This window comes from Rhizobium quercicola, from assembly GCF_021168455.1.
GTDB classification, from domain to species: domain Bacteria; phylum Pseudomonadota; class Alphaproteobacteria; order Rhizobiales; family Rhizobiaceae; genus Ferranicluibacter; species Ferranicluibacter quercicola.
This window is the reverse complement of sequence record NZ_JAJOZR010000019.1, coordinates 1-54,160: the sequence shown is the minus strand read 5'-3', so window position 1 is coordinate 54,160 and position 54,160 is coordinate 1. Positions and strand designations below refer to the sequence as shown.

The following is a 54,160-nucleotide window of genomic DNA, read 5'->3' as shown; positions in this document are numbered from 1 at the left end:
AACACACCGACGGCGGATCTTCTGCGGGCGTTCTTCCCGAACGTGCCGGTCCAGCGCGACCTCGGGACCTATGAGAGCCTGCTGTCCAACGCCAAGATCCGCGATGTTCTTGGCTTTCGCCAGGACCATGACTGGCGGACATACGTGCCGGTTTCCGGTTGAGGCGTTTCTCTGACCATGGCATGGCGCGGGCCGTTCGCGCGCCATGCCATCTTGAGAATACCCCCTTAAGTTTTGGGGGTTTCACGCGGCGGCTGCCCAGTCTATCCTGGGAAAGCTTCGACGCACGATAGCGGTGCGAAGCCTTCGCTCCCGGACAGTCCGGGGCAACGGCACCTGTGCGGTCCGCGTTCCAGGTGACGGGTTTTCGGCAGGGCATGTCCGTCGATCGGTCTCGACCGGCAGCTCCGAACGGTGGAACACGCACATGATCCCGATATCCCCAACGGCTTTCGCCGTCGCTTGCTGTGCGTTTATGGCTTTCAGTCTGCCGCTGGCCGCGCAGGCCGAGGATCGCCTGATCTGGCAGCCGACGAGGTCGGGCGAGAACGGCATGCATCTGCGGATGGGTGTCAAGCTTCCGGTGGACGGCGAGGCGAGCGCCGGCGCGGATGTGTCGGTCGCCGCAACCCGGTCCGGCCGCGTCGAGGACACGCCGGTCGATGTCTGGGCGCGTGTCGCCGTTCGTCGTGGGGCCCGGACGGCGGTGGTGACCAGCCGGACCGTCGATGGCATGTTCGATCCCCGGACGGGAACTGGCAGTCTGGATCTCGGCATGGAACGAAAGCGGATCCTTGACGAACGCCTCGATCTGCAACGCATCCGCGGCATCAACGTCTCCTGCAACGCGCATCTCAAGCGCTGCGACGACGTCGTCATCCGCCAGTCGGCCCGTCTTTCGGCCGTGGCGACGGGGACCGCGCTCGTCGCGGAGGGCAGCTATTCCGCGGCAACGCTCGACTTCTCCAACCTTGTGCGGGTGGAGCAGAAGGTGACGCGGAAGATGAACGTGACGGCAACGCTGGCAGCACCGTTCCGGGACGACAGGCAGGCCAGCATCAGCCTGTCCTACGCCTTCAACTGGTAGCCCATGGACGCATTTGCCGGGAGAGGGCGCGGTCCCGGCCGAAAAGATGAAAAGCCCTCTTGCCAATCCGGCGCGCCCGTCTTAAAGGAGCGCACGGCCGACACGACGACGATACGCTCCCCGGAGCTGTTCCGTCTGCGCCGTGAAGGGGTATAGCTCAGTTGGTAGAGCGGCGGTCTCCAAAACCGCAGGTCGTCGGTTCAAGCCCGGCTGCCCCTGCCATTTCCACACCGCCGCCGCCTCATCACCCCGCGACATTAGTGTCGTAAACCCCGATGAAGCGGCGTTTCGCGGGTCGGGACGATGGCTCGGCGCCCCCGGTGCCGGACGGCATAATTCGCTTAAAAGATCGGAAAGTCCTTGTGATTTTCAGAATCGGTCTTTATGTAGGGTCCAACAGACACGCGGCGCGTGGGGCTGAGCATTCAGCTTTACGGGCCGTCAAGGCGTGAGCAATCAATGGCAGCGAAGACTAATCCCGTAACGTTTCTGAAGCAGGTCCGCTCCGAGACGGCAAAAGTGACATGGCCCTCCCGCCGGGAAACCGTGATCTCCACGCTGATGGTGTTCATCATGGTCATCCTTGCTGCGGCTTTCTTTTTTGCTGCGGATCAATTGATGGGCTGGCTCATCGGCCTCGTCCTCAATGTTGGCATCTAATCGAGTGGGAATGAACATGGCTCCGCGTTGGTATATCGTTCACGCCTATTCGAACTTCGAGAAGAAGGTCGCCGAGTCGATCGAGGAGAAGGCCAAACAGAAGGGCTTGAGCCATCTGTTTGAAAAGATCCTCGTTCCGACCGAGAAGGTTGTCGAAGTCCGTCGCGGCCGCAAGGTCGATGCCGAACGCAAGTTTTTCCCGGGTTACGTGATGGTTCGCGCCAACCTGACGGATGAGGCCTATCACCTCATCAAGAACACGCCGAAGGTCACCGGGTTCCTCGGGTCCGACAACAAGCCTGTTCCGATTCCCGATTCCGAAGCCGATCGCATTCTCGGTCAGGTGCAGGACGGTGTGGATCGGCCGAAGCCGTCGATTTCCTTCGAGGTCGGCGAGCAGGTCCGCGTTTCGGACGGCCCCTTCGCCTCGTTCAACGGCATCGTTCAGGATGTCGACGAGGAGCGCGCCCGCCTGAAGGTCGAAGTCTCGATTTTCGGTCGCGCGACGCCGGTCGATCTCGAATTCGCTCAGGTCGAGAAGGTCTGAGTCAACGAATGACGATCCGCCCAGGGGTGGATCTTCAGGCGGCGATATCGCCGCCACCGCGTGGAAGGGGAAGGGCTCTTAGCCGGACCCGGAAACCGCACCACGCAACCGCAGCCGCCGCATTTCATCGAGATACGGCATCCGTGACCGGGAAACCGGTCGAACGCCCGATCCGCGACGCGCCGTCATGGTGCATCCGGGGGTCGGACAGAGAAAAGGCAGAGAGTAATGGCTAAGAAAGTTATGGGCCAGCTCAAGCTGCAGGTGAAGGCAGGGTCGGCCAATCCGTCCCCGCCGATCGGTCCTGCACTTGGTCAGCGCGGCATCAACATCATGGAATTCTGCAAGGCGTTCAACGCCGCCACGCAGGAAATGGAAAAGGGCATGCCGATCCCGGTCGTCATCACCTACTTCCAGGACAAGTCCTTTACCTTCGCGATGAAGAAGCCGCCGGTCAGCTACTTCCTCAAGAAGGAAGCGAAGATCACCTCGGGTTCCAAGACTCCGGGCAAGGGCGGTGCTGCCGCAACCCTCACCAAGGCCCAGATCCGTTCGATCGCCGAAGCCAAGATGAAGGACCTGAATGCAGCCGATATCGAAGGCGCGATGACCATGATCGAGGGCTCCGCCCGCGCCATGGGTCTGGAAGTGGTGGCGTAAGATGACAAAGCTTGCAAAGCGCGTACAGAAGACACGCGAAGGCGTCGATCCCACGAAGATCTACAGCCTGTCGGACGCTATCGGCATGGTCAAGGAACGGGCGATCGCCAAGTTCGACGAAACCATCGAAGTGGCCATGAACCTCGGCGTTGACCCGCGTCACGCAGACCAGATGGTCCGCGGCGTCGTCAACCTGCCGAACGGCACCGGCCGCGACGTTCGCGTCGCCGTTTTCGCCCGTGGCGCCAAGGCTGACGAAGCCCGCGCAGCCGGTGCGGACGTCGTCGGCGCCGAAGATCTCGTCGAGATCGTCCAGGGCGGCAAGATCGACTTCGATCGTTGCATCGCGACCCCGGACATGATGCCGCTCGTCGGCCGTCTCGGCAAGGTTCTCGGCCCGCGCGGCATGATGCCGAACCCGAAGGTCGGCACCGTGACCATGGACGTCACCGGCGCCGTCAAGGCCTCCAAGGGTGGCGCCGTCGAGTTCCGCGTCGAGAAGGCTGGTATCATCCACGCCGGCATCGGCAAGGCCTCGTTCGCTCCGGGCGCCCTGGAAGAAAACATCCGTGCTTTCGCGGATGCGGTCGTCAAGGCAAAGCCGGCAGGTGCCAAGGGCAACTACGTCAAGCGCATCGCGATTTCCTCGACCATGGGTCCGGGCGTCAAGATCGATCTGTCGACGCTCAGCGTCGCCTGATCCGGCCGGCGGGGCGCAGGCCCTGCCGAACACGAATTCCGGTCCTTCGGGACCGGATATCCAGGCTTCGGCCTGGAACTCCTGTCCGAGATTGCAGGTGGTTATCCCTTAATCACTGATGCCTGCATGAGACGGGTGAGACCCGAATTTGTCCTGAGGCTCCGGCCGAGGGAAACATCGGTTCGAACCTCGGCTTGCCTTGTGAGCGCCTCGCGGCGCTTCGCAGGGGACAGGATCCTCGAGCGTCGCCCGGGATCGTTTCGATCCCGCGCGGCAAAGGCAAACCCGGCAGGCCTGCAGGATTGCGGTCTGCCAACTGGAGATAGGCAGTGGAAAGAGCGGAAAAACGCGAATTCGTCACGGAGCTGAACGAAGTCTTCAAGGCTTCCGGTTCGGTTGTCGTGGCCCACTATGCCGGCGTCACCGTTGCGCAAATGAACGATTTTCGTTCGAAGATGCGCGCAGCTGGCGGCACCGTCAAAGTCGCGAAGAACCGCCTGGCCAAGATTGCCCTTCAGGGTACGGAGTCCGAAGGGATCGTTGATCTCTTCAAGGGTCAGACGCTCATTGCATACAGCAATGACCCGATCGTGGCTCCCAAGGTCGTCGTGGATTTCGCCAAGACCAACGACAAGGTCGTTGTTCTCGGTGGTTCCATGGGTACCACAACGCTGAATGCGGAAGGCGTCAAGTCGCTTGCGACCCTGCCTTCGCTGGATGAACTGCGTGGAAAGCTGCTGGGCATGATCCAGACCCCGGCTACCCGTATCGCAGGCGTTGTTGCAGCACCGGCAAGCCAGCTTGCCCGCGTGTTCGCGGCCTATGCCAAGAAGGACGAAGAAGCCGCATAAGGCGGTTTTTCGCTGTTTATATCAACATCGGTTCGAATTGAACAAAAGGAACTATGACAATGGCTGATCTCTCTAAGATCGTTGAAGACCTCTCCTCGCTGACCGTTCTGGAAGCCGCAGAACTGTCGAAGCTTCTCGAAGAAAAGTGGGGCGTTTCCGCTGCTGCACCGGTGGCCGTTGCTGCTGCCGGCGGCGCTGGCGCTGCTGCTCCCGTCGAGGAAGAAAAGACCGAGTTCGACGTTATCCTGGCTGAAGCCGGCGCTAACAAGATCAACGTCATCAAGGAAGTCCGCGCGATCACCGGCCTCGGCCTCAAGGAAGCCAAGGACCTGGTCGAAGCTGCTCCGAAGGCCGTCAAGGAAGGCGTTTCCAAGGCTGAAGCTGCCGACCTCAAGAAGAAGCTCGAAGATGCTGGCGCCAAGGTTGACGTCAAGTAATCTGGCTTTATGACAGAGAGAGGCGGCCCGAAAGGGCTGCCTCTCTTTGACCGTTTTTCGAACGTATTACCCAAAAGCCCCCACATCATCGGCTTTTTGGTAATGGGTTCTTCAAGAGGATGGTCCCGGTACCTGGACGACACGGCATTCCGCGCTTTGTGTCCTGGGCCGCGAGACGAGATTGAGCAATCCATCTTAGACGGGGTCGACTGGCCATCGGTCCCCGTCCGTTTTAGGCCCGGATGCACATATTGAAGGAGCGACGATGGCTCAGACCCTTACGTTTAACGGTCGCAGGCGCGTACGCAAGTTTTTCGGCAAAATCCCCGAAGTCGCAGAAATGCCGAACCTCATCGAGGTTCAGAAGGCGTCTTACGACCAGTTCCTGATGGTCAAGGAGCCGGCTGGCGGCCGTCCCGACGAGGGACTGCAGTCGGTTTTCAAGTCCGTCTTCCCGATCAGCGACTTCTCCGGCGCCTCCATGCTGGAGTTCGTATCCTATGAGTTCGAGCCCCCGAAGTTCGACGTCGATGAGTGCCGTCAGCGCGACCTGACCTACGCCGCGCCGCTCAAAGTGACGCTGCGTCTCATCGTGTTCGATATCGATGAAGATACGGGCGCGAAGTCCGTCAAGGACATCAAGGAACAGAACGTCTACATGGGCGATATGCCGCTCATGACGAACAACGGCACGTTCATCGTCAACGGCACCGAGCGCGTCATCGTCTCGCAGATGCACCGTTCTCCGGGTGTGTTCTTCGACCACGACAAGGGCAAGAGCCACTCGTCGGGCAAGCTGCTGTTCGCCGCACGCGTCATTCCCTATCGCGGTTCCTGGCTCGACATCGAGTTCGACGCCAAGGACATCGTGCATGCGCGTATCGACCGTCGCCGCAAGATCCCCGTCTCCTCCCTGCTGATGGCACTTGGCATGGACGGCGAAGAGATCCTCGAGACGTTCTACACGAAGTCCTTCTACAAGCGCGACGGCAAGGGCTGGCGGATTCCGTTCCAGCCGGAGGTCCTGAAGGGTCAGAAGGCCATCACCGAGATGATCGACGCCGACACCGGCGAAGTCGTCGTGGAAAGCGGTAAGAAGCTGACCCCGCGTCTGCTCCGTTCGCTGACCGAGAAGGGTCTTAAGGCCATCAAGGCGTCGGATGACGATCTCTACGGCAACTACCTCGCCGAAGACCTCGTCAACATGGAAACCGGTGAAATCTTCCTGGAAGCCGGCGACGAGATCGACGAGAAGACGCTTGGCGTGATCCTGGCCGCGGGCTTCGAAGAGATCCCCGTGCTCGACATCGACCACATCAATGTCGGCGCCTATATCCGCAACACGATCGCTGTCGACAAGAACGAGAACCGTCAGGACGCTCTGTTCGATATCTATCGCGTCATGCGCCCGGGCGAGCCGCCGACCATGGATTCGGCCGAAGCCATGTTCAACACGCTGTTCTTCGATGCCGAGCGTTACGATCTCTCGGCCGTCGGCCGCGTGAAGATGAACATGCGCCTCGATCTCGATTGCCCGGACACGGTTCGTGTCCTGCGCAAGGAAGACATCCTGGCCGTCGTGAAGATGCTTGTCGAACTGCGTGACGGCAAGGGCGAGATCGACGACATCGACAACCTCGGCAACCGCCGCGTTCGTTCCGTCGGCGAACTGATGGAAAATCAGTATCGTCTCGGCCTGCTCCGCATGGAGCGCGCCATCAAGGAACGCATGTCGTCGATCGAGATCGATACCGTCATGCCGCAGGACCTGATCAACGCCAAGCCGGCGGCGGCCGCCGTGCGCGAGTTCTTCGGTTCCTCGCAGCTGTCGCAGTTCATGGACCAGGTCAACCCGCTCTCGGAAATCACCCACAAGCGCCGTCTTTCGGCTCTTGGACCGGGCGGTCTGACCCGCGAGCGTGCAGGCTTCGAAGTCCGCGACGTTCACCCGACCCATTACGGCCGTATCTGCCCGATCGAGACGCCGGAAGGCCCGAACATCGGTCTGATCAACTCGCTCGCAACCTTTGCCCGCGTCAACAAGTACGGCTTCATCGAAAGCCCGTACCGCAAGATCGTGGACGGCAAGGTGACGCGCGAAGTGGTCTACCTCTCCGCCATGGAAGAGGCCAAGTACCACGTCGCCCAGGCGAACTCCGTGCTGAATGCCGACAATGAATTCGAGGAAGAATTCGTGGTCTGCCGTCACTCGGGCGAAGTCATGCTGACGCCGCGCGACCAGATCAACCTGATGGACGTCTCGCCGAAGCAGCTCGTGTCCGTTGCCGCCGCTCTCATCCCGTTCCTCGAGAACGACGATGCGAACCGCGCGCTCATGGGCTCGAACATGCAGCGTCAGGCCGTGCCTCTGCTGCGCGCCGAAGCGCCGTTCGTCGGCACCGGCATGGAGCCGGTCGTTGCCCGTGACTCGGGCGCTGCCATCGCGGCTCGCCGCGGCGGTGTCGTCGATCAGGTCGATGCGACGCGTATCGTCATCCGCGCCACGGAAGAGCTCGAAGCCGGCAAGTCCGGCGTCGATATCTATCGTCTGCAGAAGTTCCAGCGCTCCAACCAGAACACCTGCGTCAACCAGCGCCCGCTGGTCACCGTCGGTGACATCCTGAACAAGGGCGACATCATCGCGGACGGTCCCTCGACCGACCTCGGCGATCTCGCGCTCGGCCGCAACGCGCTCGTCGCGTTCATGCCCTGGAACGGCTACAACTACGAGGACTCGATCCTGCTGTCCGAGCGCATCGTGCGCGACGACGTGTTCACCTCCATCCACATCGAAGAATTCGAAGTGATGGCGCGCGACACGAAGCTGGGTCCGGAAGAAATCACGCGCGACATTCCGAACGTCTCGGAAGAGGCGCTGAAGAACCTCGATGAAGCCGGCATCGTCTATATCGGTGCGGAAGTGCAGCCGGGCGACATCCTCGTCGGCAAGATCACGCCGAAGGGCGAAAGCCCGATGACGCCGGAAGAAAAGCTTCTGCGCGCCATCTTCGGCGAAAAGGCTTCCGACGTCCGCGACACCTCCATGCGCATGCCTCCGGGCACGTTCGGGACCATCGTCGAAGTTCGCGTTTTCAACCGCCACGGCGTTGAAAAGGACGAGCGTGCGATGGCGATCGAGCGCGAGGAAATCGAACGTCTCGCAAAGGACCGCGACGACGAACAGGCGATCCTCGACCGCAACGTCTACGCCCGCCTGATCGACATGCTGCGCGGCCACGCCGCCGTTGCAGGTCCGAAGGGCTTCAAGAAGGGCACGGAGCTGACCAACGCGATCGTCTCCGAATATCCCCGCTCGCAGTGGTGGATGTTCGCCGTCGAGGACGAGAAGGCACAGGGCGAAATCGAAGCTCTGCGGGGCCAGTACGACGAGTCGAAGTCGCTGCTCGAACACCGCTTCATGGACAAGGTCGAGAAGGTCCAGCGCGGCGACGAAATGCCTCCGGGCGTGATGAAGATGGTCAAGGTCTTCGTCGCTGTGAAGCGCAAGATCCAGCCAGGCGACAAGATGGCTGGCCGTCACGGCAACAAGGGTGTCGTGTCGCGCATCGTTCCGATCGAGGACATGCCGTTCCTGGAAGACGGGACGCATGTGGACGTGGTTCTGAACCCGCTGGGCGTGCCGTCGCGCATGAACGTCGGCCAGATCCTCGAGACGCACCTCGGCTGGGCTTGCGCCGGCATGGGTCGCAAGATCGGTGATATGCTCGACGCCTACAAGGCAGGCGCCGACATCCAGCCGCTGCGCGACACCATCGACAGCGTCATCGGATCCGGTCCGAAGGGTGAGCCGATCAAGGACTACGACGACGACAGCATCGTTCGTCTGGCCGAGCAGACGCGCCGCGGCGTGTCGATCGCGACGCCGGTCTTCGACGGCGCGGTGGAAGCCGACGTCAACGAGATGCTGGAGCAGGCGGGCCTGAAGATCTCGGGTCAGTCCACGCTGTATGATGGCCGTACGGGCGACCAGTTCGACCGTCAGGTCACGGTCGGCTACATCTACATGCTCAAGCTGAACCACCTCGTGGACGACAAGATCCATGCGCGTTCGATCGGTCCTTACTCGCTGGTCACCCAGCAGCCGCTCGGCGGCAAGGCCCAGTTCGGCGGTCAGCGCTTCGGGGAAATGGAAGTCTGGGCTCTGGAAGCCTACGGCGCCGCCTACACCCTGCAGGAAATGCTGACGGTGAAGTCGGACGACGTGGCCGGACGCACCAAGGTCTACGAAGCGATCGTGCGCGGCGACGACACGTTCGAGGCGGGCATTCCGGAGAGCTTCAACGTTCTCGTCAAGGAAATGCGCTCCCTCGGCCTGTCCGTCGAGCTCGAGAATTCGAAGCTTGAGGATCTCCAGCCGACGCAGCTGCCGGACGCCGCTGAATAAAACGCGATTGACGCGCGCGCCCTGAAACGGCGCGCGCATGTCCTGCCGGTCGTCTCCGCGATGGAGAGGACGGGGCAGGGCACTGAGCCGCACCCGATGCGGTTTTATCCGTTTGACGAGCACAAGGGCCGGCGCCCGGGAAATGCCGGCGACCAGCGCTCAAGATAAGGGGCTTCGCCCCAAAGGAGATAGGCATGAACCAAGAGGTCATGAACCTTTTCAATCCGCAGATGCCTGCACAGACCTTCGATTCGATCCGCATCTCGATCGCGTCGCCGGAGAAGATTCTCTCGTGGTCGTTCGGCGAGATCAAGAAGCCGGAAACCATCAACTACCGGACGTTCAAGCCGGAACGCGACGGCCTCTTCTGCGCACGCATCTTCGGGCCCATCAAGGACTACGAGTGCCTGTGCGGCAAGTACAAGCGCATGAAGTACAAGGGCATCATCTGCGAAAAGTGCGGCGTCGAAGTCACGCTGTCGCGCGTTCGGCGCGAGCGCATGGGCCACATCGAGCTCGCGGCCCCGGTCGCCCACATCTGGTTCCTGAAATCCCTGCCGAGCCGCATCGCGACGCTGCTCGACATGACGCTGAAGGATATTGAACGCGTCCTCTATTTCGAAAACTACATCGTCACCGAGCCGGGCCTGACCTCTCTGAAGGAGAACCAGCTTCTCTCGGAAGAAGAGTACATGATCGCCGTCGACGAGTTCGGCGAAGACCAGTTCACGGCGATGATCGGCGCAGAAGCCATCTACGAGATGCTCGCCTCGATGAATCTCGAGAAGATCGCTGGCGATCTGCGCCAGGACATGGCTGACACCACGTCCGAGCTGAAGCAGAAGAAGCTGATGAAGCGCCTGAAGATCGTCGAGAACTTCATGGAATCCGGCAACCGTCCGGAATGGATGATCATGAAGGTCGTTCCGGTCATCCCGCCGGATCTGCGCCCGCTGGTTCCGCTCGACGGCGGCCGTTTCGCGACGTCGGACCTCAACGATCTCTACCGCCGCGTCATCAACCGCAACAACCGCCTGAAGCGCCTGATCGAGCTTCGTGCGCCCGGCATCATCATCCGCAACGAAAAGCGCATGCTGCAGGAATCCGTCGATGCGCTGTTCGACAACGGCCGTCGCGGTCGCGTCATCACGGGTGCCAACAAGCGTCCGCTGAAGTCGCTGTCCGACATGCTGAAGGGCAAGCAGGGCCGTTTCCGCCAGAACCTGCTCGGCAAGCGCGTCGACTATTCCGGCCGTTCGGTCATCGTCACCGGTCCGGAACTGAAGCTGCACCAGTGCGGCCTGCCGAAGAAGATGGCGCTCGAGCTCTTCAAGCCGTTCATCTACGCCCGTCTCGACGCCAAGGGCTTCTCGTCCACGGTCAAGCAGGCTAAGAAGCTGGTGGAAAAGGAAAAGCCGGAAGTCTGGGACATCCTCGACGAGGTGATCCGCGAGCATCCGGTTCTCCTGAACCGCGCGCCGACGCTGCACCGCCTGGGCATCCAGGCCTTTGAACCCACGCTGGTCGAAGGCAAGGCCATCCAGCTGCATCCGCTCGTCTGCACGGCCTTCAACGCCGACTTCGACGGCGACCAGATGGCCGTTCACGTGCCGCTGTCGCTGGAAGCCCAGCTGGAAGCCCGCGTGCTGATGATGTCGACCAACAACATCCTGCACCCGGCCAACGGCGCACCGATCATCGTTCCGTCGCAGGACATGGTTCTCGGGCTCTACTACTTGTCGATCCTCAACCAGAACGAGCCGGGCGAAGGCATGGCCTTCTCCGACATCGGGGAACTGCATCACGCGCTCGACAACAAGTCGGTCACGCTGCATGCGAAGATCCGTGGTCGCTTCAAGTCGGTCGACGAGAACGGCAAGCCGGTCTCCAAGATCTTCGAAACGACCCCCGGCCGCATGCTCATCGGCGAACTTCTGCCGAAGAACGTCAACGTGCCGTTCGACGTCTGCAACCAGGAACTGACCAAGAAGAACATCTCCAAGATGATCGACACGGTCTACCGTCACTGCGGTCAAAAGGACACGGTCATCTTCTGCGACCGGATCATGCAGCTCGGCTTCGCCCATGCCTGCCGCGCCGGCATTTCGTTCGGCAAGGACGACATGGTCATTCCGGAAACCAAGGCCAAGATCGTCGGTGACACCGAGTCGCTGGTGAAGGAATACGAACAGCAGTACAATGACGGCCTGATCACCCAGGGCGAAAAGTACAACAAGGTCGTCGACGCCTGGGGCAAGGCCACCGAAAAGGTCGCCGAAGACATGATGGCCCGCATTAAGGCCGTCGAGTTCGACGACAACGGCCGTCAGAAGCCGATGAACGCGATCTACATGATGTCGCACTCGGGCGCCCGTGGTTCTCCGAACCAGATGCGTCAGCTGGGCGGGATGCGTGGTCTCATGGCCAAGCCCTCGGGCGAAATCATCGAGACTCCGATCATCTCGAACTTCAAGGAAGGCCTGACCGTTAACGAGTACTTCAACTCGACCCACGGTGCCCGTAAGGGCCTCGCAGATACCGCCCTGAAGACGGCGAACTCCGGTTACCTGACGCGTCGTCTCGTCGACGTGGCGCAGGATTGCATCGTCAACTCGGTCGATTGCGGTACCGAAAACGGCCTCACCATGACCGCCATCGTCGATGCCGGTCAGGTCGTTGCCTCCATCGGCGCCCGCGTTCTCGGTCGTACGGCTCTCGACAACATCGATCATCCGGTCACCGGCGATCGCATTGTCGACGCTGGCCGCATGATCCTGGAAGCCGACGTGGTCGAGATCGAAAAGGCCGGCATCCAGTCGATCCGGATCCGTTCGGCCCTGACCTGCGAAATCCAGACCGGCGTCTGCGGCGTTTGCTACGGTCGCGACCTTGCCCGCGGTACCCCTGTCAACATGGGCGAAGCGGTCGGCGTCATCGCGGCCCAGTCGATCGGCGAACCGGGCACGCAGCTCACCATGCGCACGTTCCACCTTGGTGGCACGGCCAACGTGGTCGACCAGTCGTTCCTGGAAGCCTCGTACGAAGGCACGATCCAGATCAAGAACCGCAACATGCTGCGCAACTCCGATGGCATCCTCATTGCCATGGGTCGTAACATGGCGATCCAGATCCTGGACGAGCGCGGCGTGGAACGGTCCTCGCAGCGTGTCGCCTACGGTTCGAAGATCTTCGTGGATGACGGCGACAAGGTTCGTCGCGGTCAGCGTTTCGCAGAGTGGGACCCCTACACGCGCCCGATGATGACGGAAGTCGAAGGTACGGTTCATTTCGAAGATATCGTCGACGGTATCTCCGTTCTCGAAGCGACCGACGAAGCGACCGGCATCACCAAGCGTCAGGTCATCGACTGGCGTTCGACGCCGAGGGGTATCGACCTGAAGCCGGCGATCGTCATCAAGGACAAGAACGGCGTCGTTGCCAAGCTGTCCCGCGGTGGCGAAGCCCGATTCCTGCTGTCGGTCGATGCGATCCTGTCGGTCGAGCCCGGTACGAAGGTCTCCCAGGGTGACGTGCTCGCACGTTCGCCGCTGGAAAGCGCCAAGACCAAGGACATCACCGGTGGTCTGCCGCGTGTTGCCGAACTCTTCGAAGCGCGTCGTCCGAAGGACCACGCGATCATCGCGGAGATCGACGGCACGATCCGCTTCGGTCGCGACTACAAGAACAAGCGTCGCGTGCTGATCGAGCCGGCGGAAGACGGTGTCGAGCCGGTCGAGTACCTGATCCCGAAGGGCAAGCCCTTCCACCTTCAGGACGGCGACTATATCGAAAAGGGTGATTACATCCTCGACGGTAACCCGGCGCCGCACGACATCCTGGCGATCAAGGGCGTGGAGGCACTCGCGTCCTACCTCGTGAACGAAATCCAGGAAGTCTACCGCCTGCAGGGCGTTGTCATCAACGACAAGCACATCGAGGTGATCGTTCGCCAGATGCTGCAGAAGGTGGAAGTGACCGACGCCGGTGACTCGACCTATATTGTCGGCGACAGCGTGGACCGGATCGAACTGGAAGACGTCAACGACCAGCTGATCGAACAGGGCAAGAAGCCGGCCTACGGCGACCCTGTCCTGCTCGGCATCACCAAGGCGTCGCTGCAGACCCCGTCCTTCATCTCGGCCGCGTCCTTCCAGGAAACGACCAAGGTACTGACGGAAGCCGCGATCGCCGGCAAGACCGACGGCCTGCAGGGCCTCAAGGAAAACGTCATCGTCGGCCGCCTCATCCCGGCCGGTACCGGTGGCACCATGACGCAGATCCGCCGCATCGCTACGGCGCGCGACGAGATGATCCTCGAGGAACGCCGCAAGTCGACCGGCGCGGACACGGCAACGCCGATGCTCGCCGACATGGCCAGCGAGAACGCAGCCGCCGAGTAATCGGCAGGCACGACGACATCAAAAAGCCGCCCGGAGCGATCCGGGCGGCTTTTATCGTTCTTAGCGCTTGAAGCGGAATTATCGAAGGTGAGAAATGGCGTCAGCCATTCCCATTCCAAGCCGCTGGGCTGCCTCCGGGAATGACATCCAGGAGAAACGAAAGAGAATGCGGTCGCCCCCACCGGATGGCGACATTTCGAAATGCGTCCAGTTAGTCGGCGCGTCCATCAGAGCAACATGAAAATAGTGACGCCTGTGAACAATGGTGACGCCGTCCCGCACAAAGCTGTAGTCATGGACGGTCAGTGGTCGGGGAGGTGCGGGCACGCGTAATCCCGTCTCCTCCTCGAACTCGCGCGTCGCGGCGTCAGATGGTTCTTCACCGGGTTCGATGGTCCCCCCGGGAATCTGAAGCGCGATCTCGGGAAAGTCCGGTTCATCGAACACGAGCAAAGCGTCATGGAGCGTTGCGTAGATCAGAACCTTCTGCGTCGCCGCCATCCCTCAGTTGAACCGGATGATCGCCACTTCGCCCTCGAGCGCACCCTTGTAGGCCGAGGCATGCGGTTCGTCCTCCGGAACGCCTTCCAGCATGCCGATCTGGTCGAGGTCGGCTTCGAGGAAGCCCTCTTCTGCAAGCGCGTTCAACGCCTCGCGGACGGCGGAGTCGTCGTCGGCTGCGCGGAGCACGACATGGATATCGACGCCTTCGCCGCCACCGTCTTCTTCAAAGGCCTTGCCGATGATGATGAAGACCATGGGATCGTCGGAATTGTTGTCGTTGTCGGGCAGGACCGTCATGGAGACTCCTCTTGTCGGGTCTTTGAAAATGCGGCAATGAGCGCCGATGGAGTGATCTATATCAAAAGCGGCGGTCGCGACAATTCGTTCCCGCAGCTCCTTCGAGCGCAAGCGATTCTTTCTGCAAGCTGTTGCCGATTCTCATGGCGGGCGTCGGATCGCGGCTGCGGACTCTGCCGGTCGGCGGGCCACAGAGCCTCGCAAACCCCGCATTTGCAGGCTTTCGGGCGCAGGGCGGGGGAGAATTCTTAGGATTTGCCCTTGACTGAGGGGGGGTAAAACAGTACACCCCGCCTCATCGGAGCCCATGTGAGGCTGGCTGGTTCGGAACGACACGTTCTGGAGTTCGCCTCAAACAAGGTTCAAACGCACGCTGAAGACCAAGAATGCTGCACGCAAGACGCCGGAAAACGGCGTCCTCTGCTTTTCATGGGGCATCTGCTGAAACGCGGATCGGCCCTTGTTCGCGCATTTCCACGCGTACGCAAAAGCCGGAGACGGCAGTAATCCGCCCGAGAGGGTAACGAAGATTTTGCAAGGGATGGTTATATGCCTACCGTAAACCAGCTGATCCGCAAGCCGCGTCAGGCACAGGTCAAGCGCAACAAGGTACCGGCGCTTCAGGAAAATCCGCAGAAGCGCGGCGTGTGCACACGCGTCTACACGACGACCCCGAAGAAGCCGAACTCGGCACTTCGTAAGGTTGCCAAGATCCGTCTGACCAATGGCTTCGAAGTCATCGGCTACATCCCGGGCGAAGGCCACAACCTCCAGGAACACTCCGTCGTGATGATCCGCGGCGGCCGCGTCAAGGACTTGCCCGGCGTTCGCTACCACATCATCCGTGGTGTTCTCGATACCCAGGGTGTCAAGAACCGCAAGCAGCGCCGCTCGAAGTACGGCGCGAAGCGTCCGAAGTAATCGACCACCAGCGCCATTTCGCTGGGTAAACAAAGATAAAGTTGAGAGACGAAACATATGTCCCGTCGCCATAGTGCAGAAAAGCGTGAGATCAATCCGGACCCCAAGTTCGGCGATCTCGTTGTCACCAAGTTCATGAACGCCATCATGCTTCATGGGAAGAAGTCGGTTGCCGAAAACATCGTTTACGGTGCTTTCGATGCCGTTCAGGGCAAGCTGAAGCAGGAGCCGGTCGCCGTGTTCCATTCGGCTCTCGACAATATCGCTCCGCACGTAGAAGTCCGTTCGCGCCGCGTTGGTGGTGCGACGTACCAGGTTCCGGTCGATGTCCGTCCGGAGCGTCGTCAGGCTCTCGCCATCCGCTGGCTCATCGCCGCAGCTCGCAAGCGCAATGAAACGACCATGATCGATCGCCTCTGCGGCGAACTCATGGACGCCGCGAACAATCGCGGTAGCGCAGTGAAGAAGCGCGAAGACACGCACAAGATGGCCGACGCCAACCGCGCTTTCTCGCATTATCGCTGGTAATCGACGTCCATTTTCGAAAGGCAGTCCATCATGGCTCGCGAATATAAAATCGAAGACTACCGCAATTTCGGGATCATGGCGCATATCGACGCCGGCAAGACCACGACCACCGAGCGGATTCTTTACTACACCGGCAAGTCGCACAAGATCGGCGAAGTGCACGACGGCGCTGCCACCATGGACTGGATGGAGCAGGAGCAGGAACGCGGCATCACCATCACGTCGGCTGCGACCACGACCTACTGGAAGGGTCGCGACGGCAAGATGCGTCGCTTCAACATCATCGACACGCCCGGCCACGTCGACTTCACGATCGAAGTCGAGCGTTCGCTGCGCGTTCTCGACGGTGCGATCGCTCTCCTCGACGCCAACGCCGGCGTCGAGCCGCAGACGGAAACCGTCTGGCGTCAGGCCGAGAAGTACAACGTTCCGCGCATGATCTTCTGCAACAAGATGGACAAGACGGGCGCTGATTTCTATCGCTCGGTGTCCATGATCAAGTCGCGCCTCGGTGCGATCCCGGTCGTCATGCAGCTGCCGATCGGTGCGGAAACCGAGTTCAAGGGCGTTGTCGATCTGATCGAGATGAACGCTCTCGTCTGGCGCGACGAGTCGCTCGGCGCGCAGTGGGACATCGTCGAGATCCCGGACGACATGAAGGACCAGGCTCAGGAATATCGTGAGCTCCTGATCGAGACCGTCGTCGACATCGACGAAGAAGCCATGGAAAACTACCTGAACGGTGTCATGCCCGACAACGATCAGATCCGTGCGCTCGTTCGTCGCGGCACCATCGACGTGAAGTTCCACCCGATGTTCTGCGGCACGGCCTTCAAGAACAAGGGCGTGCAGCCCCTGCTCGACGCCGTCTGCGACTATCTGCCGTCGCCGGCCGACATCCCTGCCATCAAGGGGATCGACGTCAAGACGGAAGCCGAGATCGAGCGTCATGCTTCGGACGAAGAGCCGCTGTCTATGCTCGCGTTCAAGATCATGAACGACCCCTTCGTCGGTTCGCTCACCTTCGCCCGCATCTACTCTGGCAAGCTCGAAAAGGGCACGTCGGTCATGAACACGGTCAAGGAAAAGCGCGAGCGCGTCGGCCGCATGCTGCAGATGCACTCGAACTCGCGTGAAGACATCGAGGAAGCCTTCGCCGGCGATATCGTTGCTCTCGCGGGCCTCAAGGAAACCACGACGGGTGACACGCTCTGCGATCCCCTGAAGCAGGTCATCCTCGAGCGCATGGAATTCCCCGAGCCGGTCATCCAGATCGCCATTGAGCCGAAGTCCAAGGGCGACCAGGAAAAGATGGGCCTCGCGCTCAACCGCCTGGCTGCCGAAGACCCGTCGTTCCGCGTCAAGACGGACGAAGAGTCCGGCCAGACGATCATCGCTGGCATGGGCGAGCTTCACCTCGACATTCTCGTCGACCGTATGCGTCGCGAGTTCAAGGTCGAAGCCAACGTCGGTGCGCCGCAGGTTGCCTATCGTGAAACCATCACGAAGAAGCACGAAGAAGACTACACGCACAAGAAGCAGTCCGGTGGTACCGGCCAGTTTGCGCGCGTCAAGATCATCTTCGAACCGAACCCGGATGGCGACGAGTTCAAGTTCGAGTCCAAGATCGTTGGTGGTTCCATTCCGAAGGAATACATCCCCGGCGTTCAGAAGGGCATCGAAAGCGTGCTGTCGTCCGGCCCGCTGGCAGGCTTTCCGATGCTCGGCGTCAAGGCGACGCTTATCGACGGTGCCTTCCACGACGTCGACTCTTCGGTCCTCGCCTTCGAAATCGCATCGCGTGCCTGCTTCCGTGAAGCATCGCGCAAGGCCGGCGCCCAGCTGCTCGAGCCGATGATGAAGGTCGAAGTCGTCACCCCGGAAGATTACGTCGGCGACGTCATCGGCGACCTGAACTCCCGCCGTGGCCAGATCCAGGGCCAGGAAAGCCGCGGCATCGCCGTGGTGATCAGCGCAAACGTACCGCTGGCGAACATGTTCAAGTACGTCGACAACCTGCGCTCCATGAGCCAGGGCCGCGCGCAGTACTCGATGGTCTTCGATCACTACGCACCGGTTCCGTCGAACGTCGCAACCGAAATCCAGGCGAAGTACTCCGGTCAGAAGTGACCGGAGCTTGACTGACGCCCGTTAAAACAGAATTGAACCCCGCAAGGGGCCACAGATGGAGAGCCGAAAATGGCAAAGAGCAAGTTTGAACGCAACAAGCCGCACGTGAACATCGGAACGATCGGTCACGTCGACCATGGCAAGACGTCGCTGACGGCAGCGATCACGAAGTACTTCGGCGAGTTCAAGGCGTACGACCAGATCGACGCCGCTCCGGAAGAAAAGGCCCGCGGCATCACCATCTCGACGGCGCACGTCGAGTACGAGACGCCGGCCCGCCACTACGCCCACGTCGACTGCCCCGGCCACGCCGACTACGTCAAGAACATGATCACCGGTGCTGCCCAGATGGACGGCGCGATCCTCGTCTGCTCGGCCGCCGACGGCCCGATGCCCCAGACCCGCGAGCACATCCTGCTGGCCCGTCAGGTCGGCGTTCCCGCTATCGTCGTGTTCCTCAACAAGGTCGACCAGGTCGATGACGCCGAACTTCTCGAGCTCGTCGAGCTGGAAGTTCGCGAACTCCTGTCGTCCTACGACTTCCCCGGCGACGACATTCCGATCGTCAAGGGCTCGGCTCTGGCCGCTCTGGAAGACAGCGACAAGAAGATCGGCGAAGACGCGATCCGCGAACTGATGGCCGCCGTCGACGCCTACATCCCGACGCCGGAGCGTCCGATCAACCTGCCGTTCCTGATGCCGATCGAAGACGTGTTCTCGATCTCGGGTCGTGGTACGGTCGTGACCGGTCGCGTCGAGCGCGGCATCGTCAAGGTTGGTGAGGAAGTCGAGATCGTCGGCATCCGCGCAACGTCGAAGACGACGGTGACGGGCGTCGAAATGTTCCGCAAGCTGCTCGATCAGGGCCAGGCCGGCGACAACATCGGTGCACTCGTTCGCGGCGTCACGCGTGACGGCGTCGAGCGTGGCCAGATCCTGTGCAAGCCGGGTTCGGTCAAGCCGCACAAGAAGTTCATGGCCGAAGCCTACATCCTGACGAAGGAAGAAGGCGGCCGTCATACGCCGTTCTTCACGAACTACCGTCCGCAGTTCTACTTCCGCACGACGGACGTGACGGGCATCGTGACGCTGCCGGAAGGCACGGAAATGGTCATGCCGGGCGACAACGTGACCGTTGCCGTCGAGCTGATCGTTCCGATCGCGATGGAAGAAAAGCTGCGCTTCGCAATCCGCGAAGGCGGCCGCACCGTCGGCGCCGGCATCGTGGCTTCGATCGTCGAGTAATCAGCGGCTAGGCCGTTGACCTAGCAGGGACCGGGCGCTAACAACCCGGTTCCTGCGCTTTTTGACAAGACGCGGCCGACCGTAACAATTGAAGATTTGGCGTATGGCCAGTTGCCCATACGGAAAAAAGGACTAGTCGAATGAACGGCCAGAATATCCGCATCCGCCTCAAGGCGTTTGATCACCGGATCCTCGATGCCTCCACGCGTGAAATCGTGTCGACGGCCAAGCGTACGGGCGCCAGCGTCCGTGGCCCCGTGCCGCTGCCCACGCGTATCGAAAAGTTCACGGTCAACCGGTCGCCCCACGTCGACAAGAAGAGCCGCGAACAGTTCGAGATGCGCACGCACAAGCGTCTTCTCGATATCGTCGATCCGACCCCCCAGACGGTCGACGCCCTGATGAAGCTCGATCTGGCCGCCGGCGTCGACGTCGAGATCAAGCTCTAAAGGCCCCTCCCGGAACGCTTCGGACCGGGTGGATATAACAAGGAAGGTACGTGGACATTCCGTCCAACGACTTCCAGAAACGGGTGACCAATGGCGCGAATGCCGGATGGAAGCCTTGAACAAAGAGGCTGAAGGGGTTTTCCCCGACAGGGACTCTGAAGAGGAATGAACCGATGCGTTCAGGTGTGATTGCACAGAAAGTGGGAATGACCCGGGTCTACAACGACGCCGGCGAGCACATTCCAGTGACCGTGTTGCGGATGGAAAACTGCCAGGTGGTGGGCCAGCGCACGGAAGAAAAGAACGGCTACGTCGCCGTGCAGCTCGGCGCAGGCCAGGCCAAGGTCAAGAACACGCCGAAGGCGATGCGCGGCCATTTCGCCGCTGCAAACGTCGAGCCGAAGGCGAAGCTCGTCGAGTTCCGGGTAACCTCGGAAAACCTGATCGACGTCGGCTCCGAGCTGACGGCAAGCCATTTCGTCACCGGCCAGCTGGTCGACGTGACGGGCACCTCGATCGGTAAGGGCTTTGCCGGCGCCATGAAGCGCCACAACTTCGGCGGTCTGCGTGCGACGCACGGCGTTTCGGTCTCGCACCGTTCGCATGGTTCGACCGGCTCCAACCAGGATCCGGGCCGCGTCTGGAAGGGCAAGCGCATGGCTGGTCACATGGGCCAGACGCGTATCACCACCCAGAACCTCGAAGTTGTATCCACCGATGAAGACCGCGGTCTGATCCTCGTCAAGGGCGCCGTCCCCGGCTCCAAGGGCTCCTGGATCGTCGTCCGCGACGCCATCAAGGCCGGCATCCCGGAAAACGCTCCGCGTCCGGCCGGCGTCCGCGCAGCAGCACATGAGGGAGCCGAATAATGGATCTCACCGTCACCACACTGGATGGTCAGGACGCAGGCACGGTTTCCCTGTCCGACGCCATCTTCGGCCTGGACGTACGCCAGGACCTGATCGCCCGCGTCGTTCGCTGGCAGCTCGCCAAGAAGCAGCAGGGCACGCACAAGACGCTCACGCGCGGCGAAGTCTCCCGCACCGGCGCCAAGATGTACAAGCAGAAGGGTACGGGCCGCGCGCGTCACCATTCCGCACGCGCTCCGCAGTTCCGCGGCGGTGGCAAGGCTCACGGCCCGGTCACGCGCAGCCATGAGCATGACCTTCCCAAGAAGGTTCGTGCACTCGGCCTGCGTCACGCCCTCTCTGCCAAGCTGAAGGCCGATGAGCTGATCATCGTGGACAGCCTGGTCGCGACGGAAGCCAAGACGAAGGCCCTGACCGGTGCATTCGCATCGCTGGGTCTCACCAACGCCCTGTTCATCGGCGGCGCCGAGCTCGACAACAACTTCAAGCTCGCTGCCAAGAACATCCCGAACGTGGACGTTCTCCCGATCCAGGGCATCAACGTTTACGACATTCTGCGCCGCGGCAAGCTCGTGCTTTCCAAGGATGCGATCGAGGCTCTGGAGGAGCGGTTCAAGTGACGGATCTTCGCCATTATGATGTGATCCTCTCTCCGTCGATCACCGAAAAATCCACGCTGGTTTCTGAACAGAACCAGATCATCTTCAACGTCGCCAAGGACGCATCGAAGCCTGAGATCAAGGCTGCGATCGAAGCTCTGTTCGGCGTCAAGGTCACGGCAGTGAACACGCTTCTCCGCAAGGGCAAGCTCAAGCGCTTCCGCGGCTTCGCTGGCCGGCAGCGGGATGTCAAGAAGGCGATCGTCACACTTGCTGACGGTCAGTCCATCGACGTCTCCACCGGACTCTAAAGGTTAAACCCAGAGCGGTTTCATAACCCCCGGGTAAAGACCCAAAAGGGAACAAGAAAATGGCATTGAAAAGTTTCAATCCGACGACCCCGAGCCAGCGTCAGCTGGTCATCGTCGATCGGTCCTCGCTCTACAAGGGCAAGCCGGTCAAGGCGCTGACACAGGGTCTCACCAAGAGCGGTGGTCGTAACAACCTGGGCCGCATCACCGCCCGCTTCATCGGCGGCGGTCACAAGCGGACCTATCGCCTGATCGACTTCAAGCGTCGCAAGTTCGACGTGGACGGCACGGTCGAGCGGCTGGAATACGACCCGAACCGTACGGCGTTCATCGCGCTGATCAAGTACGAAGACGGCACGCAGGCCTACATCATCGCGCCGCAGCGCCTCGCCGTCGGTGACAAGGTCATCGCCTCCGAGAAGGCGGTCGATGTGAAGCCCGGCAACACCATGCCGCTGCAGTTCATCCCGGTCGGCTCCATCATCCACAATGTGGAAATGAAGCCCGGCAAGGGTGGCCAGATGGCGCGCTCGGCAGGCACCTATGTGCAGCTCGTCGGTCGTGACCAGGGCATGGCGATCCTGCGCCTCAACTCCGGCGAACAGCGCCTCGTTCATGCGAGCTGCCTCGCATCGATCGGCGCCGTCTCCAACCCGGATCACGGCAACATCAATGACGGCAAGGCCGGTCGTACCCGCTGGCGCGGCAAGACCCCGCATAACCGCGGTGTCGTCATGAACCCGGTCGACCACCCGCACGGCGGCGGTGAAGGCCGCACCTCGGGCGGCCGCCACCCGGTCACACCGTGGGGCAAGCCGACCAAGGGCAAGCGCACGCGTTCGAACAAGTCGACCGACAAGTTCATCATGCGTTCGCGCCATCAGCGCAAGAAGTAAGAAGAGGTAGTCACAAATGGCTCGTTCAGTATGGAAAGGTCCGTTCGTCGACGGCTATCTTCTCAAGAAGGCTGAGAAGGTTCGCGAAGGCGGGCGCAATGAGGTCATCAAGATGTGGAGCCGTCGCTCCACCATCTTGCCGCAGTTCGTCGGTCTGACCTTTGGCGTCTACAACGGTTCCAAGCATGTTCCCGTCAGTGTCAATGAAGACATGGTCGGCCACAAGTTCGGTGAATTCTCTCCGACCCGGACCTACTACGGTCACGGTGCGGACAAGAAGGCAAAGAGGAAGTAACGATGGGTAAGGCAAAAGCCGAACGTCGGCTGGCGGATAATGAAGCGCAGGCTGTTGCGCGCACGATCCGCGTCAGCCCCCAGAAGCTCAACCTGGTTGCCGCGATGATCCGCGGCAAGAAGGTCGACCGTGCTCTGGCCGAACTTGAATTCTCCCGCAAGCGTATCGCCGGCACGGTCAAGAAGACCTTGGAATCGGCCATCGCAAACGCCGAGAACAACCACGACCTCGACGTCGACTCGCTCGTCGTCGCGGAAGCTTTCGTTGGCAAGTCGATGGTGATGAAGCGCTTCCACGCTCGTGGTCGCGGTCGTGCATCGCGGATCGAAAAGCCGTTTGCACACTTGACGATCGTTGTTCGTGAAGTGGAAGCCAAAGGGGAGGCCGCATAATGGGCCAGAAAATCAATCCAATCGGTTTCCGTCTCGGCATCAACCGGACCTGGGATAGCCGTTGGTTCGCTGACAATGCCGAATACGGCAAGCTGCTCCACGAAGACCTGAAGATCCGCAAGTACCTGATGGACGAGCTGAAGCAGGCCGGCATTTCGAAGGTCGTCATCGAGCGTCCGCACAAGAAGTGCCGCGTTACGATCCACTCGGCTCGCCCGGGTCTGATCATCGGCAAGAAGGGCGCGGATATCGAAAAGCTGCGTCGCAAGCTGTCGGAGATGACGAACTCGGAAACGCACCTCAACATCGTCGAAGTGCGCAAGCCGGAAGTCGACGCGACGCTCGTCGCGCAGTCGATCGCCCAGCAGCTCGAGCGCCGCGTGGCTTTCCGCCGTGCGATGAAGCGTTCGGTTCAGTCGGCCATGCGTCTGGGTGCCGAAGGCATCAAGATCACCTGCGCCGGCCGCCTGGGTGGCGCCGAAATCGCCCGTACCGAGTGGTATCGCGAAGGTCGCGTTCCGCTTCACACGCTGCGCGCCGACATCGATTACGGTGTTGCCGAAGCTGTGACGGCATTCGGCATCTGCGGCATCAAGGTCTGGATCTTCAAGGGCGAAATCCTTGAGCACGATCCGATGGCCTCCGAGCGCCGTGCGAGCGAGAGTGACAGTCAGGGTAGTGGCGGACGTGATCGCGATCGCGATCGTGATCGCCGTCGTGAAAACGCGTAACAGTCGCGTTTGGCAGCCAATATCGGAGAATTAAAAAAATGTTGCAGCCAAAGCGTACGAAGTATCGCAAGCAATTCAAGGGCCGCATCAAGGGCGTAGCCAAGGGCGGATCTGATCTCGCTTTCGGCGAATTCGGCTTGAAGTCCTTGGAACCGAACCGCGTCAATGCGCGCGAGATCGAAGCGGCCCGCCGCGCGATCACGCGTCACATGAAGCGTGCCGGCCGCGTTTGGATCCGCGTATTCCCGGACGTTCCGGTCACCGCGAAGCCGACCGAAGTCCGCATGGGTAAGGGTAAGGGCTCCGTCGAATACTGGGCGTGCAAGGTCAAGCCTGGTCGTATGATGTTCGAGATCGATGGCGTCAACGAGGAGCTCGCACGCGAAGCCCTTCGTCTTGGTGCTGCGAAGCTCTCCGTCAAGACGCGCTTCGTACAGCGCATTGCGGAGTAAGGAGAAGCCCCATGAAAGCCAATGACGTTCGGGCGCTCAGCGCCGACCAGCTCAACGACGAGCTTGCCAAGCTGAAGAAGGAGCAGTTCAACCTGCGCTTCCAGAAGGCGACCGGCCAGCTTGAAAAGTCGTCGCGCATCAACGAGGTCCGCAAGGACATCGCGCGCATCAAAACCATTGCCCGCCAGAAGGCGGCAGAAGCCAAGGCCTAAGGACCAAGAAAAATGCCGAAACGCATTCTGCAGGGCACCGTCGTCTCCGACAAGAACGAGAAGACCGTCGTCGTAAGGGTCGAGCGCCGCTTTGCGCACCCGATCCTCCAGAAGACCGTCCGTCGCTCCAAGAAGTACAAGGCGCACGACGAGAAGAACCAGTTCAAGGTCGGCGACCTTGTTTCCATCCAGGAATGCGCGCCGATCTCCAAGGACAAGACCTGGACGGTTATTTCCGCCCAGGCCTAAGCCGAACAGACGTCACGCCGATGGCGCCGCGCAGTGTCGCAAGACACGAGAGCGCGGCGTCTTCGTAAGATCGGCGCCGCGCGCTTCTGGCCGAATTGGTCGGGGTTTGCGGTGTCGCCTCTTGTAATCGGCGAGAATCTCTGTATGAAGCAGCCACGGAACGCTCGGGGTTACGAGCGTTCTTTTGCTTTGAGCGCACGGAAGGTCCTGTCTTCAGGAAACCACCCTGGCAAGATCGATCCCGCGCTGTCGCATCATGTCCCGCCTGCTTCTCCCAAGAGGCGAGGGACTGGGAATGCCATTGAAAGCATTGTGGCGTGCCGCCCTTCGCAAGAGGGTGCAGCGCGCCGCATGCAAATTTTCATAAGCCGGAACAGGGGGCTCTCTTTCACGATGAGGAGATCCCAACCGGTTCGGTCACAACAAGAAGGCGACCTGACATGATTCAGATGCAAACAAACCTCGACGTGGCGGATAATTCCGGCGCACGTCGTGTCATGTGCATCAAGGTGCTGGGCGGCTCCAAGCGCAAGTATGCTTCCGTGGGCGACGTCATCGTCGTTTCCATCAAGGAAGCCATCCCGCGTGGCCGCGTCAAGAAGGGCGATGTGATGAAGGCGGTCGTCGTACGCACCGCCAAGGACATCCGTCGTCCGGACGGCAGCGTCATCCGCTTCGATAACAACGCAGCCGTTCTTATCGACAACAAGAAAGAGCCGATCGGCACCCGTATCTTCGGACCGGTTCCGCGCGAGCTTCGCGCCAAGAACCACATGAAGATCATCTCGCTGGCTCCAGAAGTACTGTAAGGGGCGATTAGAGATGAACAAGATTCGTAAGGGCGACAAGGTCGTCGTACTCGCCGGCAAGGACAAGGGCCGCACCGGCGAAGTTATCCAGGTCATGCCGAAGGACGACAAGGCTGTCGTGCGTGGCGTCAATATGGTGAAGCGTCACCAGCGCCAGACCCAGAGCCAGGAAGCCGGCATCATCAACAAGGAAGCCCCGATCCACCTGTCGAACATCGCGATCGCTGACACGGACGGCAAGCCGACCCGCGTCGGTTTCCGCATCGATGGCGACAAGAAGATTCGCGTGGCCAAGCGTTCGGGAGATGTTATCTGATGGCTGAGACCAAGACCTATGAGCCGCGGCTCAAGAGCGAGTACATCGCGCGCATTCGTCCGGCACTCCGGGAGAAGTTCTCCTACGCCAATGAGATGATGATCCCGAAGCTCGACAAGATCGTCATCAACATGGGCGTGGGCGAAGCGACCGGCGATTCGAAGAAGCCTTCGATCGCCGCCGCCGACCTCGCAGCGATCGCCGGCCAGAAGCCGGTCGTCACCAAGGCCCGCACTTCCATCGCCGGCTTCAAGCTGCGCGAAGACATGCCGATCGGCGCGAAGGTTACCCTGCGCGGCGCACGCATGTATGAATTTCTGGACCGCCTGATCAACATCGCGCTCCCGCGCGTTCGCGACTTCCGCGGACTGAACCCGAAATCCTTCGACGGCCGTGGCAACTTCGCCATGGGCGTGAAGGAACACATTGTGTTCCCTGAGATCAACTACGACAAGGTCGATCAGATGTGGGGCATGGACATCATCGTTTGCACGACGGCCACGACGGACGACGAAGCGCGGGCTCTGCTCACAGAGTTCAACTTCCCGTTCCGCCAGTAAGCCGTAACGACAAGCAGAAGGATTACGTTTCATGGCGAAAACGAGCGCAGTTGAAAAGAACAAGCGCCGCCGCAAGCTGGTTACCCAGCAGGCCTCCAAGCGGGCCGAGCTGAAGGCGACCATCATGAACCAGTCTCTTCCGATCGAAGAGCGGTTCAAGGCAACTCTGAAACTGGCAAGCCTGCCGCGTGATGGGTCGAAGACCCGCGTTCGCAACCGTTGCGAAGTCACCGGCCGTCCGCGCGCCTACTACCGGAAGCTGGGAATGTCCCGTATCGCCCTGCGCGAACTGGGCAATTTCGGCAAGATTCCGGGTATCGTGAAGTCGAGCTGGTAAGGAGACGGGCAAATGACAATGACTGATCCCTTGGGCGATATGCTCACCCGTATCCGTAACGGCGCCGCACGCCGCAAGACGAACGTAACGACGCCGGCTTCCAAGCTGCGCGCGCGCGTTCTCGACGTGCTGCAGTCGGAAGGCTACATCCGCGGCTACTCCGAAGTCGATTTCGACAACGGCAAGTCCGAGCTCAACATCGAGCTGAAGTACTACGAAGGCGCGTCGGTGATCCGTGAGATCGGCCGCGTGTCCAAGCCGGGCCGCCGGGTCTATGTCTCGGTCAAGTCCATTCCGCAGGTCGCGAACGGTCTCGGCATCACCATCCTTTCGACTCCGAAGGGTGTGATGGCCGATCACCAGGCTCGTGAACAGAACGTCGGCGGCGAGGTCCTCTGCTCCGTATTCTAATACGGATCAGGGATCTCCAGAACGAACAGACAGGATTGAAACATGTCTCGTATCGGTAAGAAGCCCGTTCAGGTTCCCGCTGGTGTCACCGCGACTGTCGATGGACAGAGGGTGACGGCAAAGGGCCCGAAGGGCGAACTGTTCTTCGTCGCGAACGACGAAGTTTCTGTAAAGCTGGAAGACAACGCCGTTGTCGTCGAGCCGGTCAGCCAGTCCAAGGATGCTCGTTCCAAGTGGGGCATGTCCCGCACGATGGTCGAGAACATCCTGAAGGGCGTTAAGGATGGCTTCGAGCGCAAGCTCGAGATCAACGGCGTCGGTTACCGCGCGGCCCTGCAGGGCAAGAACCTGCAGCTGGCACTCGGCTTCAGCCATGACGTCGTCTACCAGACGCCGGAAGGCATCACGATCGCTGTTCCCAAGCCGACGGAAATCGTCGTCTCGGGCATCAACAAGCAGCAGGTCGGCCAGGTGGCCGCAGAGATTCGCGAATATCGCGGCCCCGAGCCCTACAAGGGCAAGGGCGTCAAGTACGCGAACGAGCGGATCATCCGCAAAGAAGGCAAGAAGAAGTAAGGATCACGCGAAATGGCTAGCAGGAAAGATAATCTTGTACGTCGCGCTTCGCGCGTTCGTCGTCAAATCAAGGCGGTCGCCAACGGCCGTCCGCGCCTGTCGGTTCATCGCTCGTCGAAGAACATCTACGCACAGGTCATCGACGATGTCGCCGGCACGACGCTGGCGTCCGCTTCGACGCTCGACACCGGTCTGCGCACGTCTCTGAAGACGGGCGCCGACACGGCGGCAGCTGCTGCCGTCGGCAAGCTCCTCGCGGAGCGTGCATCCGAAGCCGGCGTCAAGGACGTCGTTTTCGATCGTGGCGCCTTCATCTATCATGGCCGCATCAAGGCCCTGGCTGAAGCCGCCCGCGAAGGTGGCCTCAACTTCTGAGTTCGGTTGGGAAAGTCGAAAACCGGCTTTCCGAATCTGACGAAGACACGTAAGGCTCCCATTTCCACGACGGGCCGGCCCGGTATATCCGGGCCGCAGCCTTGTCGGGAATTCGCCGTACTCTCCGACCATCGAGGGGCGGCACCGATCAATCTGCCGATTGCACCCGGAAAAGAAAAAGGAAAAGGACAATGGCACAAGAAAGAAGAGGTTCTCGCGACGACCGCCAGAACCGTGAAGAGCGCGACAGCGAATTCGTTGACAAGCTCGTCGCTATCAACCGCGTCGCCAAGGTGGTGAAGGGCGGCCGTCGTTTCGGCTTCGCTGCTCTCGTCGTCGTCGGCGACCAGAAGGGCCGCGTCGGCTTCGGTCATGGCAAGGCACGCGAAGTGCCGGAAGCCATCCGCAAGGCCACCGAAGCCGCCAAGCGCGAACTGATTTTCGTTCCGCTGCGCTCCGGCCGCACCCTGCATCATGACGTTCACGGCCGCCACGGCGCCGGCAAGGTCCTGCTGCGTTCGGCCAAGGCCGGTACCGGCATCATCGCCGGCGGCCCGATGCGCGCCGTTTTCGAAACGCTCGGCATGCACGACGTCGTTGCAAAGTCGACCGGTTCGTCCAACCCCTACAACATGATCCGCGCCACCTTCGATGCTCTGAAGAACCAGATGCACCCGAAGGACATCGCGGCACAGCGCGGCCTCAAGTTCGCCACGCTGCAGGCCCGTCGCGAAGCGGCTGGCGTCACGTCGGAAGAATAAGGGAGTCCGTACGATGGCCACTGAAACCACCGGTAAGACGGTTACTGTCGAGCAGATCGGCAGCCCCATCCGCCGCCCCGCCAGCCAGCGCGCAACGCTGATCGGCCTGGGTCTCAACAAGATGCACCGGGTGCGCACGCTGGAAGACACGCCTTCCGTTCGCGGCATGATCCGGTCCGTCCAGCACCTCGTCCGCGTTATCGACGAGAAGTGAGGGAGATACCATCATGAAGCTGAATGAAATCAGAGACAACGAAGGTGCCACCCATTCGCGCAAGCGTCTGGGCCGTGGTATCGGCTCGGGCTCCGGCAAGACGGCCGGCCGCGGCGTCAAGGGTCAGAAGGCCCGTTCCGGCGTCGCCATCAACGGCTTTGAAGGCGGTCAGATGCCCATCTACCGTCGTCTGCCGAAGCGCGGTTTCAACAACATCTTCCGTTCGGATTTTGTTGTCGTATCGCTCGGCCGCATCCAGACCGCGATCGACGCCAAGAAGCTGGACGCTGCTGCAACGATCGATGCCGCTGCGCTGAAGGCTGCCGGCATCATCCGTCGCGCTCGCGACGGCGTCCGCGTTCTCTCGGACGGCGAACTGACGGGCAAGGTCACGATCGAAGTGGCCGGCGCCTCGCAGTCCGCGATCGAAAAGATCGAGAAGGCCGGCGGCTCCATCAAGCTGCTGTCTGTCAAGCCGGTCGCTGCCAGCGAATAATCTTGAAGACGGACCGCCCGGGGTGTTACACACCGGGCGGTTTATTGCGTCTGGAGGACGCGCGGGAAGCGCGGGCGAGGCGTAGAGGGCAGGGGGTGCCGGTCGGTTGGCCAGCATCTTCGGGCCGGATTTCCGGGGCGACCGGACGACATTCCCTGGTGGATGTGACGATATGCCCGGAGATATCGACAAGCGCATGATTGCTCTTTCAATCGATTTGGTTCTAAGACGTCGTGCAGAAACGTAATTCAAGCTTTTCCGGAGTCGGCCGGGTCTGACGCCGCGGGTTCGGAACTGGCTACGCGGAGAATCGCATGGCTTCTGCAGCGGAACAGCTCGCCTCCAATCTCAATTTCAGAACGTTCGCGAAGGCGGAGGACCTCAAGAAGCGCCTCTGGTTTACGCTCGGCGCGCTGCTGGTCTACCGGCTCGGCACCTATATCCCGCTTCCGGGTCTGAACCCCGATGCGTTCGCCCAGGCCTTTCAGGGACAGAGCGGCGGCATCCTCGGCCTCTTCAACATGTTTTCCGGCGGCGCGGTCTCGCGCATGGCGATCTTCGCGCTCGGAATCATGCCCTATATCTCCGCGTCGATCATCGTCCAGCTCATGACCTCGGTCGTTCCCTCGCTCGAACAGCTGAAGAAGGAGGGCGAGCAGGGCCGCAAGATCATCAACCAGTACACGCGTTACGGCACCGTGCTGCTCGGCCTGCTGCAGGCCTATGGCATCGCGGTCGGCCTTGAGAGCGGCAACGGTCTCGTGAACGATCCGGGCTGGTTCTTCCGCGTGTCCACCGTCATCTCGCTGCTCGGCGGCACGATGTTCCTGATGTGGCTCGGCGAGCAGATCACCTCGCGCGGCATCGGCAACGGCATCTCGCTGATCATCTTCGCCGGCATCGTCGCGCACCTGCCGACAGCCCTTGCCGGTACGCTCGAGCTTGGCCGTACGGGCGCTCTGTCCACGCCGCTGATTCTTGGCATCATCATCATGGTCGTCGGCGTCATCGCGCTGATCGTGTTCGTCGAACGCGCCCAGCGTCGGCTGCTGATCCAGTATCCGAAGCGCCAGGTCGGCAACCGCATGTTCCAGGGCGACACCTCGCACCTGCCGCTGAAGCTGAACACCGCCGGCGTCATCCCCGCGATCTTCGCCTCGTCGCTGCTGCTGCTGCCGGCAACGCTCGCGGGCTTCGCCGGCAGCGCCACGCTTCCGGGCTGGGCGACAGCGATCGTCGGCTCGCTCGCCCACGGCCAGCCGCTCTACATGGTGCTCTATGCCGCCATGATCGCCTTCTTCGCCTTCTTCTACACGGCGATCGTCTTCAATCCGAAGGACACGGCCGACAATCTGAAGAAGCACGGCGGCTTCATTCTCGGGATTCGCCCGGGCGAACGCACGGCCGAGTACATCGACTACGTCCTGACGCGCATCACTGTCGTCGGCGCGATCTATCTGATCTTCGTCTGCATCCTGCCGGAATTCGTCATCGCGCAGACCGGCGTGCCCTTCTACCTTGGTGGTACGTCGCTTTTGATTGTTGTCAGCGTGACGCTTGATACTGTAGCACAGATCCAGGGTCATCTGATCGCCCAGCAGTATGAGGGGCTGATCAAGAAGTCGAAGTTGCGTGGAGGGAAGAGGGGCCGATGAGACTGATATTTTTAGGACCGCCCGGGGCCGGCAAGGGAACGCAGGCCAAGCTTCTGACGGAACGCTTCGGCATTCCCCAGTTGTCGACCGGTGACATGCTGCGGGCCGCCGTCGCAGAGGAGAGCGATGTCGGCAAGCGAGCAAAGGCGGTCATGGACGCGGGCCAGCTCGTGTCCGACGAGATCGTCAACGAGATCGTGTCGGATCGTATCGACGCCGACGATTGCGCCAACGGCTTCATTCTGGACGGCTACCCGCGGACGGTTCCGCAGGCCGTCGCTCTCGGTCAGATGCTGGAGGGCAAGGGGCTGAAGCTGGACGCGGTTATCGAGCTGAAGGTCGATGAAGCCGCCCTTCTGCGCCGGATCGAGAATCGAGTCGCGGAAACATTGGCCGCCGGCGGTAAAGTTCGCTCGGACGACAATCCAGAATCGGTTAAGAAGCGTCTTGTCGAATATCGCGAGAAGACCGCACCGCTTTCGCAGCATTATGCCAAGACCGGAGAGCTGAAGACGCTCGACGGCATGGCGCCTGTGGAAACGGTCACGCGACAGATCAACGAGATTCTTGCTTCGGCCGCGGCCGAAGCCTGACGAGACCGGGCGCAAAGCCTTGTTGGACAAGAAAAGGACTGGCCGGGAGTTGACTTTTCCGGCCGATTCCGTCTAAAGACCGCGCTAACTCGCAACATGCAGGGGAATGGCGCGGATTTCACAAGTGAAGTCCGGGCTCGGCATTTGTCCCGTGTTCCGAACGAAAATTGAAACTGACGGCTATTCAAGGCTGCATAGAAGCACCTATTGCCGGATGGCAACTGGAAGCAAGGAGAACAGACGTGGCTCGTATCGCTGGCGTCAACATCCCGACGGCAAAGCGCGTTGTTATCGCGCTGACCTATATTCACGGGATCGGACCGAAATTCGCACAGGAAATCGTCGAGAAGGTCGGTATCCCGGCTGAACGCCGCGTGCATCAGCTCACGGATGCTGAAGTTCTTCAGATCCGCGAAGCCATCGACCGCGAATACCAGGTCGAAGGCGACCTGCGTCGCGAGACGTCGATGAACATCAAGCGTCTGATGGATCTCGGCTGCTACCGCGGCCTGCGTCATCGCCGCTCGCTGCCCGTCCGCGGCCAGCGCACGCACACCAATGCCCGCACCCGCAAGGGTCCGGCAAAGGCGATTGCCGGCAAGAAGAAATAATCTCCCGGAAACGGGGGTGAGGGGGCTGGTGCGAAGCGCCGGCCTCTTTTTGGTATGTCGAAGATGGCTTGGCCATCATTCGGTGGAGCTGCTGGAAATACGGCAGCGTTGATATCGCCGCGATGCCGGGGAGCCCTTCTGGGGTTCCGGCTTTGCTGATGAAAGTGGGGAGCAGGGCTCCCCGGTGTAGCCGCTGGAATTACGGCGGTGCAGAGATCCGTGAAAGGGTAAACATGGCCAAGGAAGCCACACGCGTACGTCGTCGCGAACGCAAGAATATCTCGACGGGCGTCGCCCACGTGAACTCGTCGTTCAACAACACGATGATCACCATCACCGATGCGCAGGGCAATGCCATTGCATGGTCGTCGGCCGGCTCGAAGGGCTTCAAGGGCTCGCGCAAGTCGACCCCGTTTGCCGCGCAGATCGCCGCTGAAGATGCTGCCAAGAAGGCGCAGGAACACGGCATGAAGACGCTCGAAGTCGAAGTCACCGGCCCGGGTTCCGGCCGTGAATCGGCGCTGCGCGCTCTGCAGGCCGCCGGCTTCATGATCACGTCCATCCGCGACGTGACGCCGATCCCGCACAATGGTTGCCGTCCGCGCAAGAAGCGCCGCGTCTGATACGCACTCGTCATCAGGTCCGGCGGGAGATCGCTCTCGCCGGCGCTTCAGGGCTCCGTTGCCACGAATGGATGGTGGCAACGAACGGAAGGCAAAACATATGATTCAGAAAAACTGGCAGGAACTGATCAAGCCGAACAAGGTCGAGTTCACGTCTTCCGGCCGCACCAAGGTTAGCCTTGTCGCGGAACCGCTGGAACGTGGCTTCGGTCTGACGCTCGGCAACGCGCTGCGCCGCGTTCTTCTCTCGTCGCTGCGCGGGGCCGCTGTAACGGCCGTGCAGATCGACGGCGTTCTGCATGAGTTCTCGTCGATCCCGGGCGTTCGCGAAGATGTCACGGACATCGTCCTGAACATCAAGGAGATCGCCATCAAGATGGACGGCGACGATGCCAAGCGCATGGTCGTTCGCAAGCAAGGCCCGGGTGTGGTCACGGCTGGCGACATCCAGACGGTCGGCGACATCGAGATCCTGAACCCGAACCATGTCATCTGCACGCTCGACGAGGGCGCAGAGATCCGCATGGAGTTCACGGTCAACAACGGCAAGGGCTATGTTCCGGCGGATCGTAACCGTTCGGAAGATGCGCCGATCGGTCTCATCCCGGTCGACAGCCTCTACTCGCCGGTCAAGAAAGTGTCCTACAAGGTGGAAAACACCCGTGAAGGCCAGGTTCTCGACTACGACAAGCTGTCCATGACGATCGAGACCGATGGTTCCGTCACCGGTGAAGATGCCGTTGCCTTCGCAGCGCGTATTCTTCAGGACCAGCTCGGTGTCTTCGTCAACTTCGACGAGCCGCAGAAGGAAGCCGAAGAGGAAGCCGTTACCGAACTCGCGTTCAACCCGGCACTCCTCAAGAAGGTGGACGAACTCGAACTGTCGGTTCGCTCGGCAAACTGCCTGAAGAACGACAACATCGTCTACATCGGCGACCTCATTCAGAAGACGGAAGCCGAGATGCTCCGGACTCCGAACTTCGGCCGCAAGTCGCTGAACGAAATCAAGGAAGTTCTCGCTTCCATGGGCCTGCATCTCGGCATGGAAGTGCCCGCATGGCCGCCCGAGAACATCGAAGATCTCGCAAAGCGTTACGAAGACCAGTATTGATCGCGGAATGAGGCAAGATGTGAAGCGGTGTTCCGCTCGCATTCCGCGATGTGAAAAATAGACAAGGCAGGTCCAAACTCTGCCTTTCCCCGTCAAACAGCAGGCCCGGCCGGACATGGCGCGGTGCCTGTATGTGCCAGGAAACGGCAGGTCCTCCAGAGAGAGCGACACCTGCATAAAGGAGAATAGCCATGCGCCACCAGAAAGCCGGCCGCAAGCTGAACCGTACCGCCAGCCACCGTAAGGCGATGTTCGCCAACATGGCGGCGTCGCTGATCCAGCACGAGCAGATCATCACGACCCTGCCGAAGGCCAAGGAAATCCGCCCGATCGTCGAGAAGCTCGTCACGCTCGGCAAGCGCGGCGACCTGCACGCTCGTCGTCAGGCCATCTCGCAGATCCGTGACGTCACCGTCGTCGCCAAGCTGTTCGACGCGATCGCAACGCGCTACGCCACCCGCAACGGCGGCTACCTTCGCATCATGAAGGCCGGCTATCGTCAGGGCGACAACGCGCCGATCGCTGTTATCGAATTCGTCGATCGCGACGTCGATGCCAAGGGCGCAGCCGACAAGGCCCGCGTTGCAGCCGAAGCGGACGCCGCCGAAGCAGCCTGATCTCGTCAGATCTTTGCATTTTGAAAACAGCCGGGCGAAAGTCCGGCTGTTTCCGTTCGGGCACTTGCTCGCGCATGATGGCCGGCGCACCGATGCGCGTCGTGTTTTTGCAGCGGACAATGTCTTTGCTTTCCGGGCGCTTCATCCTATTTCTCATCGCGAGGGCATTTCCGGACGGAGCCTGTTCGCTTCGCCGTCGGACAATGTCATAGAACAACGAACCGGGGTTTCAGGTGGACACGCGTTCATCCGTATCGCTCCGGCCAATCCTCGTTTCACCAAGGGTTCTCCATGCGTCGCTCGCCACTGTCGCTCGTCCTGTCCGGCATTGCCGGCCTCGTCATCATCATGTTCCTTGCGCATTTCGTGGCGCCGACCGATCTCAGCGAGTCCTCTCCCACGGTGGACCAGCTGAAGACGAGCGCGGTGGCGACACCCGTGGCCGCGACGAGCCCGGCAACGGGCGGCACGACGAAGACGGTCCCGGAAAGCCGGGCGGACATGCAGATGTCCTTCTCTCCGCTCGTCAAGCAGACCGCGAATGCCGTGGTGAACGTCTATGCGGAGAAGCTCGTGGAAAGCCGCTCGCCGCTGGCCGACGATCCCTTCCTGCAGCAGTTCTTCGGCCAGCGCATGCCGAACCGCTCGGAAAAGCAGTCGTCGCTCGGGTCCGGCGTGATCGTCGGCGCGGATGGCATCGTGGTGACCAACAACCATGTCATTGAGGGTGCCGACGACATCAAGGTGGCGCTGGCGGATGGCCGCGAGTTCGAATCGAAGGTTGTTCTGAAGGATGACCGGCTGGATCTCGCCGTTCTCAAGATCGAGGGAACGGCCCCGTTCCAGACGATCCCGCTCGGTGATTCCGATAGCGTCGAGGTCGGCGACCTTGTGCTCGCGATCGGCAACCCCTTCGGCGTCGGTCAGACGGTGACGAGCGGCATCGTGTCGGCGCTGGCGCGCAACCAGGTGACGCCGGGCAGCGACTTCGGCTTTTTCATCCAGACGGATGCCGCGATCAACCCGGGCAATTCCGGTGGTGGCCTGATCGATATGAAGGGCGAACTGATCGGCATCAACACCGCGATTTTCTCGCGCGGCGGCGGGTCGAATGGTGTCGGCTTTGCCATTCCGGCCAATCTCGTCAAAGTCTTCATCGAATCGGCCAAGGGCGGCACGGGGAGCTTCGTGCGGCCCTTCATCGGCGCGAGCTTCGAGCCCGTGACGTCGGAAGTCGCCGACGCCCTGGGACTCGATCGTGCGCGCGGCGCGCTCGTCAGTTCGGTCATCGAAGGCGGGCCGGCCGAGAAGGCCGGCATTCGCCCCGGCGAGGTCGTGACCGCCGTCAATGGCATTCCGGTCGAGCACCCGGATGCGCTCGGCTATCGCCTGACCACTGTGGGCATCGGCAAGGATGCGCGGCTGAGCGTCGCCGACAACGGCAAGGTGCGCGATGTCGTGCTGCGGCTCGAGCGGGCGCCGGAGACGGCCCCGCGCGACGAACGGCTGATCGAGGGCCGGACGCCCTTTGCCGGCGCGGTCGTCGGAAACCTCTCGCCGCCTCTGGCCGACGAGCTCCGCATGCCCGCGACGTCCGAAGGCGTCGTGATCACGGCCGTCAACCGCGGTTCGCCCGCCGCCCGCGTCGGCTTCGCGCCGAAGGACATCATTCTGGCGGTCAACGGCGTGCCGATCGACAAGACCGAGACGCTGGTCAAGGCGACGGCGGACGATCCGGCCTTCTGGCGTGTGGAAATCCTGCGCGACGGTCAGCGGATCCGCCAGTTCTTCCGATGAGCGATCTGTTCGCGCCGCACGAGCCCGAGGGGATGCAGGCAAAGCGGCCGCTGGCGGACCGGCTGCGTCCGCAGACGCTGGCGGATGTCACGGGCCAGGCGCATCTGACCGGAGAAGACGGCGCATTGCGGCGCATGATCGATTCGGGTTCGCTCGGCTCGATGATCTTCTGGGGGCCGCCGGGCACGGGCAAGACCACCGTCGCGCGGCTTCTCTCCGGCGAGACGGGACTGGCCTTCGAGCAGATCTCGGCGATCTTCTCCGGCGTCGCCGACCTGAAGAAGGTTTTCGAAACGGCCCGGGCGCGCCGCATGTCGGGCCGCCAGACCCTGCTCTTCGTGGACGAGATTCATCGCTTCAATCGCGCGCAGCAGGATAGCTTCCTGCCGGTGATGGAAGACGGGACGATCATCCTCGTCGGCGCCACCACGGAAAACCCCTCCTTCGAGCTCAATGCGGCTCTTCTGTCGCGCGCGCGTGTGCTCACCTTCCGCTCGCATGACGCGGAGAGCCTGGCGGAACTCCTGAGCCGCGCCGAGGCGACCGAAGGCAAGCCGTTGCCGCTCGACGGCGACGCACGGGCGAGCCTGATCCGCATGGCGGATGGCGACGGACGGGCGGCGCTGACGCTGGCCGAAGAGGTCTGGCGCGCGGCCCGCAAAGGCGAGACCTTCGATGTCGCGGGGCTGCAGGATGTGGTCCAGCGTCGGGCGCCCGTCTATGACAAAGGGCAGGACGGCCACTACAATCTGATCTCGGCGCTGCACAAGGCGGTGCGCGGCTCGGACCCGGATGCGGCGCTCTACTATCTCTGCCGCATGTTCGATGCGGGAGAGGACCCGCTCTATCTCGGACGGCGTCTGGTGCGCATGGCCGTCGAGGATATCGGGCTGGCCGATCCGCAGGCGCTCGTCGTCTGCAATGCCGCCAAGGATGCCTATGACTATCTCGGTTCGCCGGAAGGGGAACTGGCGCTGGCGCAGGCCTGCGTCTATCTCGCGACCGCGCCGAAATCGAACGCCGTCTACACAGCCTACAAGACGGCGATGCGGGCGGCCAAGCAGAACGGCTCGCTGCTGCCACCCAAGCACATTCTCAACGCTCCGACCAAGCTCATGAAGGGCGAGGGCTATGGAGACGGTTACCGCTACGATCACGACGAGCCCGACGCGTTCTCCGGTCAGGATTATTTTCCCGAGAAGATGGGCCGTCAGAAATTTTACGATCCGCCCGAACGCGGCTTCGAGCGCGACATTCGCAAGCGCCTGGAATGGTGGGACAAGCTGCGCAAGGAGCGTGGCGGCGACCACTGAAGATTGCCCGCCGGCGCGAAATGTGGCATAGGAACTCGGCGGACGACCGCACCTTCACACCCCTGCGGGGACGACCTCGCGCCTCGAAGGAGTGATCTCCATGTCCTGGTTTCTGCTGTTTCTCGCCGGATTGTTCGAAATCGGTTGGGCCATCGGCCTGAAATACACCGAGGGCTTTTCCAGGCCGCTTCCAACCATTCTGACCGTCGCCGCCATGGTGGCCAGCATCGTGCTTCTCGGCATGGCGCTGCGCACCCTGCCGCTCGGAACGGCCTATGCGATCTGGACCGGCATCGGCACGGTCGGAACCGTCATTCTCGGTATCGTGCTGTTTGCGGAGCCCGCAACCGCGCTTCGGCTCGGCTGCATCGGCCTCATCGTCGCGGGTATCGCCGGCCTGAAGCTGACGGCCTGAGGGTCAGGCCGTCCGGAGCGAATCGAGCACGGCATTGGCTGCCTGCATGTCGCGCCAGCGCAGCTCGCGCCGCTGAAACGCTTCGTCGTCCGTCCCCCAATGCTCGATCTGCCAGTCCTCGTCGAGATGGGCGAGCGCCCAGGCTTCGTCCACGCTCAGGCGACGCTCGGCAATGGCAAGCGGCAGGATGGCGGAGCCGGTGAGGGTCGTCATGGCATGGATGGCGGAGAGCCCGAGCGGCGTTGCATAAGCCCGCAACGCTTCGGCAAAGGCCGAAATGGCCGCCTGCGGCTGACGCTGATGGATGACGCCCTCCGCAAGGATGAAACGGGCACCGAACGCGTCCGACATCCAGGCAAGAATCGGATCCCACTGCGCTTGCTGGCGGGCGACGAGCCCCTCCGGCTGGTCGGCGCGGTAGCACAGCATATCGGTCCCGGCGAAGTTCAGGATGTCCTCGAACACGCCGCGAATGTTCTTGGCCACGCCATCCAGCGCGCTATTGACCAGCCGCGTCACAGGCATGGTGCCGGGATCGATGGTCTCGACCTGTGCCTCCCATTCCGCCGCCAGAAGCTCGGCCAGTCTCTCGGTCGGCGCGGCCAGAACCTGCTTGGCCGGCGTCTTGATCGGACGACCGTCCAACAAGATCGAGAAGCCGTTGCTCTCGCTGCGGCCGATCGAGACCTCCTTGTAGAAACGCTTCGGCAGGGGCTTCAGCATCTGGATCTGCGCGCGGCGAACCGGGTCCGGATCGCTGAAGGTGTTGGTGAATTCGTCGCGGATATCAGACATGCGCAGTCTCCAGCAGGGCAAGAATATCGTCCGGCGTCTGGACGATATGGTCGGCGCCGGCGGCGAGGAGGGCGCTGGCAGGCGCATAGCCCCAGGAAACGCCGATGGCCGTGGCGCCCGCACCCTTCGCCATCTGCATATCGTAAATCGCGTCGCCGATGACAAGCGTGTCGCGCGGATCGAAACCGGCTTCCGCACAGCATTCGGTCACCATGGCGGGGTGCGGTTTGGACGGGCAGTCGTCCGCAGTGCGCGAGACCGCGAAATCGAAGCCGTGCGACGTGCGGATGAGATCGAGCCCGCGCCGGGATTTCCCCGTGACCGCACCGATCACGAGGTCATCGCGCCGCGCGAGCATTTCCATCATGGCGGCGATGCCGGGAAAGGGCAGCTCGGACATGCCGGCAGCGCGAACGTCCGTGTAGATGGCCTTGTAATGGGCCGTCATCGCGCGCGCCCGGTCGTTGACATGCAGTTCGCCGGTCAGCCGGGCGATGGCGATGTCCAGCGTCAGGCCGATGATCGCCTTCGTGTCGCCAAGCGCCGGCGGTGTGAGATCGAAAGCCTCGAAGGTCCGCGCCATGGTGGCGTGGATCACGCCGGCGCTATCGACCAGCGTGCCGTCGCAATCGAACAGGACGAGCCGCATCATTCCTCTCCGGCATTGGCCATGTCGAAACCGAAGAGGTTCCAGGTCTGGACCATGTGCTGGGGCATCGGCGCCGTGATCGTCAGGCGTCCGCCCTCGGGATGGGGAATGTCGATCTTGCGCGCATGAAGGTGGAGCCGGTTCTGGACGCCGCTCGGGAAATTCCAGCCGGGGGCGTCGTCGAAATACTTCGGGTCGCCGATGATCGGATGGCCGATATGGAGGGCATGGACGCGCAGCTGGTGGGTCCTGCCCGTATAGGGCTCCATCTCCAGCCAGGCGAAATTCTGGCCGGCCTGCTCCAGAACGCGGTAGTAGGAAATCGCATGATCGGCGCCGTCGTCGCCGTGGCGCGCGATGCGCATACGGTCGCCATCAGGGGTCTGCTCCTTGACGAGCCAGGACGATACCTTGTCCTCGCGCTTGCGCGGAACGCCCTTCACCAGCGACCAGTAGGTCTTCTTCGTGTCGCGTTCGCGAAATGCCGCGGTCAGCTTCTGGGCCGCCCCGCGGGTGCGCGCCACGACCAGCACGCCGGACGTGTCGCGGTCGAGCCGGTGTACCAGACGCGGCTTCTCGCCCTTCGGGCTCGTCCAGGCCTCCAGCATCTGGTCGATATGGCGGTTGAGGCCGGAGCCACCCTGCACGGCGATGCCCGGCGGCTTGTTCAGCACGATCACCTTCGCGTCTTCGTGCAGCAGCATGCGCGACAGCAGCTCGTGGTCGGAGGAGTGCTTCAGGTCATGGCTCGGGATCGGCCCCGACTTGCGGTTTTCATCGACATCCATCGGCGGAATGCGGACCGTCTGGCCGGCTTCCACCCGAAAGTCGGATTTCACACGACCGCCGTTCACGCGGACCTGGCCGGAGCGGAGCAGCTTCTGCAGCGGCCCGAATCCGAGGCCGGGATAATGCAGCTTGAACCAGCGATCGAGGCGCATGCCGTTTTCGTCGGCTTCCACCGTCTTGTGCTCGATACCCGCCATGTCAGTGGTCTTTCGTCCTTGGCGGCCAGAGGCCCACCATCCATCATCGTCGTCAAGCGCCCGCTTTAGACGATTGCGCGCATCAGGGCCAGACCTGCAACGACGGCGAGGCCGGAAAGCATGAGGCTCAGGCCGATATAGAGCGCCGCCGCGCCGACTTGACCCTGTTCGGCAAGCATCGCCGCATCGAGCGAGAAGGCCGAGAAGGTGGTGTAGCCGCCGAGGATGCCGGTGACGAGGAAGAGGCGCAACTCCGGCGAGGCGCCGAAACGCCGCACGATGACCTCCGAAAACACGCCGATGAGGAACGAGCCGGTGACGTTGACGAACAGCGTACCCCAGGGAAAGCCGGCGCCCATCAGCCGGACACCGGCGACGCCGCAGAGATAACGAAGGACGGAGCCGAGCGCGCCGCCCAGTGCGACGAGGAGGACGTTCAGCATGGCGCTGTCCTCATGGCACGGACGGCCGCCGCCTGTGCGCGGTCTGTCGTCCCCGGCATCAGGCCAGCCGCTCCGCATGCCACCGCAGGTGATCGTCCATGAAGGTTGAGATAAAATAGTAGGAGTGATCGTAGCGCTCCTGCATGCGCAGCGTCAGCGCGATGCCTGTGCCCTTGATCGCCTCCTCGAACAGCCACGGGCGCAGGCCGTTTTCGAGGAACCCGTCGGCCGTCCCCTGATCGATCAGGAATTCGGGGAAGCGCGCGCCGTCTTCGACCAGCGCGCAGGCGTCGTAGGCGCGCCAGGCAGCCGTGTCCGCGCCGAGATATTTTTCGAAGGCACCGACGGACCAGTCGGCCGTCGAAGGCTGGACGATGGGGGCGAAGGCCGAGCAGCTGCGGAAACGTTCCGGGTTCTTCAGGGCGATCGTCATCGCGCCATGTCCGCCCATGGAGTGGCCGAAGATCGCCTGACGGTTCATGTCCGCGCGGAACTGCGCGGCGATCAGCGCCGGAAGCTCCTGCGTGATATAGGTCTCCATGCGATAATGGCGGGCCCACGGCGCCTGCGTCGCATCGAGATAGAAGCCCGCGCCCTTGCCCATCTGCCAGTTCGCCGCTTCGTCGGCCACATCGTCGCCGCGCGGGCTCGTGTCCGGGCAGACGATGATGAGGCCGAGTTCGGCCGCAAGTCGCCGGTACTCGCCCTTTTCCATGACGTTGGCATGGCTGCAGGTCAGGCCGGAGAGATACCAGACGACCGGGCAGGGCTGGCTGACGGCCTGCGGCGGTACGAAGACGGCAAAGGTCATATCGCAGTCGCAAGCTTCCGAGCGGTGCGAGTAGACGCCTTGCATGCCACCGAAGGCGACGTTCTGGGACAGGACTTTCATGGGAGGCTCCCTTAAGGCAAACCGGACGATGCGTTAGAGCAGGGCAACCGCAGCATTGACCGCCACGGCGATGAGCACGGTGTTGAAGAAATAGGATATGATGGCGTGCAGAAGGTTGATCTTGCGCATCGCCGTCGTGTTGATCGCGACATCCGACGTCTGCGCCGTCATGCCGATGACGAAGGAGAAGTAGAGGAAATCGAAGATCCCCGGCATGTCCGTTCCAGGAAAGTCGAGGCCGCGGCGGTCGCCGTTCTCTCCCGCGCCGACATCGGAAAGCTCCGGGCTCCAGTAGCGATGCGCATAATGGATCGCCGCCATCGTGTGAACCGTCAGCCAGCCGAGCGCGACCGAGGCGAAGGCGAGGATCTGGTCGGCCAGCGGTGCGCCATCCTTCTCGTTCAACGCCTGAAACAGGGAGACGAGGCAGATGACGACGGCGGCGAGCGTGACGCCGAGGATGACGATTTCGGGCTCGTCGGTGCCGGCGGCGTTTTCCTTGAGATAGGCGCCGCTGAGCCTGGGAATACGGATCGCGATCATGACGAGGTAGACGAGGAAGAAGAGAACGGCGGCAAGCTCGATGGCAAATCGTCCACTTTCGATGAAACCGATCGGCAGCGACAGGGCGGCAACGATCGCGCCGAGCGTGAAGGGGAGGTGTCGCCGGGGAATGAGCCCGCTGCGCGCCCGCGCCATCGCCTCAGGCCTGCTTCGCGCGACGGCAGAGCCGGTCGAGCGTTTCGAGAAAGGCCGAGCGGTCGCGGGCCGTGAAGGCGGCATTGAAGCCGCGGCTTTCGCCGGTCTCGCGAAGATGGGCGCCGAGGTCCCGCATGGCGGTCGCCATCCCGATATTCGCGACATCGAAAACGCGGCCCGTCGGCCCCGTCACCAGCGCACCCCTGGCCACGCAGCGACCGGCCAGCGGCACATCCGCGGTGATCACGACATCGCCGGGGCCGGCACGTTCCGCGATCCAGTCGTCGGCCGCATCGAAACCGGCGGACACGATGACATTGGTCACCATCGGATCGCGCGATGGCCTGAGCCCGGAATTGGCCACCAGCGTCACCGGCAGGGCGTGCCGCTCGGCCACCTTGAGGATCTCGGGCTTGACGGGGCAGGCATCGGCATCGACGTAGATCATGGGATGTCCGTGGATCGGGGTGAGGCGGGCCGCAGCATATCCACATGCGGAATGCCGTCTTCGAGATACTCGTCCGAGGTCGCGACGAAGCCAAAGCCGGCATAGAACGCGCGCAGATGGCTCTGCGCCGAAAGCGCGATCGGCGCGCCGGGAAACGTCGTTTCGCAGGCCGAGATGGCCTCGCGCATCAGGGCCTCTCCGAGCCGCCGGCCGCGGTGATCCGGTGAGACGACGACGCGGCCGATACGCGCCTGCGCGCCCGGCTGCGGCGGCGTCCGCAATCGGGCGGAGGCGACGAGCTCGCCGCCCTCGATCAGCCGCAGATGCAGGGACGCTGCGTCCCTGCCGTCCAGTTCCGGGTAGGCGCATTGCTGCTCCACGACGAAGACATCGACGCGCAGTTTCAGCAGCGCATACAGGTCGCCTGCGGACAGGGCGTCCATCGTCCGCAGATCGACCGTGTAGGCGGTTTCCGGCATCAGTAGACCACGACGCCGCGGATGCTTTCGCCCGAATGCATCAAGTCGAAGCCCTTGTTGATGTCCTCGAGCGGCATCGTATGGGTGATCATCGGATCGATCTGGATCTTGCCCTCCATGTACCATTCGACGATCTTCGGCACGTCGGTGCGGCCGCGCGCGCCGCCAAAGGCGGTGCCCATCCAGTTGCGGCCGGTGACCAGCTGGAAGGGGCGTGTGGAGATTTCCTGGCCCGCGCCGGCAACGCCGATGATGACGGACTTGCCCCAGCCGCGATGCGACGATTCGAGCGCCTGGCGCATGACCTTCGTGTTGCCGGTGCAGTCGAAGGTATAGTCGGCGCCGCCGATCGTATCGCCGTTGCGCTTCGTCAGGTTTACCAGATAGGGCACGATGTCGTCGCCGACGTCCTTCGGATTGACGAAATGCGTCATGCCGAACTTTTCGCCCCAGGCCTTGCGATCATTGTTGATGTCGACGCCGATGATCATGTCCGCGCCGGCAAGACGCAGGCCTTGCAGCACGTTGAGGCCGATGCCGCCGAGGCCGAAGACGATGGCGGTCGAGCCGATCTCGACCTTCGCCGTGTTGATGACGGCGCCGATGCCGGTCGTCACGCCGCAGCCGATATAGCAGATCTTGTCGAAGGGCGCGTCCGGGTTCACCTTGGCAAGCGCGATTTCCGGCAGGACCGTGAAGTTCGCGAAGGTGGAGCAGCCCATGTAGTGGAAGATCTTGTCCTTGCCGATCGAAAACCGCGACGTGCCGTCCGGCATCAGGCCCTGGCCCTGCGTGGCGCGGATGGAGGTGCAGAGGTTCGTCTTGCGCGACAGGCACGAATAGCATTCGCGGCATTCCGGCGTGTAGAGCGGAATGACATGGTCGCCCTTCTTCAGCGACGTGACGCCCGGTCCGACATCGACCACGATGCCGGCACCCTCATGGCCGAGAATGGCGGGAAACAGACCTTCCGGATCGGCACCCGACAGGGTGAATTCGTCCGTATGGCAGATGCCGGTGGCCTTGACCTCGACCAGCACCTCGCCGGCCCGCGGGCCTTCCAGTTGTACGGTCATGATCTCGAGGGGTTTGCCGGCCTGAACGGCGACAGCAGCGCGAACGTCCATGAAATGTCTCCTGGATGTGTAGGTCTTGGTGAGTAGGCCTTGATTGGTCGTGGCGGCACGCGGACCAGCGTCCACGATTCGGTTCTCGGTTTTCAGATACCCTTTAGGACGCGGCGAAGCGAGGTCTCAAGCGCTTCTATCGCCTTGCCCGTCTGCGCATGCAGCGCCTTGGCGCTGGCAAGCTCGTCCAGCAGGCCCTGGACGGCCGCGGGGGAGAGGATCACGCCGGAGGGTTCCGCAATGCCGGCGATCAGCCATCTCGGGGTGACGCCCAAGAGGCCTGCGAGACGCGCCAGCATGTCGCCCTCCGGCTCGCTGCGGTCGCGCTCCCAGTCCGAAAGCGTCTCGGGCGAAACGGCAAGGCGCTCCGCGAGATCCGCAAGGCTCAGATTGAGCGCGCCGCGGGCGCGAAACAGCCGCCCACCGGGCGTGTCCGTGTCGCGCGGCTGCCGCAGCATCGCCATCATGGCTTCCGTCGATACGCGCATGGCGTTCTCCCTGATCGCGCTCCGGTGCCGAGACCGCCTTCCGAAGACGCGGCGCTCACCGGAGCCTTCCATGATCATGAGCCTACAGCCGCGACCGGGAAAGAAAAGAGCCTGCAGCGGCAAATATCTGTCGGGACACGCCTTGCGGAAAAACCTGCAAGGGCATTGCCATGGGCTGCGTCCGACACCGGACCGGGAGCCTGATTCGCATGACACGTCCATCTTCGTCCGCTCTGCCTGCAACGGTCCTGCCTGTCACGGCGATGCGAGGCGTGATCCTGCTGCTGACCGCCATGATGATCCTGCCCTGCATGGATGCCATCGCAAAATATATGGCGGTCGAACGCGGCATGTCGCCGGCGCAGGTGGCCTTCTACCGGTTCTTCTTCCAGCTCGTCGCGACCCTGCCGATGCTGCTGCGGCTTGGCGGTCCGAAGGCCCTCGTGCCGCAAAGGCCGTGGTACAACATGCTGCGCGGTGTTCTGCTGGCGGCCGCATCGCTGTTCTTTTTCGTGTCGGTCAAATACATGCCGCTCGCCGACGTCTTCGCGATCTACTTCGTCGAACCGTTCATCCTCACCTGCCTGTCGGCGCTCATCCTCGGCGAAAAGGTCGGCTGGCGGCGATGGCTGGCGATCGGCATCGGCTTCTTCGGCGCGATGATCGTCATCCAGCCGAGCTTTCAGGCGTTCGGCCTGACCGCGCTGATGCCGGTGGCCTGCGCCTTTCTCTTCGCCTGCTATCTCCTGATGAACCGTGCCTCGGGTGCTGCGGACAGTCCGCTGGCGATGCAGACCTTTGCGGGCGTCGGCGGCACGCTGTTCATGGCAGCGACGATCGCCGTCGGTCATGGCATGGGCGCTGCCGATTTCGTGCCGTCGCTGCCGCACACGCCGCTCGGCTGGGGGCTGGTCATCGCGCTCGGCACGATTTCCGGCTATGGCCACCTCATGGTGGTCAAGGCCTTTCAGGCCGCACCCGCCTCGGTGCTGGCGCCGTTGCATTATTTCGAGATCATCGCGGCAACCGTGCTCGGCTATCTCGTCTTCGGGGAATTCCCGACGGCCTCCAAATGGCTGGGCGTCGCCATCATCGTCGGCTCCGGCCTGTTCATGATCTGGCGGGAGCGTCGCCAGCCGGCGCACTGACGGTCGGCTCCGTCACGGTCGGCCCGAACACGGCCTCGAACGCATCGCGAAGCCGTATATCGGCATCTTCCATCATCACCGGCAGGCCGAGATCGACGAGGCTGGTGACGCCATGCCCGCGAATGCCGCAGGGCACGATCCCGCCGAAATGGTCGAGATCGGGCTCCACGTTCAGCGAGAGCCCGTGAAAGCTCACCCAGCGGCGCAGCCGGATGCCGATCGCGGCGATCTTGTCTTCCGCCGGCGTTCCATCGGGCAGGGGCGCCTTTTCCGGCCGCCGCACCCAGACCCCGACGCGATCCTCGCGCCGCTCGCCGGTGACGTTCATGCTGGAAAGCGTCCGGATGACGAGATCCTCGAGCGCCGCCACGAAGGCGCGAACGTCCTGCCGCCGACGCTTGAGGTCGAGCATGACATAGACCACGCGCTGCCCCGGCCCATGATAGGTGTATTCGCCGCCGCGGCCGGTGGCGTAGACGGGAAAACGATCGGGCATCACGAGATCGGCCGCGTCGGCACTCGTGCCGGCGGTATAGAGCGGCGGATGCTCCACCAGCCAGACGAGCTCGTCCGCCTCGCCGGCGGCGATCGCCGCCACCTCGCGCTCCATGGTCTCCACGGCCACCTCATAGGGCACAAGGCCCTCCGCGATCCGCCAGCGAACCGGGGGACAGCCGTCATCGGCGAAAAAACGACTGTCGAGAGCGTCGCGCTGCATGGTCCGTCCTGAAGAGGCTGCGGTCGGCACAGAGCCATTTCAGGGCCGCGCAGATCCGTTCGAATGAGAGATCGGCCGTAACATTCGCGAAAAAGCGATCCGGCCAACCGGTTTCCCTGTAGATGGGGCGTGTTCACGCGCGGTTAAAGGCGGAATTCCGGGCTCTGTCCACAGGCACCGGAAATAGTTTTCACCACCGCCAACTTTTCCGCATTCCGCCCTTGTGCCCCTGAAATCCTTTTGCTAAACGCACCCCTGCCGGAGCAATTCGGCTCTACCACGATGCGGTCGTGGCGGAATTGGTAGACGCGCAGCGTTGAGGTCGCTGTGGGGCAACCCGTGGAAGTTCGAGTCTTCTCGACCGCACCATTCACTTCTTGGCTGAAGTATCGCCAACACGGTGAAAGTGATCGACCTCCTAATTTAGGATGTTGACCAAAAGATTGAGACTGCATTACGAAGTGCACCACAGCCTTACTTTAGAAGGTGTCTTGGTGTCGCGAAAACAGAAGTCTCTCGTTACACTCGATCGCATGCGCTACCCGAAGGCACGCGGGTCTTAGTGGCACCATACCCGGTGCATTCCCGGACATGCTTCCGATCTTGACGGTCGCGGTTTGATCCAGATCTCCCTCAGGACAGTATTGCTCGACGTGACCATGTTACGGTGTGATGCGCGGGAGCGGGCCAATGATCTGTACTGGCAGGGTCTGGTCTTCGACGATACGGACGAGGCTGCCCAGGCGCGCTGTGCTGCGCCAAAAGCACATTCGATAGCCATTCGCGGCATTTGATTCTCCGATTTAAGGCGTCCAGCCCATCCTCGCCTTTGCCATTTGCGCCCATAGCTTGATCTAAGCACGCGCGGCGATCTTGCGGTCGGACGTCGGCAACTCTCGGTGGACGATTCGCCCGTCGCGATTTAAAATGATCTGTGCCATAGAGGCAGTGGTGCCATTCGCTTGCGATCTCGCGACATTGGTTTCCATCGGTATGACATGCTCCAGGCGAGAATTACACTGTGATACTCAGCGACCAGAAACGCCTGCCGATATCGTGGAAATTACAACGATGCGCCACATGTTGAGAGAATGCATCAACATGAAATGTCGAGAAATTACGTGAATACAATGACTTATAAACTCCCCGTCTTCGCGGTCGCCCCCATGATCAACTGGACGGACCGGCATTATCGCTTTTTTGCGCGGCAGCTGTCGGCGCATGCGGTGCTGTATACCGAGATGATCGTTGCTGATGCCGTGTTGCGGGGGGATCGGGAGCGGTTGTTGCGGTGCGCGGTGGCGGAGACGCCGGTGGCGTTGCAGCTGGGCGGCAACAATCCCGGCAAGCTGGCGGAAGCGGCGCGGATCGGCGTGGGGTTCGGCTACAGCGAGATCAACATGAATGTCGGCTGCCCGTCGGACCGGGTGCAATCCGGCACGTTCGGCGCCTGCCTGATGCGCGAGCCGGAGGTGGTTGCGGACTGCGTGGCGGCGATGAAGGCGGCGGTCGGCGTGCCCGTGACGGTGAAATGCCGGATCGGCGTCGATGACCAAGAGCCCGAGATCGCGCTGCGCGCGCTGCTCGACCGCGTGCGGGCGGCGGGCGTGGACGGCCTGTGGGTGCATGCGCGCAAGGCCTGGCTGCAGGGCCTCTCGCCCAAGGAGAATCGCGATATTCCGCCGCTCGACTATGGTCTCGTGCACCGGATCAAGGCGGAGACCCCCGATCTGTTCATCGGCATCAATGGCGGGCTCGCGACGCTCGAGGATGCCCTGCGGCAGCTTCGCCATCTCGACACCCCGTCCGCTCTGGACGGCGTGATGCTCGGCCGGGCGGCCTATCACGACAGCGCGATGCTGACCGGGGTGGATGCGGCCTTTGCGCATCCGCTGACCGGCGCTCCGCCCGTGGCCGTCGATCCCGGTGCGTTGACCGAGGCGGGGCATCGGCGATCCCCCGATTTCTGGTGCGGCGTGCGGGATGCGATGATGGCCTATGCGGCCGGGCACATCGCGGACGGCGGGCGGCTGGTGCATGTGACGCGGCACATGGTCGGGCTGTTTCAGGGCTGGCCGGGCGCGCGGCGGTATCGCCAGATTCTCTCGGCCGATGCGACGCGGGCGGGCGCCGGGCCCGAGGTGATCTCGGCGGCCTTCGCGGCCGTTCTCTCCGAGGCCGGCGCGCGCGCGGCGGCGGAGTGAAGGGGCGGCAGGCAGACCGGCGGGTCGGTTTCAAAAAACGGTGAAAGAAACGGGGCTGCGGGTCCCCGGTCGTTTCGGGCTCAGTCTACCCTGCGCCTCGCGAGCGGGGAGAGGCGGCGCGGATTTTTTTGCGGATTTTTTTCGCGGTCGCGGATGCCGGACGGAAAGGGGCAAGCCCCAGAGACAGAAACGGCGCCACTGGGGCGCCGTTTCCGGATGTCGTCAGCGGCAGATCAGGCAGCGCTGATGTTGACGGCCTTGGGGCCCTTGCCCATGCGATCCGGCTCGGTGTCGAAGGTGACCTGCTGGCCGTCCTTCAGCGTCTGGAGGCCGGCGGCCTGGAGAGCGGAGATGTGAACGAAAACGTCCTTCGCGCCGCCTTCCGGAGTGATGAAACCAAAACCCTTGTCCTGGTTGAAGAATTTTACGGTGCCTTTGGTGGCCATGGGGATGTCCTCTGGTCTTCCCTGGATGTGGTAACCGCACCCCCGGTGCCGGGGAGGCGGGCGGTCATGCGTGTCGATGCAACACGCGGTCTGGATGTCACGTACGGGAGCAAAGAACGTCTACGCCCATGGGAGCCGCAAGGCCTGCCGGCCATCCGCCCCATGCTGCCGTTCGGCCGTGTCCACAGCGGATCTCCCCACCGGAACGCCGCCGAGCGGCACAACCACATCAGTCCAGTCTCCGGGATGAACAGCCCGAACGGTATATGTCTGCCAGCAAATACGCGCCTTGGCAAGCCGCTGCGATCATCGACGGATCGCAGAAAAAGGCCGGGCCTCCACATTTTCGTCGGATGCAGGGCGGAGTGTCCCGAAGCGGTGCAGGACGGCCGCGAAGCAGGGCCGGAGCGACCCTGGCGCAGGATCGGCGCCGTGCGGCGCTCTAACGCTTGATGCCGGCGGCCGGGGCGGGTACTGCAGGGGTGGCCGGCACCCGATGGTAAGACCGGCGGAACAGCCGGTGCGGCGAGAGGATTGGGGGCAAGGTGATCGATCCCTATGCGATGCTGGGCGTGGAGCGCGACGCCGACGAGGCCGCGATCAAGACGGCCTATCGCCAGGTGGCGAAGACGGCGCATCCCGACCAGGGTGGCGACGTGGAGGCCTTCGGCAAGCTGCAGGCGGCCTACGACCTGTTGCGCGATCCCGTGCGCCGCAAGATCTTCGACGATACCGGCTACGACCCGCAGCTGGCCGACCCCCGCGACCTCAAGGGCCTGCTGGTGATCGAGACGCTGGTCAACGAGGTGATTCTCGACGAGCGCGAGCCCGGCAGCTTCGACCCCGTGGCCGCCATGCGCCGCCGTCTGTCCGACGATATCGTCAAGAGCCGCTTCCACATTCTCGAGCTGGAACGCCACCGCACCCGCGTGCGCCAGCACATGGACCGCCTCGGCCGCCGCCCGGACGCCGACGTGCTCGGCTCCATGCTGCGCGCCCGCTCCCAATCCATCGCCGAGGCGATCCGCAGCGCCGAAGGGCAGATCGAGGTGATCGAGCAGGCCTATCTGATGCTGGAGGGGTACCGGTACGAGCTGGAGGCGTTGCGGGGCGAGGAGCGGGATGAGGCGGCGGAGTGAAGGGGGAGTGGTGAGCCGTGAGCAGTAAGCCGTGAGCCGGGGTTGGTTAGTAGCGAATATCGAATAGGGAGTGGCGAATAGGGTTTGGGAGGGAAGGGAGACGGGCGCTCTCTGGTTTGCCGGTCGCCTTTCTTACAGGGCGGAAAAAGGCTTGGGGTTATTCGCTTCTGCCGTTTTTACCGTCTTGTTTGTTGGTTTTTTGATTCCCTATTCCCTATTCCCTATTCCCTATTCCCTATTCCCTATTCCCGGCTCACGGCTCACGGCTCACGGCTCACTCCTCACTCCTCACTCCGCACCGCCTCCCGTCGCCAGAAATCCTGAAACTCCGCCTTGAGCGGGTCGCCGCGGGGGAGGCGGCTTTCGAGGATGGCGTAGATGGCGTTGTTCTGGGCGCGGAACGGGCTGTCCTCGCTGGCGTCGGCGAGCAGCCGGAGAAGGCCGGGGACCAGACGCTTTTTCAGGTGCATCGCAACGCCGAGGATCGTCAGGAATTCCTGGATGACCTCGGTGGGTGCCGTCAGCAGGCAGCGGGGATACATGGTGATGGGCGGAGAGACGCCCTCCTTCAGGTCGGGCTCCGTCGTGCCGGGCAGGCTGCAGCGCCGGTGCCGGCGGCAGCGGGCGCGGTCGCAGAGCAGGGCCGGCGCAAAGACCATGTCGGCGGCGGCGCAGGCGATGCTGCGCGGCTCGAACGGGCGGGACGGGGCCGGGCGGGACGGGGCCGGGCCGGCGGGGACGGGGTCTGCGGCGTCGGGGACCGCGGGGCCGGGACCTGGTGAGTCGGGGCGTGGGGGGATGGATGCGACGGGGCCAGCCGGCGATAAGCCGGCGTTGCGGGGCCCAGCCGGCGATAAGCCGGCGTTGCGGGGCCCAGCCGGCGATAAGCCGGCGTTGCGGGAGGCAGCCGGTGGTGGGCCTGCATTGTCGCGGCCGGCGGGCGCTGGGACGGCGTTGCCGGGGCCGGCCGGAGATGGGCCTGCTTTGAGGGGGCCTGCGTTGCCGGGGGCGGCAGGAGATGGGCCGGCATTGCCGGGGCCGGCGGGCGATGGGCTGGCTTTGTGGCGGGCGGGCGGCGTTTGACCGGGGCGATCGGGGCCGGTGGCGCGGGCCGGTCGGGTCTGTGCTGCGGCGCATCGGGTGGCGGATCTCTTGCGTCGTCTGGACATGCGGTCTCCTTCACGCAGGCGGTTCGGCCTCGCGGTATGGCGCATCGGGTCGTGTCCGGCCGTTCGGGCCGAGGATCGGACGGGGCGCTGGAAGCTGCCGCGTTGATAGATAGAGGTATGACACCTTCCGGCGCCCCGTTCGGCGGTTTCTGCCCGCATGTGCCTCTCTGCCGCCGTCCCGACGCGCCCGGAGGCGCGCCATGAGACGACGCTCCATGCCGCAAAGGCAAACCCGAACCGTACTGGAGCATCGCTTGCGCACTGCGCCGGCGCCTCGGGGGGAGGTCGTAATGCGGACCGTGATGCGGAAGGCGCACGTCGTTCCCTCCGCCCCACAGCCGGCTCCGCCTCGCCGGCACGCCTGCCGGTGTATCCGAGAGCGGAACGGGCCCAGTATGCGGGGGTTTTCGCGGCGCGGGGAAATGGACGGGTGAAAAAATGGCGGTGTGTGGCGGGGTTCGGCCGCTCCCGAGCCGGCGACGGCTGCGGACGAACCGGGACGGCGTGAGAACCGTGTCCGGCTGGCCGCCTTGTTTACAAACGGTTTTTCAGAGGCGCGGGGTCAGCTGTAGCCGCCCTTGGCGCGCTGCTCGGCGGCGTCGCGCTGGGCGGTGTCCAGATCGTCCTCGCGATTGTTTTTCCCCGTTTGCTCGATCTCCGGTTCCGCCCTGGCCGTCCGGTCGTCACCGCCCTTGACGTGCGCGCCGGTCGCAGGGGCGCCGGTCGAATGGGCGTCAGTCGCATGGGCGCGGGGAATGCGGGCGCTGTCGAAATAGGTGCGGAACGACGCGATCTTGCCGTCCGCCTCTTCCAGCACGCTGACGCCGCCATAATCGAACGCCACGCCGGCCACCCTGCCGCGGCTGCGCCATTCGAGAAAGGCGACGCCGTCCGTCTCCCTCACGGCGCGAAACTCGGAAACGATCTCCTCGAAGGCATCGCGATAATGCGACCAGAACGTCTTCGCCGCCGCCGCCCCGCCCTCCTCATAGGAGACCAGCGGACTGGACAGGCTGGCATCCTCTGCGAACAGGCCGGCGATGGTGTCGGTATCGCGGTCGGATTCGAGGCGGTGGAGGGCGGCGATGAAGGTGTCGGCGAGGGCTGTCATGGGGCGCTCCTGAGGTTTGGGCTCGGGAGGGAACTGGGGTGGGGGTGGGTTGTTCCGGGGGAGGCGAGCGAGTTGGCAGAAGAGAGGAAAATATTACATCGATTATGGCGATATACTTATTTCATTTGAAGGAGAATTAATTTATCATTGATCGCAGGTCGTTTTTTCATTTTAATCTTAATTATGCAGAGGTCAGATTGTGGCTTGGGCTATTCCTGAATATGAACGGAAGGATGTTGATTTAGCAGGTAAAAGGATTGGCAAGCAAAAACTTCCTGTTGGGTCGCCGCAAGTCGGAGACGCGCTCGCAATTTTGAATAACTGGCGTTCAGCGCATGCTTATCCGCTCAATACTTTTCAGATAACTTTGCGGAATAAATCGAAAAAATTTGAGCACGAAGTGATTGTGGCTCAGCGCACTAAGCGTTTGGAGTCTATACACGCAAAACTTGCTCGACAACCCTCAATGCGTATGAGTCAAATGCAAGATATCGCGGGGTGTCGAGCTGTTTTAAAGAGTATGACAAATGTCAGAAAGTTAGTCGAACTCTATAAAAATAGCAGGTTTGAGCATCAACTAAGAAGTGAAAAGGACTATATCACCAATCCTAGGCCGGATCGACATTCAGGCTTTCCAAATCGGTTGATCGCTGATTCATAGAACTCCGTGTTGGATCACGGAGGCCTTTGATGGCGGCGAAGCGGTATGAACTGAGCGATGGGCAGTGGGCAAAGATTGCGTCCTTGTTGCCGGGCAAGATTGGTGATCCGGGGCGCACCGGGTCGGACAACCGCTTGTTTA

Annotated in this window: 64 protein-coding genes, 2 tRNA genes and 1 pseudogene (1 of these 67 cut by a window edge); 51 read left to right on the top strand and 16 right to left on the bottom strand. The window is 62.3% G+C overall.

Translation table 11 applies throughout. The features are described from left to right. The 11 genes from LRX75_RS22175 to rpoC form a co-directional block, all read left to right on the top strand. On the top strand, window positions 1-162 hold the end of the coding sequence (locus tag LRX75_RS22175; RefSeq protein ID WP_231816764.1) for an NAD-dependent epimerase/dehydratase family protein. Its footprint begins 753 nt before the window's first position; 162 of the gene's 915 nt are visible here — the last part of the coding sequence; its start codon lies off the left edge, out of view; it ends in the stop codon at window positions 160-162. 313 nt (window positions 163-475) lie between these two features. Continuing rightward, window positions 476-1,087 (top strand): hypothetical protein, encoded by a 612-nt coding sequence (locus LRX75_RS22170; RefSeq protein ID WP_231816763.1) that lies wholly within the window; start codon window positions 476-478, stop codon window positions 1,085-1,087. Between the two features lie 146 nt (window positions 1,088-1,233). Continuing rightward, window positions 1,234-1,309 (top strand) — tRNA-Trp (locus LRX75_RS22165). 237 nt (window positions 1,310-1,546) lie between these two features. After that, complete coding sequence (gene secE, locus LRX75_RS22160) at window positions 1,547-1,747, top strand: preprotein translocase subunit SecE (protein ID WP_062472472.1); 201 nt, start codon at window positions 1,547-1,549, stop codon at window positions 1,745-1,747. 16 nt (window positions 1,748-1,763) lie between these two features. Next, complete coding sequence (nusG, locus tag LRX75_RS22155) at window positions 1,764-2,294, top strand: transcription termination/antitermination protein NusG (RefSeq protein ID WP_113152669.1); 531 nt, start codon at window positions 1,764-1,766, stop codon at window positions 2,292-2,294. A gap of 228 nt (window positions 2,295-2,522) precedes the next feature. Continuing rightward, entirely contained in the window at window positions 2,523-2,954 is a 432-nt protein-coding gene (gene rplK / locus LRX75_RS22150) for a 50S ribosomal protein L11 (RefSeq protein ID WP_110731251.1), read from the top strand. Between the two features lies 1 nt (window position 2,955). Then, entirely contained in the window at window positions 2,956-3,654 is a 699-nt protein-coding gene (gene rplA / locus LRX75_RS22145) for a 50S ribosomal protein L1 (RefSeq protein ID WP_113152663.1), read from the top strand. A 329-nt stretch (window positions 3,655-3,983) separates the two neighbouring features. Further along, entirely contained in the window at window positions 3,984-4,505 is a 522-nt protein-coding gene (gene rplJ, locus LRX75_RS22140; protein WP_062472478.1) for a 50S ribosomal protein L10, read from the top strand. 59 nt (window positions 4,506-4,564) lie between these two features. Beyond that, window positions 4,565-4,942 carry a 50S ribosomal protein L7/L12 gene (gene rplL, locus LRX75_RS22135; protein ID WP_062472481.1) on the top strand — a complete coding sequence of 126 codons (378 nt, stop codon included), beginning with the start codon at window positions 4,565-4,567 and terminating at the stop codon, window positions 4,940-4,942. A 265-nt stretch (window positions 4,943-5,207) separates the two neighbouring features. Next, a complete protein-coding gene (gene rpoB, locus LRX75_RS22130) occupies window positions 5,208-9,347 on the top strand; it encodes a DNA-directed RNA polymerase subunit beta (RefSeq protein WP_113152665.1) in 4,140 nt (1,379 codons plus the stop codon). A 194-nt stretch (window positions 9,348-9,541) separates the two neighbouring features. After that, window positions 9,542-13,747: a DNA-directed RNA polymerase subunit beta' gene (gene rpoC, locus LRX75_RS22125; protein ID WP_113152666.1), complete on the top strand. Its 4,206-nt coding sequence runs from the start codon at window positions 9,542-9,544 to the stop codon at window positions 13,745-13,747. 78 nt (window positions 13,748-13,825) lie between these two features. Here rpoC and LRX75_RS22120 read toward each other — a convergent pair whose 3' ends face one another. Further along, window positions 13,826-14,248, bottom strand: coding sequence for an NUDIX hydrolase (locus tag LRX75_RS22120; protein WP_231816762.1), 423 nt, complete (start codon window positions 14,246-14,248; stop codon window positions 13,826-13,828). Between the two features lie 3 nt (window positions 14,249-14,251). Then, window positions 14,252-14,548, bottom strand: coding sequence for a transcriptional regulator (locus LRX75_RS22115; protein ID WP_092933395.1), 297 nt, complete (start codon window positions 14,546-14,548; stop codon window positions 14,252-14,254). Window positions 14,549-15,097: 549 nt separating this feature from the next. Between LRX75_RS22115 and rpsL the strand changes: the two genes are divergently transcribed. From rpsL to sugE, 34 genes are all read left to right on the top strand, one after another. Then, window positions 15,098-15,469, top strand: a complete 372-nt coding sequence (rpsL, locus tag LRX75_RS22110; protein WP_003507760.1) for a 30S ribosomal protein S12 — start codon at window positions 15,098-15,100, stop codon at window positions 15,467-15,469. Between the two features lie 57 nt (window positions 15,470-15,526). Continuing rightward, the gene (gene rpsG / locus LRX75_RS22105; RefSeq protein ID WP_018325882.1) at window positions 15,527-15,997 is read left to right on the top strand and encodes a 30S ribosomal protein S7; all 471 of its coding nucleotides are present in this window, start codon (window positions 15,527-15,529) and stop codon (window positions 15,995-15,997) included. 30 nt (window positions 15,998-16,027) lie between these two features. After that, window positions 16,028-18,127, top strand: coding sequence for an elongation factor G (gene fusA / locus LRX75_RS22100; RefSeq protein WP_113152668.1), 2,100 nt, complete (start codon window positions 16,028-16,030; stop codon window positions 18,125-18,127). Between the two features lie 69 nt (window positions 18,128-18,196). Beyond that, window positions 18,197-19,372, top strand: coding sequence for an elongation factor Tu (tuf, locus tag LRX75_RS22095; RefSeq protein ID WP_092987788.1), 1,176 nt, complete (start codon window positions 18,197-18,199; stop codon window positions 19,370-19,372). 140 nt (window positions 19,373-19,512) lie between these two features. Beyond that, window positions 19,513-19,821: a 30S ribosomal protein S10 gene (gene rpsJ, locus LRX75_RS22090; RefSeq protein WP_003507767.1), complete on the top strand. Its 309-nt coding sequence runs from the start codon at window positions 19,513-19,515 to the stop codon at window positions 19,819-19,821. A 173-nt stretch (window positions 19,822-19,994) separates the two neighbouring features. Then, window positions 19,995-20,690, top strand: coding sequence for a 50S ribosomal protein L3 (gene rplC, locus LRX75_RS22085; RefSeq protein ID WP_062468299.1), 696 nt, complete (start codon window positions 19,995-19,997; stop codon window positions 20,688-20,690). Continuing rightward, window positions 20,690-21,310, top strand: a complete 621-nt coding sequence (gene rplD, locus LRX75_RS22080) for a 50S ribosomal protein L4 (RefSeq protein WP_113151897.1) — start codon at window positions 20,690-20,692, stop codon at window positions 21,308-21,310. The genes rplC and rplD overlap by 1 nt, the downstream gene beginning before the upstream one ends. Further along, window positions 21,307-21,600, top strand: a complete 294-nt coding sequence (locus LRX75_RS22075; protein WP_062468296.1) for a 50S ribosomal protein L23 — start codon at window positions 21,307-21,309, stop codon at window positions 21,598-21,600. The genes rplD and LRX75_RS22075 overlap by 4 nt, the downstream gene beginning before the upstream one ends. A gap of 59 nt (window positions 21,601-21,659) precedes the next feature. Further along, window positions 21,660-22,496 (top strand): 50S ribosomal protein L2, encoded by an 837-nt coding sequence (rplB, locus tag LRX75_RS22070; protein ID WP_110732497.1) that lies wholly within the window; start codon window positions 21,660-21,662, stop codon window positions 22,494-22,496. Window positions 22,497-22,512: 16 nt separating this feature from the next. Beyond that, a complete protein-coding gene (gene rpsS / locus LRX75_RS22065) occupies window positions 22,513-22,791 on the top strand; it encodes a 30S ribosomal protein S19 (RefSeq protein WP_056335754.1) in 279 nt (92 codons plus the stop codon). A 2-nt stretch (window positions 22,792-22,793) separates the two neighbouring features. Next, window positions 22,794-23,183: a 50S ribosomal protein L22 gene (gene rplV / locus LRX75_RS22060; RefSeq protein ID WP_062596581.1), complete on the top strand. Its 390-nt coding sequence runs from the start codon at window positions 22,794-22,796 to the stop codon at window positions 23,181-23,183. Beyond that, window positions 23,183-23,914 carry a 30S ribosomal protein S3 gene (gene rpsC / locus LRX75_RS22055; protein ID WP_062468290.1) on the top strand — a complete coding sequence of 244 codons (732 nt, stop codon included), beginning with the start codon at window positions 23,183-23,185 and terminating at the stop codon, window positions 23,912-23,914. The genes rplV and rpsC overlap by 1 nt, the downstream gene beginning before the upstream one ends. A 38-nt stretch (window positions 23,915-23,952) precedes the next feature. Next, a complete protein-coding gene (gene rplP, locus LRX75_RS22050; RefSeq protein ID WP_062601052.1) occupies window positions 23,953-24,366 on the top strand; it encodes a 50S ribosomal protein L16 in 414 nt (137 codons plus the stop codon). 11 nt (window positions 24,367-24,377) lie between these two features. Beyond that, window positions 24,378-24,578 (top strand): 50S ribosomal protein L29, encoded by a 201-nt coding sequence (gene rpmC, locus LRX75_RS22045; protein ID WP_062468286.1) that lies wholly within the window; start codon window positions 24,378-24,380, stop codon window positions 24,576-24,578. Between the two features lie 12 nt (window positions 24,579-24,590). Further along, window positions 24,591-24,827, top strand: coding sequence for a 30S ribosomal protein S17 (gene rpsQ / locus LRX75_RS22040; protein WP_062596579.1), 237 nt, complete (start codon window positions 24,591-24,593; stop codon window positions 24,825-24,827). A gap of 440 nt (window positions 24,828-25,267) precedes the next feature. Continuing rightward, complete coding sequence (gene rplN / locus LRX75_RS22035; protein WP_062468282.1) at window positions 25,268-25,636, top strand: 50S ribosomal protein L14; 369 nt, start codon at window positions 25,268-25,270, stop codon at window positions 25,634-25,636. A 13-nt stretch (window positions 25,637-25,649) separates the two neighbouring features. Further along, window positions 25,650-25,952 carry a 50S ribosomal protein L24 gene (rplX, locus tag LRX75_RS22030; protein WP_231816761.1) on the top strand — a complete coding sequence of 101 codons (303 nt, stop codon included), beginning with the start codon at window positions 25,650-25,652 and terminating at the stop codon, window positions 25,950-25,952. Next, window positions 25,952-26,512, top strand: coding sequence for a 50S ribosomal protein L5 (gene rplE / locus LRX75_RS22025; RefSeq protein WP_113151899.1), 561 nt, complete (start codon window positions 25,952-25,954; stop codon window positions 26,510-26,512). Before rplX ends, rplE begins: the two co-directional genes overlap by 1 nt. A gap of 31 nt (window positions 26,513-26,543) precedes the next feature. Further along, window positions 26,544-26,849, top strand: coding sequence for a 30S ribosomal protein S14 (gene rpsN, locus LRX75_RS22020; protein WP_062596576.1), 306 nt, complete (start codon window positions 26,544-26,546; stop codon window positions 26,847-26,849). 12 nt (window positions 26,850-26,861) lie between these two features. Further along, complete coding sequence (rpsH, locus tag LRX75_RS22015; RefSeq protein ID WP_062468274.1) at window positions 26,862-27,260, top strand: 30S ribosomal protein S8; 399 nt, start codon at window positions 26,862-26,864, stop codon at window positions 27,258-27,260. A gap of 42 nt (window positions 27,261-27,302) precedes the next feature. Further along, window positions 27,303-27,836 carry a 50S ribosomal protein L6 gene (rplF, locus tag LRX75_RS22010; RefSeq protein ID WP_231816760.1) on the top strand — a complete coding sequence of 178 codons (534 nt, stop codon included), beginning with the start codon at window positions 27,303-27,305 and terminating at the stop codon, window positions 27,834-27,836. Between the two features lie 12 nt (window positions 27,837-27,848). Then, window positions 27,849-28,211, top strand: coding sequence for a 50S ribosomal protein L18 (gene rplR, locus LRX75_RS22005; protein ID WP_062468270.1), 363 nt, complete (start codon window positions 27,849-27,851; stop codon window positions 28,209-28,211). Between the two features lie 191 nt (window positions 28,212-28,402). After that, complete coding sequence (gene rpsE / locus LRX75_RS22000) at window positions 28,403-28,972, top strand: 30S ribosomal protein S5 (protein WP_062468268.1); 570 nt, start codon at window positions 28,403-28,405, stop codon at window positions 28,970-28,972. A 13-nt stretch (window positions 28,973-28,985) separates the two neighbouring features. Next, entirely contained in the window at window positions 28,986-29,186 is a 201-nt protein-coding gene (gene rpmD, locus LRX75_RS21995) for a 50S ribosomal protein L30 (RefSeq protein WP_062596574.1), read from the top strand. Between the two features lie 13 nt (window positions 29,187-29,199). Then, the gene (gene rplO / locus LRX75_RS21990; RefSeq protein WP_113151902.1) at window positions 29,200-29,682 is read left to right on the top strand and encodes a 50S ribosomal protein L15; all 483 of its coding nucleotides are present in this window, start codon (window positions 29,200-29,202) and stop codon (window positions 29,680-29,682) included. Window positions 29,683-29,996: 314 nt separating this feature from the next. Then, window positions 29,997-31,337 (top strand): preprotein translocase subunit SecY, encoded by a 1,341-nt coding sequence (gene secY, locus LRX75_RS21985; RefSeq protein ID WP_231816759.1) that lies wholly within the window; start codon window positions 29,997-29,999, stop codon window positions 31,335-31,337. Then, window positions 31,334-31,930, top strand: coding sequence for an adenylate kinase (locus LRX75_RS21980; protein WP_231816758.1), 597 nt, complete (start codon window positions 31,334-31,336; stop codon window positions 31,928-31,930). Before secY ends, LRX75_RS21980 begins: the two co-directional genes overlap by 4 nt. A 242-nt stretch (window positions 31,931-32,172) precedes the next feature. Further along, a complete protein-coding gene (gene rpsM, locus LRX75_RS21975; RefSeq protein WP_062468258.1) occupies window positions 32,173-32,541 on the top strand; it encodes a 30S ribosomal protein S13 in 369 nt (122 codons plus the stop codon). Between the two features lie 233 nt (window positions 32,542-32,774). Continuing rightward, window positions 32,775-33,164, top strand: coding sequence for a 30S ribosomal protein S11 (gene rpsK, locus LRX75_RS21970; RefSeq protein ID WP_062468256.1), 390 nt, complete (start codon window positions 32,775-32,777; stop codon window positions 33,162-33,164). Between the two features lie 100 nt (window positions 33,165-33,264). Continuing rightward, complete coding sequence (locus LRX75_RS21965; RefSeq protein WP_062468254.1) at window positions 33,265-34,275, top strand: DNA-directed RNA polymerase subunit alpha; 1,011 nt, start codon at window positions 33,265-33,267, stop codon at window positions 34,273-34,275. 191 nt (window positions 34,276-34,466) lie between these two features. After that, a complete protein-coding gene (gene rplQ, locus LRX75_RS21960) occupies window positions 34,467-34,892 on the top strand; it encodes a 50S ribosomal protein L17 (RefSeq protein ID WP_062596569.1) in 426 nt (141 codons plus the stop codon). 501 nt (window positions 34,893-35,393) lie between these two features. After that, window positions 35,394-36,689 (top strand): DegQ family serine endoprotease, encoded by a 1,296-nt coding sequence (locus LRX75_RS21955; protein ID WP_231816772.1) that lies wholly within the window; start codon window positions 35,394-35,396, stop codon window positions 36,687-36,689. Beyond that, on the top strand, window positions 36,686-38,002 hold the full coding sequence (locus LRX75_RS21950) for a replication-associated recombination protein A (RefSeq protein ID WP_231816757.1): 1,317 nt from the start codon (window positions 36,686-36,688) through the stop codon (window positions 38,000-38,002). Before LRX75_RS21955 ends, LRX75_RS21950 begins: the two co-directional genes overlap by 4 nt. 100 nt (window positions 38,003-38,102) lie before the next feature. Next, entirely contained in the window at window positions 38,103-38,417 is a 315-nt protein-coding gene (gene sugE, locus LRX75_RS21945; protein WP_231816756.1) for a quaternary ammonium compound efflux SMR transporter SugE, read from the top strand. A 3-nt stretch (window positions 38,418-38,420) separates the two neighbouring features. Here the strand turns inward: sugE and LRX75_RS21940 are convergent, their stop codons facing one another. The 10 genes from LRX75_RS21940 to LRX75_RS21895 form a co-directional block, all read right to left on the bottom strand. Then, window positions 38,421-39,212 carry an ATP12 family chaperone protein gene (locus tag LRX75_RS21940; protein WP_231816755.1) on the bottom strand — a complete coding sequence of 264 codons (792 nt, stop codon included), beginning with the start codon at window positions 39,210-39,212 and terminating at the stop codon, window positions 38,421-38,423. Continuing rightward, a complete protein-coding gene (locus tag LRX75_RS21935; protein ID WP_231816771.1) occupies window positions 39,205-39,861 on the bottom strand; it encodes an HAD-IA family hydrolase in 657 nt (218 codons plus the stop codon). Before LRX75_RS21935 ends, LRX75_RS21940 begins: the two co-directional genes overlap by 8 nt. Further along, a complete protein-coding gene (locus LRX75_RS21930) occupies window positions 39,861-40,847 on the bottom strand; it encodes an RluA family pseudouridine synthase (protein WP_231816754.1) in 987 nt (328 codons plus the stop codon). The genes LRX75_RS21935 and LRX75_RS21930 overlap by 1 nt, the downstream gene beginning before the upstream one ends. Before the next feature lie 65 nt (window positions 40,848-40,912). Further along, window positions 40,913-41,290, bottom strand: coding sequence for a fluoride efflux transporter CrcB (gene crcB / locus LRX75_RS21925; RefSeq protein ID WP_231816753.1), 378 nt, complete (start codon window positions 41,288-41,290; stop codon window positions 40,913-40,915). Between the two features lie 58 nt (window positions 41,291-41,348). After that, entirely contained in the window at window positions 41,349-42,182 is an 834-nt protein-coding gene (gene fghA / locus LRX75_RS21920) for an S-formylglutathione hydrolase (protein WP_231816752.1), read from the bottom strand. Window positions 42,183-42,215: 33 nt separating this feature from the next. Next, on the bottom strand, window positions 42,216-42,881 hold the full coding sequence (locus LRX75_RS21915) for a DUF1345 domain-containing protein (protein ID WP_231816751.1): 666 nt from the start codon (window positions 42,879-42,881) through the stop codon (window positions 42,216-42,218). Window positions 42,882-42,885: 4 nt separating this feature from the next. After that, a complete protein-coding gene (locus tag LRX75_RS21910) occupies window positions 42,886-43,329 on the bottom strand; it encodes a YaiI/YqxD family protein (RefSeq protein WP_231816750.1) in 444 nt (147 codons plus the stop codon). Beyond that, the gene (locus tag LRX75_RS21905) at window positions 43,326-43,808 is read right to left on the bottom strand and encodes a GNAT family N-acetyltransferase (protein WP_231816749.1); all 483 of its coding nucleotides are present in this window, start codon (window positions 43,806-43,808) and stop codon (window positions 43,326-43,328) included. The genes LRX75_RS21910 and LRX75_RS21905 overlap by 4 nt, the downstream gene beginning before the upstream one ends. Beyond that, window positions 43,808-44,935 carry an S-(hydroxymethyl)glutathione dehydrogenase/class III alcohol dehydrogenase gene (locus LRX75_RS21900; RefSeq protein WP_231816748.1) on the bottom strand — a complete coding sequence of 376 codons (1,128 nt, stop codon included), beginning with the start codon at window positions 44,933-44,935 and terminating at the stop codon, window positions 43,808-43,810. Before LRX75_RS21900 ends, LRX75_RS21905 begins: the two co-directional genes overlap by 1 nt. Before the next feature lie 92 nt (window positions 44,936-45,027). Continuing rightward, on the bottom strand, window positions 45,028-45,423 hold the full coding sequence (locus LRX75_RS21895) for a helix-turn-helix domain-containing protein (RefSeq protein WP_231816747.1): 396 nt from the start codon (window positions 45,421-45,423) through the stop codon (window positions 45,028-45,030). Between the two features lie 263 nt (window positions 45,424-45,686). Between LRX75_RS21895 and LRX75_RS21890 the strand changes: the two genes are divergently transcribed. Next, window positions 45,687-46,571, top strand: coding sequence for a DMT family transporter (locus LRX75_RS21890; protein WP_231816770.1), 885 nt, complete (start codon window positions 45,687-45,689; stop codon window positions 46,569-46,571). Here the strand turns inward: LRX75_RS21890 and lipB are convergent. Continuing rightward, window positions 46,534-47,289, bottom strand: coding sequence for a lipoyl(octanoyl) transferase LipB (lipB, locus tag LRX75_RS21885; protein WP_231816746.1), 756 nt, complete (start codon window positions 47,287-47,289; stop codon window positions 46,534-46,536). The two genes, LRX75_RS21890 and lipB, sit on opposite strands and share 38 nt — an antisense overlap. A gap of 284 nt (window positions 47,290-47,573) precedes the next feature. On the opposite strand from lipB, the gene LRX75_RS21880 reads away from it, so the two are divergent. Together LRX75_RS21880 and dusA are read left to right on the top strand one after the other, a co-directional pair. Beyond that, window positions 47,574-47,658, top strand: a tRNA-Leu gene (locus LRX75_RS21880). A gap of 761 nt (window positions 47,659-48,419) precedes the next feature. Further along, a complete protein-coding gene (gene dusA / locus LRX75_RS21875; RefSeq protein ID WP_338110347.1) occupies window positions 48,420-49,493 on the top strand; it encodes a tRNA dihydrouridine(20/20a) synthase DusA in 1,074 nt (357 codons plus the stop codon). Between the two features lie 233 nt (window positions 49,494-49,726). Here dusA and LRX75_RS21870 read toward each other — a convergent pair whose 3' ends face one another. Further along, the gene (locus LRX75_RS21870) at window positions 49,727-49,939 is read right to left on the bottom strand and encodes a cold-shock protein (RefSeq protein WP_062473876.1); all 213 of its coding nucleotides are present in this window, start codon (window positions 49,937-49,939) and stop codon (window positions 49,727-49,729) included. A 563-nt stretch (window positions 49,940-50,502) separates the two neighbouring features. Between LRX75_RS21870 and LRX75_RS21865 the strand changes: the two genes are divergently transcribed. Continuing rightward, complete coding sequence (locus LRX75_RS21865) at window positions 50,503-51,078, top strand: DnaJ domain-containing protein (RefSeq protein WP_231816769.1); 576 nt, start codon at window positions 50,503-50,505, stop codon at window positions 51,076-51,078. Window positions 51,079-51,359: 281 nt separating this feature from the next. Here LRX75_RS21865 and LRX75_RS21860 read toward each other — a convergent pair whose 3' ends face one another. After that, window positions 51,360-51,737 (bottom strand): hypothetical protein, encoded by a 378-nt coding sequence (locus LRX75_RS21860; protein WP_231816744.1) that lies wholly within the window; start codon window positions 51,735-51,737, stop codon window positions 51,360-51,362. Between the two features lie 1,072 nt (window positions 51,738-52,809). After that, window positions 52,810-53,358: a nuclear transport factor 2 family protein gene (locus LRX75_RS21855; RefSeq protein WP_231816743.1), complete on the bottom strand. Its 549-nt coding sequence runs from the start codon at window positions 53,356-53,358 to the stop codon at window positions 52,810-52,812. A 199-nt stretch (window positions 53,359-53,557) separates the two neighbouring features. Here LRX75_RS21855 and LRX75_RS23360 point away from each other — a divergent pair, with 199 nt between their 5' ends. Together LRX75_RS23360 and LRX75_RS21845 are read left to right on the top strand one after the other, a co-directional pair. Next, window positions 53,558-54,019 (top strand): RelA/SpoT domain-containing protein, encoded by a 462-nt coding sequence (locus LRX75_RS23360; protein ID WP_231816742.1) that lies wholly within the window; start codon window positions 53,558-53,560, stop codon window positions 54,017-54,019. A gap of 29 nt (window positions 54,020-54,048) precedes the next feature. Next, window positions 54,049-54,160 (top strand): annotated as a pseudogene (locus tag LRX75_RS21845) (IS5/IS1182 family transposase); the annotation flags it as partial.

Excerpts from the sequence above, each read along its gene's own strand:
- rplX (WP_231816761.1), top strand. The coding sequence starts at position 25,650 with ATGAACAAGATTCGTAAGGGCGACAAGGTCGTCGTACTCGCCGGCAAG.
- rpsC (WP_062468290.1), top strand. The coding sequence starts at position 23,183 with ATGGGCCAGAAAATCAATCCAATCGGTTTCCGTCTCGGCATCAACCGG.
- crcB (WP_231816753.1), bottom strand. The coding sequence starts at position 41,290 with ATGCTGAACGTCCTCCTCGTCGCACTGGGCGGCGCGCTCGGCTCCGTC.
- LRX75_RS21905 (WP_231816749.1), bottom strand. The coding sequence starts at position 43,808 with ATGCCGGAAACCGCCTACACGGTCGATCTGCGGACGATGGACGCCCTG.
- rpsL (WP_003507760.1), top strand. The coding sequence starts at position 15,098 with ATGCCTACCGTAAACCAGCTGATCCGCAAGCCGCGTCAGGCACAGGTC.
- nusG (WP_113152669.1), top strand. The coding sequence starts at position 1,764 with ATGGCTCCGCGTTGGTATATCGTTCACGCCTATTCGAACTTCGAGAAG.
- rpsJ (WP_003507767.1), top strand. The coding sequence starts at position 19,513 with ATGAACGGCCAGAATATCCGCATCCGCCTCAAGGCGTTTGATCACCGG.
- dusA (WP_338110347.1), top strand. The coding sequence starts at position 48,420 with ATGACTTATAAACTCCCCGTCTTCGCGGTCGCCCCCATGATCAACTGG.
- rplV (WP_062596581.1), top strand. The coding sequence starts at position 22,794 with ATGGGTAAGGCAAAAGCCGAACGTCGGCTGGCGGATAATGAAGCGCAG.
- LRX75_RS21955 (WP_231816772.1), top strand. The coding sequence starts at position 35,394 with ATGCAGATGTCCTTCTCTCCGCTCGTCAAGCAGACCGCGAATGCCGTG.
- LRX75_RS21935 (WP_231816771.1), bottom strand. The coding sequence starts at position 39,861 with ATGCGGCTCGTCCTGTTCGATTGCGACGGCACGCTGGTCGATAGCGCC.
- fghA (WP_231816752.1), bottom strand. The coding sequence starts at position 42,182 with ATGAAAGTCCTGTCCCAGAACGTCGCCTTCGGTGGCATGCAAGGCGTC.
- LRX75_RS22115 (WP_092933395.1), bottom strand. The coding sequence starts at position 14,548 with ATGACGGTCCTGCCCGACAACGACAACAATTCCGACGATCCCATGGTC.
- rplE (WP_113151899.1), top strand. The coding sequence starts at position 25,952 with ATGGCTGAGACCAAGACCTATGAGCCGCGGCTCAAGAGCGAGTACATC.
- rplR (WP_062468270.1), top strand. The coding sequence starts at position 27,849 with ATGGCTAGCAGGAAAGATAATCTTGTACGTCGCGCTTCGCGCGTTCGT.
- rplN (WP_062468282.1), top strand. The coding sequence starts at position 25,268 with ATGATTCAGATGCAAACAAACCTCGACGTGGCGGATAATTCCGGCGCA.
- rpsG (WP_018325882.1), top strand. The coding sequence starts at position 15,527 with ATGTCCCGTCGCCATAGTGCAGAAAAGCGTGAGATCAATCCGGACCCC.
- rplB (WP_110732497.1), top strand. The coding sequence starts at position 21,660 with ATGGCATTGAAAAGTTTCAATCCGACGACCCCGAGCCAGCGTCAGCTG.
- LRX75_RS21890 (WP_231816770.1), top strand. The coding sequence starts at position 45,687 with ATGCGAGGCGTGATCCTGCTGCTGACCGCCATGATGATCCTGCCCTGC.
- rpsE (WP_062468268.1), top strand. The coding sequence starts at position 28,403 with ATGGCACAAGAAAGAAGAGGTTCTCGCGACGACCGCCAGAACCGTGAA.
- rplA (WP_113152663.1), top strand. The coding sequence starts at position 2,956 with ATGACAAAGCTTGCAAAGCGCGTACAGAAGACACGCGAAGGCGTCGAT.
- LRX75_RS21965 (WP_062468254.1), top strand. The coding sequence starts at position 33,265 with ATGATTCAGAAAAACTGGCAGGAACTGATCAAGCCGAACAAGGTCGAG.
- rplP (WP_062601052.1), top strand. The coding sequence starts at position 23,953 with ATGTTGCAGCCAAAGCGTACGAAGTATCGCAAGCAATTCAAGGGCCGC.
- LRX75_RS21870 (WP_062473876.1), bottom strand. The coding sequence starts at position 49,939 with ATGGCCACCAAAGGCACCGTAAAATTCTTCAACCAGGACAAGGGTTTT.
- secY (WP_231816759.1), top strand. The coding sequence starts at position 29,997 with ATGGCTTCTGCAGCGGAACAGCTCGCCTCCAATCTCAATTTCAGAACG.
- rplQ (WP_062596569.1), top strand. The coding sequence starts at position 34,467 with ATGCGCCACCAGAAAGCCGGCCGCAAGCTGAACCGTACCGCCAGCCAC.
- rpsS (WP_056335754.1), top strand. The coding sequence starts at position 22,513 with ATGGCTCGTTCAGTATGGAAAGGTCCGTTCGTCGACGGCTATCTTCTC.
- LRX75_RS21910 (WP_231816750.1), bottom strand. The coding sequence starts at position 43,329 with ATGATCTACGTCGATGCCGATGCCTGCCCCGTCAAGCCCGAGATCCTC.
- rpoB (WP_113152665.1), top strand. The coding sequence starts at position 5,208 with ATGGCTCAGACCCTTACGTTTAACGGTCGCAGGCGCGTACGCAAGTTT.
- rpsK (WP_062468256.1), top strand. The coding sequence starts at position 32,775 with ATGGCCAAGGAAGCCACACGCGTACGTCGTCGCGAACGCAAGAATATC.
- rplO (WP_113151902.1), top strand. The coding sequence starts at position 29,200 with ATGAAGCTGAATGAAATCAGAGACAACGAAGGTGCCACCCATTCGCGC.
- rpmD (WP_062596574.1), top strand. The coding sequence starts at position 28,986 with ATGGCCACTGAAACCACCGGTAAGACGGTTACTGTCGAGCAGATCGGC.
- LRX75_RS21860 (WP_231816744.1), bottom strand. The coding sequence starts at position 51,737 with ATGGTCTTTGCGCCGGCCCTGCTCTGCGACCGCGCCCGCTGCCGCCGG.
- rpsQ (WP_062596579.1), top strand. The coding sequence starts at position 24,591 with ATGCCGAAACGCATTCTGCAGGGCACCGTCGTCTCCGACAAGAACGAG.
- rplK (WP_110731251.1), top strand. The coding sequence starts at position 2,523 with ATGGCTAAGAAAGTTATGGGCCAGCTCAAGCTGCAGGTGAAGGCAGGG.
- rpsH (WP_062468274.1), top strand. The coding sequence starts at position 26,862 with ATGACAATGACTGATCCCTTGGGCGATATGCTCACCCGTATCCGTAAC.
- LRX75_RS21900 (WP_231816748.1), bottom strand. The coding sequence starts at position 44,935 with ATGGACGTTCGCGCTGCTGTCGCCGTTCAGGCCGGCAAACCCCTCGAG.
- LRX75_RS21895 (WP_231816747.1), bottom strand. The coding sequence starts at position 45,423 with ATGCGCGTATCGACGGAAGCCATGATGGCGATGCTGCGGCAGCCGCGC.
- secE (WP_062472472.1), top strand. The coding sequence starts at position 1,547 with ATGGCAGCGAAGACTAATCCCGTAACGTTTCTGAAGCAGGTCCGCTCC.
- rplD (WP_113151897.1), top strand. The coding sequence starts at position 20,690 with ATGGATCTCACCGTCACCACACTGGATGGTCAGGACGCAGGCACGGTT.
- rplF (WP_231816760.1), top strand. The coding sequence starts at position 27,303 with ATGTCTCGTATCGGTAAGAAGCCCGTTCAGGTTCCCGCTGGTGTCACC.
- LRX75_RS21950 (WP_231816757.1), top strand. The coding sequence starts at position 36,686 with ATGAGCGATCTGTTCGCGCCGCACGAGCCCGAGGGGATGCAGGCAAAG.
- rpoC (WP_113152666.1), top strand. The coding sequence starts at position 9,542 with ATGAACCAAGAGGTCATGAACCTTTTCAATCCGCAGATGCCTGCACAG.
- tuf (WP_092987788.1), top strand. The coding sequence starts at position 18,197 with ATGGCAAAGAGCAAGTTTGAACGCAACAAGCCGCACGTGAACATCGGA.
- LRX75_RS21980 (WP_231816758.1), top strand. The coding sequence starts at position 31,334 with ATGAGACTGATATTTTTAGGACCGCCCGGGGCCGGCAAGGGAACGCAG.
- LRX75_RS21865 (WP_231816769.1), top strand. The coding sequence starts at position 50,503 with ATGCTGGGCGTGGAGCGCGACGCCGACGAGGCCGCGATCAAGACGGCC.
- LRX75_RS21930 (WP_231816754.1), bottom strand. The coding sequence starts at position 40,847 with ATGGCGGGTATCGAGCACAAGACGGTGGAAGCCGACGAAAACGGCATG.
- rplL (WP_062472481.1), top strand. The coding sequence starts at position 4,565 with ATGGCTGATCTCTCTAAGATCGTTGAAGACCTCTCCTCGCTGACCGTT.
- LRX75_RS22170 (WP_231816763.1), top strand. The coding sequence starts at position 476 with ATGGCTTTCAGTCTGCCGCTGGCCGCGCAGGCCGAGGATCGCCTGATC.
- rplC (WP_062468299.1), top strand. The coding sequence starts at position 19,995 with ATGCGTTCAGGTGTGATTGCACAGAAAGTGGGAATGACCCGGGTCTAC.
- rpsN (WP_062596576.1), top strand. The coding sequence starts at position 26,544 with ATGGCGAAAACGAGCGCAGTTGAAAAGAACAAGCGCCGCCGCAAGCTG.
- sugE (WP_231816756.1), top strand. The coding sequence starts at position 38,103 with ATGTCCTGGTTTCTGCTGTTTCTCGCCGGATTGTTCGAAATCGGTTGG.
- LRX75_RS22120 (WP_231816762.1), bottom strand. The coding sequence starts at position 14,248 with ATGGCGGCGACGCAGAAGGTTCTGATCTACGCAACGCTCCATGACGCT.
- LRX75_RS21915 (WP_231816751.1), bottom strand. The coding sequence starts at position 42,881 with ATGGCGCGGGCGCGCAGCGGGCTCATTCCCCGGCGACACCTCCCCTTC.
- fusA (WP_113152668.1), top strand. The coding sequence starts at position 16,028 with ATGGCTCGCGAATATAAAATCGAAGACTACCGCAATTTCGGGATCATG.
- rpmC (WP_062468286.1), top strand. The coding sequence starts at position 24,378 with ATGAAAGCCAATGACGTTCGGGCGCTCAGCGCCGACCAGCTCAACGAC.
- lipB (WP_231816746.1), bottom strand. The coding sequence starts at position 47,289 with ATGCAGCGCGACGCTCTCGACAGTCGTTTTTTCGCCGATGACGGCTGT.
- LRX75_RS21940 (WP_231816755.1), bottom strand. The coding sequence starts at position 39,212 with ATGTCTGATATCCGCGACGAATTCACCAACACCTTCAGCGATCCGGAC.
- LRX75_RS21855 (WP_231816743.1), bottom strand. The coding sequence starts at position 53,358 with ATGACAGCCCTCGCCGACACCTTCATCGCCGCCCTCCACCGCCTCGAA.